Origin of the sequence: Mesorhizobium sp. M0306, assembly GCF_040321655.1 — a bacterium.
In the GTDB taxonomy this organism is placed as follows: Bacteria; Pseudomonadota; Alphaproteobacteria; order Rhizobiales; family Rhizobiaceae; genus Mesorhizobium.
Map to the genome: position 1 here is coordinate 1 of NZ_JAMYRY010000017.1, position 57,023 is coordinate 57,023.

The window sequence follows — 57,023 nt, forward strand, 5'->3', positions numbered from 1 at the left end:
CTGGCCTCCACTCCAGCCAGCATCTTGAATCACAAAACAGATAAATCTGGAATCCCCTTTGATTCCGTCAAAGGGGGAACCGCTCAGAGCGGGCGGATCCAGGCGGTTCGTTGCCCGAAGGCTGCCTTGTTTTCTGATCCATAGGATACCAAGCCCAAAAACCCGCAGACCGCTGCCTGCGGGGTTGGTGCTTCGCTCCGGTGGAAAGAAGCTACTGGATGGCCAGGGGCGCCGGTTTGACCTTGATCACGTCCCCTGGCAGCACCGGCGTGTCTTCATCGGCGGTGATTTCGCTGGTCTTGCCGTCGACCACCCGCACCAGGGAAAATGACAAGGCCGCTGGTTCGTTGTTGCCATAGAATTGCGGCATGGGGCTGCCCGACAAGGCTTCGGACATCAAGGCCTTTTCCATATTCAGCTTCAGCGTCACCTCGTTGAGATCGGCTTCCGTCTGTTGCCGGTCGGTCGCGAGGCTGGAGTTCTGCGTGTTCTCCAGATCGATGGCGTCCTGGGTGGCCTTGCTGATCGACTGCTTGGCCGTGAGAATCGCCGTTTCGTAATCCAGGATCTGGCCTTCAAGGTCGGCGATGGTTTGCTGCGAGTTCAAAACCCGCGTGTTGACGACCAGGCCCTTTTGCGCCAGCGAGCCGATGCCGTTGAGCTGCTCCTTCGCAAGATCGACCTGCTTCTGCTGGTTGACGATCTTTTTCTGCAGCGAATCGATCTCGCTCTGCAGCAGCGCCTTCAAATCGTCGAGCGCCTGCAAGCGCAGCTTGAGTTTCTTCTGGTCGGCCGCCAGGATCGCCGTCTCATCGGCAACGATGCTGGGCAGTTTCGGATCGTCGGCCACCTCTTTCGGCACCGCGAATGTCGGCTTGTCCGCTAGTTCCGCTTCGACGCGGGCGCGCTTGACGGTCAGCCTGACCAATTGGTCTTGTAGTACGTCGAAATTGCCCTTGGCATTGATCAGGTCGCGGTCGAAGCGCTGCCCGCTCTCCGGGTTCCGCCGGGCTCCGCCGGCAATGCTCATCGCTTTCAGCACGGACAACCCAGGCACACAAGGGTACTGGCCGGGCGATTGCACCTCGCCAGAGATGTAGAATGGCCGGTACTGCGCCATTTCGACGGAAGCCTCCGGCTTGTCGGCCAGAGCGAGCTTGCGCTGCAGTGCCTCGCCGAGCGATGCCGCGATCTCCGAAGTCGTCTTGCCGGATGCGGGCATCTCGCCGACGAAGGGAACCGACAAGGTTCCAGCGGGGCCGACTGTGTATTCTCCATTGATGGCCGACCAGTCACGGAACGTGCCTTCGACGGTCTGCCATTCCGCCACGCGGATGGTCAGCTTGTCCTGTGCTCCAAGCCGATAGTCGTCGGCGAAGGCAAACTGTGGCAGGGCTAGCGACAGCGTCAGGCCGGTCGCCATTGTGAGGCAAGTCGTCAAAAGCCGTACTCGCCGCATGCGTCTGGAGAGAATGCCGGTGCAAAAGATATCGATTATATCTGCTTTCAACTGAGCGTTTCCGATCTGGTTTGCCCCGCCCGATGAGCTGCCGATGCCTGAGTTAGGGGCCTGAGTTCTAGGCCCGAATTCTGGACAGTCGCTCCTCGATGCACGGCCAGCAAGCGGCCGTCAGTAGCAGCCTCGCGACATCCAGACCGCAGGTACGGTCTTGATGATGATGCGAATGTCTTCGAACATCGACCAGTTCTCGACATAGTGCCTGTCGAATGCGACGCGGCTGTCGTAGGAAACATCGTTGCGTCCGCTGACCTGCCAGAGCCCGGTCAGGCCGGGGCGCGATTTCAGGTAATAGACGGCCGAATTGCCATAGATCTCCAGCTCATCGCGCACCACGGGACGGGGCCCCACCAGGCTCATATCCCCCTGCAGGATGTTGATGATCTGCGGCAGCTCATCGAGGCTGAGCTTCCTCAGCACCGCTCCGACGCGCGTGATCCGCGGGTCGTTCTTCAACTTGCGGGTCGCTATCCATTCGGCGTTGGCCTCCGGATTCGCGGCGAGATAGGCAGCAAGCACCCGCTCGCCGTCTGGAACCATGGTGCGGAACTTGAGGCACGGAAAAATCCGTCCTCCGCGGCCGATCCGGCTGTGGCCATAGAAAATCGGCCCGCCATCGGAAAACCTGACAAGCAGCGCTATCATCACGAACAGCGGGCTGAGAGCGATCAGGCCGATCAGCGAACCGGCAATATCGAAGCTGCGTTTGAGCAGGCCGCCGATCGGTGGCGGAAAATCGACGCCGGCCTGCGAAAAATCCGCATCGGCCGGCTTGGCTACGTCCCTCATGCGTAAACTCCATACGTTGAACGGATGGTTTACCGCACGATACCAAAAAAATGTTGCAGCGCAACACACAATTTCCCAGACGGCTGTAATAGTCGCGTCATGAACTGACTAAATAATAAACTCGTCCTGCACAAAATTTCGCCTTTATGTCGCAAAAGAGACAGATTATGGGCAATTTTGGAAAAGCTAGTCCAATTTTGGGGCTGATTTTAGGCGAATCGCTCTTTATACCCTGCTGTGGAGCTTTGCCATCATTTAGAATTTCAAAATATCGACTGATGTTATGCTAAAATACTGGCCAATATTATAAATCTTACTGGAGCGAGTCGATATCCGGCAATCAGTGGTGATGCCGACGTGTGCATTGCACCATGGCAGAGTCGATCCCGAGGATTCGTTTAAAATTATTCCGCAGCTGCCCTTGCCGCCTATTGCTCGGGTCAATAGAGTTGCAAATTGTTGCTGTCGGACTATGGACAGATTGGGCTAGGCCGGAAGCAACCGGCCAGATGCGGGCAACCTAAATAAGCTCGCAGAGTTTAAGGGAGGTGCTCGGGGTGGGCTTGTCGACATTTTTTCCCGAGCCGGTTGATGGGCTATCGGGTATGTCACTGCCAAAGTTCATTATCGGAATGTGTTTTGCGCTGGCGATCGTGATCGTCTGGTCGTATTTGGGCGGCGCCTCGCTCGGTACGACGGTTTTTCGCGTCATCGGCTGCGCTATAGTCATCCAACTGGGTTATTTTCTGCTGGTCTTTGCCATGATCGCCAGAAATGCCCCGACCCCGGCCGACAAAATTCGCGACGCTGAACGAAAGCTGAGTTCGAACGAAGCGGCCGAAGGCGAGAAATTCAGCGCCAGAAGGGGCCTTCACTGATTTCAGGCCTGGCCGCGGTCTGCGATGTCCATGTGACCTGTGGCTAAGCTTGCCGGTCCTCTGACGGATTCCCCGCCTCAACAACACCGGCTGTCGGCATTCCTGTTCTTTCAATTGCTTGACACTGCCGGCCTCGACGCGCTCGCTCTGCGTCGCCGCCATCCGGTCGGCGAGGACCAGCAACTGGTTTCCGCCAATCGAACGCTCTGATGGAGCGTGTAGGAACGGCTCTGCCAAGCGGCGCATTTCTGGAGCCATCCCGATTGAGACTCGCCGCCCGCCCACCCGCGCCATGACACCAGCAAATGAAAAACTGGACTGCGCCGATGATTTTGGCGATGCTTGCTTCGCATTTGCAGCATAGGCGTTTGGGCCGATGCATTTCAGACGGGCGATGACGCATTGAGCGGGGAGGGCAAAGAAATCAGCAACGACTTCTGCAATCGAGAGGCATGTCCATGACATCATCCCAGGTCTGCGTGATCATCGCCGCCCGCAATGCGGCGCGGACAATTCCGGCTGCCATTGCATCGGCATTACGCGAGCCGGAGGTTGCGGAAGTTGTCGTCGTCGACGACGCGTCCACCGACGATACCGCGAAAGTCGCCCGCGCGTCCGACGACGGCACGGGCCGCCTTTCCGTCATCCGCTTCGACGTCAATCGCGGCCCCTCTTTTGCCCGCAACGCCGCGATAGCCGGTTCCAGATCGCCGTTTATCAGCATTCTGGACGCTGATGATTTCTTTTTCGAAGGCAGGTTTCACAGACTGTTCGCCAGCACCGATTGGGATTTCGCCGCAGACAACATCATGCTTGTCAGGGATGACGCGGCAACCGACGTTTCGAAAATCGTTGCTCCGCCGTTCTCGCCCGAACCGGAATTCCTCGATTTCGAGGGTTTCATCGACGCCAACATCTCCAGGCGCCGTGTGCAACGCGGGGAACTGGGCTTCCTCAAGCCAGTGATCAGCCGCGCCTTTCTTGATCGGCATGGGCTGCGCTACGACGAGAAGCTGCGCCTGGGTGAAGACTATGAACTCTATGCGCGCGCGGTTGCCCATGGCGCGCGCTTCAAGGTCATCAAATCCTGTGGCTACGGCGCGATCGTGCGCGCCGATTCGCTTAGCGGACGGCACAAGACCCAGGACCTGAAGCATCTGGCCGATGCCGACCTAGCACTGCTTGCGATCGACAGTTTGCCGGAGGCATCGAAGGCTGCGCTGAGAAGGCACGAGCGGCACATCCGCGACAAATACCGGTTGCGGAAGTTTTTAGACGTGAAGGCTGAGCGCGGGCTGGCGTCGGCCGCGGCCTACGCCTTGGCCGGCTCGTCCAACCTCACAGCCGTCGTCCGCGGCGTTGCCTCCGACAAGCTGGATGCGCTGTTTCGCCGCGCTGGCCTCGCCGCGAAGCGTCAGCATGTGCCGCCGCTGCGCTTCCTCATGGCCGGAACCAGCACGGCCAGCGAAAGCTAGGCCCGTCAACGTGCGATCGCGGTAGCCGCGCCCTTACCCTTCGGCCGGCTCGCACCATTTCAACGAGATTCATGAGTTTACGATCTAGGTGGTTGCCTATGCGCGCAGGGAATGGCAATCTATGTTGCGGTGCAGCAATTTTGGACGGCCAACCGAACTGGCCCGAGACATCCCCTGTCGGAGGAGCTGGACGATGCAAGAAATGTCTTTTGAATGTGGATTGGCGCCAAGGCCGGTCACCAGCTCGACGATGATGGGGCGCTGACGACATGGCCTCGATCTTTCGCTTCCGGTCGAGAGATCCGGCGCGCGACACGCAGACCGACACCTCGCGCCTCGATCGGTTGGCAAAGCTGCTGGACCAGATCGCGGCCGAAGTCGAGGCGGAGAAGAGCGGACTTGAGAACCGCTACAGGACAACGGCTACCAATGCCGCCTTTCTGGTCGAGGCCATGGAGAACGGAGCGGTCTCCTCTCGCAGGTCTTCCGAAGTCGGCGAACTGACCAGGTCGATCCTGAATTGCGAGCGGCGGATCGCAGCGCTGTCGCGCCAGATGCAGATGATGAAGGATCTCCGTCATTCGCTGGATGAAATCTTCGAGGAGAAGCGGCAGAACGGTCCCGACATAAGGACCGATTTTGTGAAGCCCGCCGATTCCGGCACAGGCTGAGCGAACACCCCGGGTCGGCGCAATGGTTTTAGGCACAACACGGAGCTTGGGAGCGACAAGGTCAAGATCAGGTTGTTTCGTCACGGTTCGAACGATCGCTTTGGGGGCGCACAGCACAAAGGTGAGTTTGATATGAACGCAGATCCTAAAAGCACGTCCGCCCCGGCAACCCGCGGCACCCGGTTCACGCGCCCGATCCCGGGCAAGCTGCGACGGCTCCGTTCAGACGGCGCGTTTCTGCTGCTCGTTCTCGTCAGCCTGGTTGCGGGCCTGGTGCCCGTCCGTGCCCAGGATCTCCCAACCGCGCCGTCCTTTGTCGATGATTTCACCAGCCTCAGTCGCGCGCGCTGGTATGTTTCCGACGGCTGGACGAACGGCAAGCATCAGAACTGTACCTGGTCCAAAAGCCTGATCGGGCTTTCCGACGGCATGCTGACGCTCGGTTTCGAGAAGCGCAAGCTGAAGGATCGCGAATTCGCCTGCGCCGAGATCCAGACCAAGCAGCGCTTCGGCTACGGCACCTACGAGGCGCGGATGAAGACCGACACGGGCTCCGGCGTCAACGCGGCATTCTTCAGCTTCGTCGGCGATGCCGACAAGCAGCCGCATGATGAAATCGACTTCGAGGTGCTGACCAAGGACACGTCCAAGGTTCAGGTCAACGCCTACATAGCCGGCAAAGGCAAGAACGAGAAACTGGTCGACGTCGCCGGCGGCACCGACAAGGCCTTCAACGACTACGCCTTCGTCTGGGAAAAGGACCGGCTGCGCTGGTACGTCAACGGCAAGCTTGTCCACGAGATCACCGATCCGGCGAAGCTGCCCACCCATTCGCAAAGGATCTATTTCAGCCTGTGGGGCAGCGATACGATGAAGGGCTGGATGGGGCCGTTCTCGGATCCCGGCCGCAAGCTCACCATGCAGGTGGATCGCGTCGCATTCACCGCACTCGGCCAGCCCTGCCAATTCCCCGAATCGCTGGCATGCAACACAAACTAGAAGCGCATCTGAACCGGCCGGGTCGAAGGTGGTCCGAAAACCGAAGCTCGAACAGGCCCGAAGCCTTGAACAGGAATGAAACCGAATGAATTTGACTGTCTTTGGAATCGGCTATGTCGGTCTTGTACAGGCGGCGGTGCTTGCCGAAGTCGGCCATCAGGTGGTCTGCGTCGACATCGATGCAAAAAAGGTCGAGCGGCTCAACCAGGGTCATGTCCCGATCTTCGAGCCCGGGCTCGAAAACATGGTCAAGGAGAACCATGCCGCCGGCCGCATCAAGTTCACCACCGACGCCGCCGCGGCGATCAAGCATGGCCAGATTCAGATGATCGCCGTCGGCACGCCTCCGGGCGAGGATGGTTCGGCAGACCTCAAATATGTGCTGGCCGTCGCCGAGGCCATCGGTCGTGAGATGGACGCGCCAAAGATCGTCGTCGGCAAGTCGACCGTGCCGGTCGGCACCTGCGAAAGGATAAAGGCCAGGATCGCCGAGACGCTGAAGGCGCGCGGGCGCGAGGATCTGGCTTTCGACGTCGCCTCCAATCCGGAATTCCTCAAGGAAGGGTCCGCTGTGAGCGACTGCATGAAGCCCGACCGCATCATCGTCGGCACCAGCAACGAGGACACCGAGGCGGTGATGCGCGAGCTCTACGCGCCGTTCAACCGCAACCACGAAAAGATGATCGTGATGGACGTGCGCAGTGCCGAGTTCACCAAATACGCGGCCAATTGCATGCTGGCGACCAAGATCAGCTTCATGAACGAAATGGCCAATTTGGCCGAGCAACTGGGTGCCGACATCGAGGAGGTCCGCAAGGGCATCGGCAGCGACCCGCGGATCGGCTACCACTTCATCTATCCGGGCCTCGGCTATGGCGGCTCGTGCTTCCCGAAGGATGTGCGTGCCCTGATCAAGACCGCCGAGGCCGTCAAGTTCGACGCCAAGCTGCTGCGTGCCGTCGAGGAGCGCAACAACCAGCAGAAGTCGGTCCTGTTCGAGAAGGTGGACCGCTATTTCAAGGGCAATCTCAAAGGCAAGACCTTTGCGCTGTGGGGCTTGGCCTTCAAACCCAATACCGACGACATGCGCGAGGCCCCGTCCCGCACGCTGATGGAAGCGCTCTGGGCCGCCGGTGCCAATGTGCAGGCCTACGATCCCGAGGCGATGCAGGAATGCCAGGCGATCTACGGGCTGCGCGACGACCTGCAACTGTGCGGCACCAAGGAGGCTGCGGTGCGAGGCGCCGACGCGCTTTTGATCGTGACTGAGTGGAAAAGCTTCAGCGCGCCGTCCTTCGATGCGCTGAAGAACGCGCTGACCACGCCCGTCATCTTCGACGGACGCAATCTCTACGACCCCAAGGTCATCGCCCGCCACGGCATCGAATACCACAGCATCGGCAGAATGGCGGCGTGACGCTAGGGCGGTCCAGCAAGGAGCCAGGTCCATGAAAGTTCTGTTTGCAGGCGGCAACGGCTACACGCCGCAGTTCAGCGGTGGCGTTCAGTCGAGCACGCACCATCTGGTCGAGCAGCTGCGCGAGCACGGTCATGACGCCTCGGTTCTGGCGGCGCTGTTCGGTGACGGCATGTTCGGCTTCAAGGCGCGTGCCAAAATGAAGCTGCTTCGTCAGCGTGCGGTCATCGACAGCTATCCCGGCTATCCGGTCGTGCGGGCATGGTTTCCCTGGGAGGCGGCGCGCTTCGCCGTCGAACGGCTCGATCCCGATGTCGCCGTCGTGCAGTGCCACAAATCGGTGCCGATCGGAAAGGCGCTGCAGGCGCTCGGCGTGCCGCTGGTGGTCTATCTGCGGAACGTCGAATTCCACGAATTGGCCGGCGACCTGCGCGAATTGCATTCGGCACTTTATATCGCCAACTCCGAATTCACCGCGCGCACCTATAAGGAAAAGTTCGGCATCGATTCGACCGTGATCCCGCCGACCATCAATCCCGGGCTCTACAGCACGCCGACGACCGGTGAATTCGTCACACTGATCAATCCTTACAATGAAAAAGGGTTCGAACTCGCCGTGCGCATCGCCGGCCAATGCCCCGAAATTCCGTTCCTGTTCGTCGAAAGCTGGAAGCTCGACGACGACCACCGGGCGCAGATCGAACGGATCATCGCGCCGCTGCGCAACGTCAGGCTGGAAAGCCGCACCAGCGACATGAAGACCGTCTATGGCCGCACCAAGATCCTGCTGGCGCCCAGCAAATGGGAAGAAGCTTGGGGGCGGGTGGCATCCGAGGCCCATTGCAGCGGTATTCCGGTCGTCGGGTCCCGCCGCGGCGGCCTGCCGGAAGCGATTGGCGCCGGCGGCGTGGTGCTCGACTACGACGCACCGGTCGACGACTGGGTCGCCGCGGTCAGGCGGCTATGGAGCGACAAGGCCGAGTACGACCGGCTGTCGGCGGCGGCGCAGCTGTTTTCGGAGCGGCCGCAGATGAATCCCGACATTCAGTTCGCGACCTTCCTCGGCGTTCTCGACAACGCCAGGCAAGGCGCACTGGAGCGTGCCGCCTGATGCATTTCGCCCAAAGCCATGCATGTCGCCCAAAAGCCAGCCTTCGCGCCTGACCCGAGTGGATGGCTTGGGACAACATCGCGCACAACACCGGACGCTTGAAGCGCCTCGCACTACGGCGACTGGCGTCAGCCCTCATCCGCGCGAGCAGATCGCCGACCGGCCTCGAAAGATCGTCCATTCGATGAAGATTTGCTTCGTAGTTGATAAGTTCCCCTCTTTGTCGGAGACCTTCGTCCTCGACCAGATAGAAGGGTGCCTCGAGCGCGGCATGCAAGTCGGCGTCGTCTGCAACGAGACGTCCTTCGGCAAGGACAGCAACATCGACGATCGCCGCTGGCAGGCGCTGCCTGGCAAGGTCGTCTGCTGGTGGGGCAGACTGGGGCGCTTTCGCCCGACGCTCAGGAGATGGTCGGGCAGGTTCTGGGATAAGCTCTCGACCGCAATCGACATCGCCTTTGCACGCAAATTGCAGAACGCCGACGTGATTGTCGCGCATTTCGGCAATAACGGCATGCGCGTCGCCCGTGCCATGAAACGAGGCCGGATTTCGGCTCCTTTGGTGACCATATTCCACGGCCGCGATGTCGGCGAACCGCTGCATGATAACACGCTCACGCGCTACAAGGTTGTCTTCGACAAGGGCGTACTCCAGCTGCCGGTGAACGCGTTTTTCCGCGACGCCCTGATCGGCGTCGGCGCACCCCCCGCGCAAGTCATGGTTCACCATATGGGCGTGCGGCCCGGTGAGATCGGCTACCATTGGCGTTCCTGGGACCGGGACACGCTGTCCTTCATCTCGGTCTGCCGGCTGACCGAAAAGAAGGGCATCGAATTCGCCCTTCGCGCCCTCGCCAGCCTACCGCGGCGCGACTGGGTCTATTCGGTGATTGGCGGCGGCGAATTGCTGGAGGAGTTGAAGAAGCTCGCCGCAAGTCTCGGCATTGCCGACCGGGTGACTTTCCTCGGGCCGCGCCCGCACGCCGAGGTCAAGCAGCGCCTGCGCAATGCCCACGTATTCCTCCTGCCCAGCGTTGCCGCACAGGACGGCGATCTCGAGGGTATTCCGGTGGCGCTGATGGAGGCTATGGCCGCCGGGCTGATCGTGGTCAGCACCTATCACTCGGGCATTCCCGAGTTGATCGAGGATCAGGAGACAGGCTTCCTCGCACCGGAGCGAGACGTTGCGGCGTTGGCCCGCAAGCTTGTCTGGGTGGCCGAGAACCCGGACAGATGCGAGCGCATCGCACGTGCGGCGCGCCGCAAGATCGAGCAGGATTTCAACGCGGACGTACTCAACGAACGTTTTGCGCAGATCGTTGCTCAACTGGCCGAAGCCAGGCGCCCGGCATGAACGCCAACCCGCCCCCCCAGTTCGGTCGCGTCGCCCTGCGCGGCGGCGTGGTGACGATCGGCGCGCAAGGCTTCAAGATGGCGATCCAGTTTCTCTCGGTCATCATACTTGCCCGTCTGCTCGTGCCCGAGGATTTCGGCTTGGTGGCTTCCGTCGGGCCGATCGTGGCCTTTGTCGGGCTGCTTCAAAATCTTGGCCTGCAACAGGCTGTGGTCCAGCGCAAGGACATCAGCACCGAGCAGCTCAACCAGGTATTCTGGATCAGTGCGCTGGTGGGGATGGGCAGTGCCGTGGTGGTTGCATGCCTGGCGCCCGCCATCGCTGCCTTCTATGGCGATCAACGCATGGTCGGGATCACCATCGGCTCTGCCTTGCCGCTGCTTCTTGGCAGTCTCGCCGCGGTGCCGCTGGCGCTGATGAACCGCCATTTGCGCTTTGGCCAGCTCGCAATGAACGATGTGATTACCGCCGCTGCCGGACTTGCGACCACAGCAATCGCCGCCTATGCGGGACTGGGCTACTGGTCGCTGGTCATCGGCCCGGCGGTTTCGGCTGTTGTCGCGCTGGCGGCGGCGTGGCAGGTGGCGCGCTGGACGCCGTCGCGGCCGGACCTGAAGGTCGATACCGACATATTGTCCTTCGGCGCCAATCTGACCGGCTTCAATCTGGCCAACTTCTTCTCGCGCAATCTCGACAACATCCTGATCGGAAAATATTCGGGCGCGATCGAACTCGGCTACTATGACCGCGCCTATAAGCTCCTGCTTTTTCCGCTGCAGAACATCAACCAGCCGCTGACACGCGTGATGGTGCCGCTGCTGAGCCGCATCCATGAGGACAAGGCGCGGTTTCGCGACATCTATGTGCGAACCAACTGGATGCTAGCGGCCATCACTATGCCCGGGATCGCGGCGCTGACGCTGACGTCGGACCAGGTCGTCGGGCTTCTCTTCGGCGGGCGCTGGACGGCGGTGGCGCCGATTTTCGCCTGGCTGGGCATCGCCAGCCTGATCCAGTCCGTCTCGAGCACCACAGGCTGGATCTTCATCTGCCAGGGCAAGACCAAGACCATGTTCCACTGGGGCATCTACTCGTCGCTGACGACGGTCGCCGCCTTCATCATCGGATTGCACTGGGGCGCCGTCGGTGTCGCGGCGGCCTACGCGATCAGCGGCTATGTGCTACGCGTCCCGGTACTCGCCGTTCTTGTCCACAGGGTCGGCCCGGTGACCGCAGCCGACTTCCTGATCATGCAGGGGCTTTTCATCGCGTCGTCGCTGCTTGCCTGGTCCGTGTACCGGGAGTTGCCGGCATCGCTGACCGGCCAGTCAGACCTGCTCGCGGTGGTCCTGGCGGTTGCCCTCAATTATTCGATCGGACTGGTACTCATGCTTGCCCTTCGCCAGTCGCGCAGCGCCCTGTTCACCACGCTTTCCAGCGCCATGCGCAACGCCCGCTAGGCCGGCAATCACCGGCCTCAAAAGCTCACCTGCCGACATCGCCGACGCATGCTCCTCAAGCACTGCCTCAAGGCTCGTCCTGCGATAGAGGTCGAGATTGGCGGTAAGTCTGCCGAGCTTCTCGCTCGCTTCCTCGGGCGTCACCGTGTCGATGTCGAGCAGCAGGTCGGCGACGCCGATCCGCTTGGCAAGTTCCTTGGTCTTGAATTCATAGGCGATCGGCAGCACCGGCGTGCCGACGCAGAGCGACATGATCATCATGTGCATGCGCGTTGCGACGACGAAGTCGAAGCCTTTCACCAGGGCCATCAGTTGCTCCGGCGTGTGGAACGAAGCGTCCACGCTTACATGCTTGGCGATCTCAGGATCGAGCTCGGCAACGATCGCCCGCGCCGTCTTGGAATCGTCATGGGCGTATTCCGGCACGCCCTGGCAGGTGGAGACGAAGGTGACCTCCTTGGCGTGGTCCCTGACCAGGATGGTCGCGATCTCGCGGATCGAGTCGATGTAGCGGCGCATGCCGCCCTCGCCGTCGCTGACATAGTTCCAGTGACGGACGGAAATGGCGACGCGGCCGGTGACGGTCGCCGACTGGCCAGAGGCCAGAATTTTTCCGATTCTGTCGGTGTCGGCCAGGGCAAAGACGGCATCGGCCACGACGTGGCATTTGCCGGGGTCTTTCACCATGTCCGCAATGTGGCCTCTCGAACGTTCGTCGCGCAGCAGGATAAGCGGGCTCCGATCGAAGATCGGGCTCAACTCCTGGCGATTGTAACTTTTGTTGAACGGGCCGAGCGATTGCGTGAAGAAGACCGGGTCCTTGCCCAGAATCGCGTCGATCCTGAATTGATTGAGGCGCCGCTCCAGATTGTAGGTCTCGACGAGATAGGTTCCGCCTGTCGTGACCACGAGGTCGGCATCTCTGTAGATCTCGAGACCACGGCGATTGCTTGAGCTGAACAAACGCCCGAGAACGCCGCGGATGCCGAACCGCCGCAGGGCATTGAGGACGAGCCGATTGTAGATCGGCTTGAACAGGTTCTTCAGGCCGCTGCCGTATTTGTAGCGGAACAGCGATTCCGACAGCAGCTTGTGGAATTCGAGATCAGGATAGTCCTTCTTCGTGTAGAGCCTCGCCGCTACCTCCGGCTGGCTGTCGAAGACGTAGAACTGGATGTCGTCCCGGACGATCGTCTTGAAAACATGGCGGATCGCCAGGAGAATCGCTGCATCCCCGGTATTCAGGCAGACGGTGTTTTCAACCGCGATCTTCATGGAATGACCTCATTTCGTGAGTAGTCCCGCGGTTCGGTCGACGGATGCCGAGGGGCGGGTTGGCCGAAAATGCTGCACGCCAGGATGGTCCTCGCGTCGTGATTATTGGCGCGCAGCCCGATGGCAGGCCAACGCGCGGTCCATGCGGCCCAAGCAGAGCGAGATTAACCCATCGATTTTGCAGTGCAACAAAAAATGTGGAACTTTGCTACGCTGCAACCAAAAATGTTGCGATGCAGCAAGAGCTGTACTAGCATCGTCGCGGGCGGGCCAACAGCGGTCGAGTTTTCATGCTGCATGTCTTGTACTTGGTACACGACGTCTCCGACCCGGCAGTGCGCCGGCGGATCATAATGCTCAAGGCAGGCGGCGCCCAGGTTACGCTGGCGGGCTTTCGTCGTACGGCAAGCGCAGTTGCTGATGTCGAGGGCTTGCAGCCGATCGATCTCGGCCCGACTCGTGATGGCCGATTCGCCCAGCGTCTGGCGGCGATCATGAAGGCGGTGGTCTCGACCGGCTCGAAGCTGGGCTCAATGCCACGGCCCGACCTCATTATCGCGCGCAATCTGGAAATGCTGGCGCTTGCCCGCCGCGCCAGGTCGGTCTTCCAGGCAACAGTGCCGATCGTCTACGAGTGCCTGGACATCCATCGCCTGCTGCTTCGCGACGATCCGCTGGGCTGGGCGATGCGCGGCGCAGAACGCTTCCTGGCCAGGGATGTGAAGCTTCTGGTGACCAGCTCTCCGGCCTTCATCGCCAACTATTTCAAGCCGTTCGGACAGATTGCCGCGCCGGTCGAGCTGCTCGAAAACAAGTATTTCGAGCCGGCCGCGGCTTCGCTGGATGACCGCATTACGGCGGAGAATCCCGTTGCGCCGCCATGGCGGATCGGCTGGTTCGGTGCGCTCCGCTGCCGCCGATCCCTGGAACTTCTGGCCGACTTTTCGCGCCGCCTCGACGGCCGCTTTGAAATCGTCCTCAGGGGCCGGCCGGCGCTGTCCGAATTTCCCGATTTCCATGGTTTCGTTGAATCGGAACCCTGGCTGTCGTTTGGCGGGCCCTACCGCAATCCCGAGGATATGGCGGCGATCTACCGCGAGGTTCACTTTTCCTGGGCCATCGACTTTTTTGAGCAGGGCCTGAATTCCGAATGGCTGCTGCCCAACCGGCTCTATGAAGGCTGCCGCTTCGGAGCCGTGCCGATTTCAATGGGCAACACCGAAACCGGCCGGTTCCTCGACCGACAAGGCATCGGCGTTCTTTTGCCAGAAGCCACGCCCGAGGCGCTTGAAGCTGCCGTCGGCACGATGGAGCAGCATCGGTTCGAGACATTGAGGGCGCGTGTTCTCGCCCGCAATCCGCGCACCTGGAGCCACGACCGCGCCGATTGCCGGGCGCTGGTCGAAAAACTCCGCGGCCTGGTCGCGGCTCCCGGTCCATATGCTGCCGAAGCATTGGCATAGGAAGACTACCGATGAGGCAAACCGAAACGCTCCCATCCTGCATGATCGTGGTTCCGTGCCTGAACGAAGCGGCCCATATCGGCGCGTTGCTTCGAGAGCTCCGCCCTGCGGCCGAGAGGCTGGGCGCCGTGATCATCGTTGCCGATGGCGGCAGTACGGACAGCACCAGAACGATCGTCGCAGATATCGCCGCAAAAGATCGGCGGGTGATCCTGCTCCACAATGAAAAGCGCTTGCAGAGCGCGGCGATCAATCTCGCCGTCGCCAGATTCGGGGACGGCGTCGACTATCTCATTCGCATCGACGCGCACGGCGGCTATCCCGCGGATTATTGCGACCGGCTGGTCGAAGAAGCGCAGGCTACCGGCGCAGATTCGGTCGTCGTCTCGATGCTGACCAGTGGCAGCGGCATGGTGCAGAAAGCAGCGGCAGCGGCGCAGAACTCCAGGCTCGGCACCGGCGGCTCCAAGCACCGGCACCTTTCGGCGGGGGAATGGGTCGATCATGGCCACCACGCACTGATGCGGATCTCGGCCTTCACCGCGGTCGGCGGCTATGACGAAACGTTCAGTCACAATGAGGATGCCGAGCTCGACTATCGGCTCCGCCAGGCCGGCTACCGCATCTGGATGACCGGCAAGACGCAAATGGTCTACTACCCGCGCTCCTCGCTGAAGGGCCTCTATTTTCAGTATCTCGGCTATGGCCGTGGCCGGGCGAAGAACGTTCTCAAGCACCGCATGATCCCGAAGATCCGGCAGATGGTGCCGCTTCTGGTGTTCCCCGTGGTTCTTCTCGCCGCCTTTTCCTTCGTCCACTGGCTGGCGGCCGTGCCGCTTTTGCTATGGGCGTCGGTCTGCCTCGGCTACGGCTTTTGGACCGCCCTCAGTCAGCGCAAACCCGACATTGCACTTGCTGGGGTCTCGGCAATGGTCATGCATTTCGGTTGGTCGGTCGGTTTCTGGCTGCAACTGCTCGCACCGCGACCGCAGCGCGGGGTAGCGTGATGGACCCGGTCAGGAAAAATCTAAGCATCGATATCTGCGTCTGCACATTTCGCCGGCCGGAGCTTGCCGACACGCTTCGCTCCGTAGCAGCCATGGATATTCCTGCGGGATACAATGTCGGTATCGTCATTGCCGACAACGACGATACGCCGACGGCCGAACCGCTGGTCGCCAAGCTGGCAGGGGAGCTGAAGCTGCCGGTGACCTACCGGCACGCCCCGGCCCGCAACATCTCGATCGCGCGCAACGCTTGCCTCGATGCCAGTGCGTCGGATTTCGTCGCCTTTATCGACGACGACGAGACGGCCACCGCTGGCTGGCTTGCCGAACTGGTGGCGACGGCGGAAGCAACTGGTGCTGCGGCGGTGCTTGGGCCGGTGCAAGCCCGTTACCAGCCGGATGCGCCCGCCTGGATGCGCAAAGGCGATTTCCACTCGACCTCGCCGGTCTGGGTGCGCGGCGAGATCCGCACCGGCTACACCTGCAACGTCGTGCTCAGGATGGGCACTGAGAGCCTGCGCGGCCGGCGCTTCAGCCTGGCACGTGGCCAGACCGGCGGCGAAGATACGGAATTCTTCGACCAGATGGTCAAGGCCGGCGGCCGCATCGCCTTTTCGCCGGAGGCTTGGGTCGACGAAGCGGTGCCATCTGCCAGGGCGGCATTCGACTGGCTCGGCCGGCGCCGGTTCCGCGTCGGGCAGACGCACGGTCATCTTCTGGGGCGCAACGCACACGGCCTTGCCCGGCTCAAGCAGGTCGGCATTGCCACGGCAAAGGCCGCCTACAGTTTCCTGTCGGCAATTCCGGTCGCCATCGACCCCGTACGCCGGAACCGCAGCGTGCTTCGCGGCATTATGCATGCCGGCGTCGTCAGCGGCCTCGTCGGGGTTCGTGAAATCCGCCAATACGGCCTGTCTTCGCCGCAGCAAGGGGGCAAGCGTGCAGCCTGACGTGAGCTTCGTGATTGCCGCCTACAATGCCGAGGCGACCATCGATCGGGCGATTGCCAGCGCCGTCGCCCAGCGCAATGTCCGCGTCGAGGTCATCGTCGTCGACGACAAGTCGCGCGACCGGACGCTCGACCTGGCGAGATCCTACCCCGAAGACATCGTGCGCGTTGTCGCGCTTGAGCAAAACCGTGGCCCCGGCGGCGCCAGGAACGCCGGCCTTGAGCTTGCCCGCGGCAGATGGGTCGCGGTCCTCGATTCCGACGACGCGGTCTATCCCGGGCGAATCTGCACCATGATCGAACGCGCGGAGAAAGCGGGCGCCGAGATCGCAGTCGATAATCTGCAGGTCGTTCGCGAGGATGGCGTTGCCGAAGAGACGATGTTCCCGGCCGACTATCTGGAAGGGCTCAGTGAAATCTCGCTGGCGGATTACATCGGCGGCAATGTCCTCTTCGAATCGAGGTTCAATCTCGGCTATCTCAAGCCGATCTTCCAGCGCCGGTTCCTGAACGAGAACGGGCTTCGCTACGATGAAAGCCTGATCATTGGCGAAGACTATATCCTCCTGGCCAGTGCTCTGGCCAAGGGCGGCAAATGCGTGGTCGAGCCGACGACAGGCTATGTCTATCACATCCGCACCGGTTCCATCTCCCGGGTGCTCGAACTTCATCACGTCGAGGCGATGCGCAGGGCCGATGCCACCTTCGCCGGGACCCATTCCATGGATGCTGCGGCCGCGGCGGCCTTCGTCAGGCGCGCTCGCAGCCTGCGGCGGGCGGCATCATTCCTGTCGCTGGTCCAGCACATCAAGGCGCGGTCCCCGCTCAAGGCGATATGGACGGCGCTCAGCGATCCGGCGGCGGTTCGGCATATGAGCATGCCGATCGCCGTCCGGCTGCGAAGGGTAGCGGCACAGTTTGCCGTGGTGGCGGGGAGGTGAAGGGCTGCAGGCGAATGAATGAAGACAGTTTTCGCCGCCTGCGACAGGTTGAAATCGATCTCCTCAGAAGGAACATGCAATGAAAAAAGTCAGGAAGGCAGTCATACCGGTGGCGGGGCTTGGAACGCGGTTCCTGCCGGCGACCAAGTCCATGCCGAAGGAAATGCTGCCGGTGGTCGACAGGCCTGTCGTGCAATATGCGGTTGACGAGGCGTTCGAGGCCGGCATCGAGCACATCGTCTTCGTCACCGGCCGCAACAAGGCGGTGATCGAGGACTATTTCGACCTGCATCCTGAACTGATCGGAACCCTGGAGCAGAGCGGCAAGAAGGCGCAACTCGAATCGCTTGAAACCCTGCTTCCCGTCGCCGGCGCGACGAGCTTCATCCGCCAGCAGTCGCCGCAAGGCCTCGGCCATGCCGTCTGGTGCGCGCGCGAAGTCATCGGTGACGAGCCCTTCGCATTGCTTTTGCCGGACATGGTGTCCTTCGGCGGGCGCGGTTGTCTCGCCGAGGTCGCCGATCTTTATGCGCAAACTGGCGCAAACGTTATCGCCGTCGAGCGTTGCGATCCGACCGAGACCAGCAAATACGGCATTGTCGGGCGCGGCGCGGATGTCGGCACGGGCTTCGAGGTGACGGCCATGGTCGAAAAGCCGGCTCCTGCCAACGCACCGTCGAACTTCTACATCAACGGCCGCTACATCCTGCAGCCCGAGATATTCTCGCTGCTGGCCAGCCAGCAGCGCGGCGCCGGCAACGAGATCCAGCTGACCGACGCAATGGTGCGCCTCGCACAGACGCAGGCCTTCTTCGCCCAGCCTTTCAACGGCCGCATGTTCGACTGCGGTTCGAAGGAGGGCTTCATCCAGGCCAATGTCGCTTTCGCGCTGGCGCGGGAGGACATGAAGGGTCCGATCTTCGAGATGCTGCAGGAATTCGTCCGGTCGCATCAGCGTCGGGAAGAAGCCGCATAATGTCCATTTTTTTGAGGCATTGTGGGTGCGGCTGATGACGCAGGACAGGCCGTTGCGCCGCGCGTAACGCGCACTGTCCGGCGCAAGGTTTGCACCCTATGTCCCGACCTTCGAGGCGGTAGCGCCTGCAAACTAGAATTGGACCGAAGATGAACTATGCCAATTTTCCTGTCGACAAGAGGACGCCATTGCCGGCTTCAAATGCGGCAAACGCCGAAGACTTCATCGACATCGAGCGCCTGCTTGGCATGGCCGCGCGGCAGGCGAAAGTGGTTGCCGCCTGCGCCGTCATCGGTCTCTTTCTCGGCGTGCTCTACTTGCAGACGACGCCTCCTACTTATGTGGCGACGAGCAGCGTGCTGATCGACGAAGGCTTGAACAAGGTCGTCGACGACATTTCGGCGGCGTCGGTCAGCATGCAGACCGACTCCGCCGTTCTGAGCCAGATCGAAATTCTGCAGTCGGCCAGGCTGGCGGGGGTGGTCGTCGACAAGCTGAAGCTCGATCAGAACGACGCTTTTATGAACCCTCCGACATCGGCCATGTCGAAAGTGTCAGGCTTTGTACGCGGTATCATCCAGTCGGTCCGCCCCAAGCGCGCCGCTGGCACAACCGATGTCACTCAGCTTGATGCTGCGACGCGTGACGCGATCACCGCATCCTCGTCGCCCCGCGACTATGCAATCTTCAAACTGCAGAACCAACTCGACGCCGAGCGGATCGGCCGAAGCTTTGTCATCAGCATCTCCTTTCAGGCGACGGATCCGGCGCTCGCGACCGCCATCACCAAAGCCTATGCCGACGCCTATCTCGCCGATCAGCTCGATGCCAGCTTCGACGCGACCGAGCGGGCGGCGGTCTGGCTGCAAGGCCGGCTGACCGAGCTTCGTGAGAGCTCCCAGGCGGCCGCACTGGCGGTCGAAAAGTTCAGGGCCGAACATGGATTGGCGGTCAATGACGGCCAGTTGATCAGCGACAAGCAATTGTCCGATCTCAACACCCAGCTGATCGTCGCGCAGGCCGATACCGCACGTGCCGGCGCCCGCTATCAGCAGTACAAGTCGATCGTCGAAAGCGGCTCGGATAATGCGTTCAAGGACGCCGCGATATCGAACGACCAGCCGAGCAGCTCCGTCATCACGACGCTGAAGAACCGCTATCTCACCGTCGCCAAGCGGCAGCAGGACGTCGAAGCGAATTTCGGCCCGCAACATCCGCAGGCCGTCGCGCTCGCCAAGGAGAAGGCCGACATATCGGCGCAGATTTTCGGCGAGCTGAAGCAACTGACCGAAAGCTACCGAAACGAATACGAGGTCGCTCTGGCGCGCGAAACCGCGCTCCGCGCAAATGTCGCCTTGGCGGCTGGCAAGAGCTCCATCGACAACCAGTCGCAGGTCAAGCTGCGTGAGCTGGACCAGAAGGCGACGGCGCTGTCGACGCTCTACCAGACGTTCCTGAACCGCTATGAGGAGGCCGCCCAGCAGCAATCCTTCCCGGTCGGCAAGATCCGGGTCATCTCGGACGCGACGATGCCGCAGTCGGCCGCAACCCCGCGAACGGCCATCGTGCTGGGGCTTTCGCTGGCGCTTGGCGTAATGATGGGGGCAGGGGTTGGTGGTCTGAATGAATTCAGGGAACGCTTCTTCAGGACCGGCGAGGATGTGCGCGACCGTGTCGGCCTCAAATTCCTCGGCTATCTCCCGGTCATCGGCAAGGCTGGCAAGGATGACCAGCGCAATGGCGGTCAGCCTGACGTCAAAGTCGTTGAATCCAAGACCGCCAAGTCCTCCAAATCCCAGCCCTCCAAAACATTGTCGGCAGCCGAAAAACGTGCGCGGATGCGGGTAACCGTCGATGCACCGGCATCGATGTTCTCCGAGACGCTGCGCAACGCAAAGATCGCCTTCGACGTCGTGATGGAGGGCCAGGGCAGCCGGGTCATCGGCGTGGTCTCGGTGCTTCCCGGCGAAGGCAAGTCGACGGTGGCGGCCAATCTTGCCGGGCTGCTTGCCGTCAATGGATCGAAAACGCTGCTGATCGACGGCGACCTGCGCAATCCCGGCCTCAGCCGCAGCCTCGGTATGGAGGCCGAACAGGGCCTGATGGAAGCGGTGGTGAGCGGGCAGACGTGGCAGTCGGTCGGCAAGATCGACCGGCAGACTAAGCTGGCGATCATCCCGGCCGTCCTGCGTGGCCAGTTTTCGCATACCAGCGAGCTTCTGTCTTCAGCCGGCATGCGGCGTTTCATCGATAACGCCAAGGAAACCTTCGAATACATTATCGTCGATCTGCCGCCGCTCGGGCCTGTCGTCGACGCCAAGGCCTTCGCTCCGCTTGTCGACGGCTTCGTGCTGGTCACCGAGTGGGGACGCACGCCGCGTGCGATGGTGCAATCCGTGCTCAGCTCGGAGCCCTACATCGCCAAGAAGATCATTGGCGCGGTGCTGAACAAGGTCGAACTGAAGAAGCTGGCCAAGTATGGCGCGATCGGCGGCTCGGAAAAATTCTTCGACAAATATTCGAGCTACTATCTGGAAAAATCGGAAGCGCGCACCAAGGCGGCTGCCTGAGTGCAGTCCGCGCGTTTCGACCATTTTGCACCCCAGCGGAATCACCCGGCGTCGCAAATATTTATTGGGGTGTTGACGTTCTGAGATGCTTGCTGATGAAGCCAAGCTTCTCCAAGCCTCTGCGCACTTCCGGCGCCCGCATGAAAAGCCGCCACAACAGCCCTGTACGATGGTTCTCGATCATCGCGATGATTGGCCCCTGATTGATGGCCAGATAGGTTCGGGAGTACCAGTTGCGGCTTTCGCAAAACGCGTCGACAAAGCCGAAGCGGCCCCATATGCGTTTCCGAGGCTTGGTCAGGAAGCCACGCAGTGCGCGCATCGCCTCCGCCGGTGCATAAGGGAAGCTCGACAGGGCAGCGGACGGGGTGATTACGCCAAAGTCCCTGTCGGGTGCATGCGCGACGTATCCTCGCGGCCCATGGCTCGCGGTCAGACCCCAGCAGTCAGGGCCGTATCCCAGATGGCTATGGGGATTGCGAACGCAGTGCCGATAATTGATCTGCGTATGACGGAGGTTCTGTTGCCAGTAGTCGGCGTAGCGGTCGCTTAGGCCCCGTGGATCGAGCCCACAGAAAGAATAGTGCGAAAAGAAGAGCGGACCACCAGAATCCATTCCCAATGGCAGGACGATCCCGTCATGATCGCGCCCGTTTCGAAAGTCGGATCCACCAGCAAAGCCTTCGTGATAGATGCCCGGATCAATGGGGTGGCGAGTTGATCCCGCCGCCAGCACGAAGGTGAGCATGCATTCGTTCCAACCCCTGATCGGGCTGTCCATCGCCCAGCCGTGGTTCGGGCTCCAGTGCCACATCAGTTGCCGGGCCCCGCGTGCGAACCAATTCCATTCGGCCGGCAGCAACAGCGCGTTCACGCGCTGGCGAAGGAGAACTTCCTCGGTTGCCATCTCGGCGAAGTACTCACGGGCGCAGATCAGACCTTGAAACAGGAAAGTGGTTTCGACCAGATCAGCGCCGTCATCCTTGCGACCGAATGGAATTGTCGCACCGGTACGGCCATTGACGAAATGCGGAAAAACGCCGTGGTAGCGCGGCGAGTTTTCCAGGAAATCGAGCATGCCATGCAGTCGCGGTAAAGCCGCAGCGCGGTCGATCCATTCCCGTTCGACCGCAACGATGATAGCTGCAATGCCAAAACCGGACCCCCCGATCGTCACCAGATCGTTGGCAGGATCACCTGTGGTCTTCTGCCGGTCGCGGGCAAGACCGCTGACGGGATGCGCGCCTTCCCAAAAATAGCGCACCGTCTGCCGCTGCACAGCATCCAACAGCGCATCATCGTCGAATTCGAAAGTATCTTCCGGAAGGTCGAGTGCTGGAATCATCGAGCCGGTGTTAGTGCCTCGGGTGCCCCAAGGCCATTCCTAAAACAATTGGGCACACGGACCGCCACTCACTGCTGCGTTTGGCCGATTCATTTCGCGACAGGTGGCTGGCAAACCGGTAGAAAGAAAATCAAGGGGACACGGCCCCTGGATTGGCCTCGAAGCCTATGTTCCACCCCATTGCGAATATCGAAGACGCGCAGACGCTGGCGCAGGCCATCGTCAATACGATCGTCGAACCCTTCCTCGTTCTCGATGAGAACTTTCGCGTGCTGGCGGCCAACCGCTCCTTCTATCAGACCTTCAGGGTCGACCCCGAGCAGACGCACGGCTCGCTGCTCTACGCGCTGGGCGACGGCCAGTGGGACATTCCAGCGCTTCACCTGCTCTTGGAGACGATCATTCCCGAGAAGACCGCCATGGACGGCTTCGAGGTCGAGCATGATTTCCCCGATATCGGCCGGCGCACGATGCTGCTCAACGCGCGAAAGGTCCTTTACGACCACAGTTCAGCCGCGACCATCCTGCTCGCCTTCAATGACATCACGGCGCGCCGCGCCATCGAAAGGGAAAAGGAAGAGCTTCTCGGCCGCACCGAAGACTTGCTGCGCCAGAAAGATGTGCTGCTGCGCGAAATGGAACACCGGGTCGCCAACAGCCTACAGATCATCGCCAGCATTTTGCTGCTGAAGGCTCGGTCCGTCACCTCAGATGAAACGCGGCAGCACCTGAAGGATGCCCATCAACGCGTGCTGTCGGTGGCCGAAGTGCAACGGCATCTCCATGCCTCAACCGGTGCCGACGAAATCGAGGTTGGTTCTTATCTGTCGAAGCTTTGCAGCAGTTTGGCCGCTTCGATGATCGGGGAAACACAGGCTATTGCCGTCAACGTCATGGCGGAAAATGGAAGGATAGATTCCCAGAAGGCGGTGAGCCTTGGCCTGATCGTAACCGAGCTCGTTCTCAACGCCATCAAGTATGCATTCTCGACAGAAAAGGTCGATGCGCTGATCTTGGTGACCTATGAGACCGATGCTGAGGATTGGAAGTTGACCGTATCGGACAACGGGTGGGGCAAACCCGTTGGCGACATTCCATGTGCGGGACTGGGGACAGCGATCGTGGAGGCACTTGTCAAACAGCTTGAAGCACGCATTGACACCGTCACGGGCAACACTGGCACGACGATCGCCGTTACCAGAGCGACATTCACGTCGCGGATGCCGAAAGCAGCATAGCTTGGTCGCTTGGCGTAGGCTTTAAGCGGTTATCCGAATAGTGCCTCGAAGATCGTCCCATCATGTGGGTGTAGCTCGAATGTTTCGAAGCCGCTCGCGAGCGGCTGCCGCTGATGTTCCTATTCTGTGTGCTATAGGTTCTGTTTAATTGGAGAAAAACCGATGCAGCGGACCGTGACGGTAATCGAGAAAATTACGGGCCGGGTGATCGGCGCGTATCCGGTCGATCTTTCGGGCCAGGATCACCAGACTTCCGATGATCAGTATTTTGCCAAAGCATTCGAAGCCGCCGTCGACGGCGGCCTTATTACGGAGGCTGAAGCGCACGCTGTCGAATTCCGTCTGGAATAGACACTCAAGCCGAGATCCACGCTACGTTCGCCTTTCCTTCGCCGCCTTGGCGCCGCTACGAAAAACCCCGCGCGATGCGGGGTTTTTGATGCGGTAAAAAACCTTACGTCTCAGTACGGCGAATTACACAGCTGCCGAGGGCCATAGCTAGGCTGGAATGTATCGTCTGAAGCTCGATAGCTCCGGTATCGGTCATAGCACCACTGTACATGCGAATCGCCGCGACTGACCCGGTTCTGGTTGTTGTTGATGATCACGCCGCTGATCACCGCGCCGGCAGCGAAGGCCGCCAGCGGAAACCAGTAGTCACCATGGCGGCGATAGCCGCGATGGTATTCACGATAGCCGCGATGACCGTTCCAGTTCACGCCATCGTTGCGCGAAAAATTGCGATTGCGGTTGAATTTCCGCTTCATCCACGGCTTGTAGTCGACCGTCGCCACATCGGACGAAACGGAAGGTGTTTGCGGCAGGAACAGTTGAGCTGCGCCGGCTGACCCGGCTGCCGTCACGAATGAAACTGACAACGTGGCCGCGAGCAAACCCGATAATATCTTGTTCATAAATCTCCTTTGAAGGGATGGTTGATATCCCTCTTCGAATTTAAAACGATTTAAAGAGGTCAAGGTTCCATGGCGTGTCAGACAGCTTTCGACACCGCCAGCCAGGCTGTTCGAATCACTCGCCAGGTGCTACGGCTCGAGCAAGCATGGGCAATCTTCACGCAGCGCGGTGTTGCTGGCTTGTTTTTCTACGTTTCATACAGTGAGGGACAATGGCCGGCACTCCTTTGATCAGCATTCTGATCACTTTCCTTGTAATCATTCTGGTGCTGTATCTGGTCAACCGGCTGCCGCTTGATGGTCGTACTCGTCAGATTGCCCAAATTATCGTGATCATTATCGGCATCATTTCGCTGCTGAAGTACCTCGCAGTGTTTTAAGCCACCATGATTGCGATATGCGACGCTGCTGGCGTCCGACTGAGCAGGACAACCCAGCGCTTTGGGCCTACTCGTGCGTAGTAGGCTCGAGACCTTCCCGCTCAGGAAAATATCAGCCTGGCGCGCTTGTCGATGATCCTGAGGGCGGTTAGCCGGCCGCTTTGGAACGCGCCGGTGTCGATGCCAAGCCGGCGCCCCTCGAGCTGCGGAATGTCGACGGGCGTATGCCCATGCACGACGTAGCGGTCGAGAAGATGCGCGGCTTCGAAAAATTCCGAGCGGATGTTGAGCAGGTCGTTCTCGTCCTGCGCGGCCAGCTCGATGCCCGGCCTGATGCCGGCATGAACGAACACGAATTTCGCCGAACAGACCATGACCGGCAGCGCGCGCATGAAGCTGATATGGCCGGCGGGAATGATCTCCCGAATGCGCCGGTCGACCTCCTCGCTTGAACCGTAGAGATCGGCCATGCGCGACGGATCGACGCCGTAGGAAAACAGCGTTTGCAGGCCGCCTATCGCCAGCCACGACTCTCGCGAAATGATCCCGTCGACGTAGTTCAGCATCACGACTTCGTGGTTGCCGGCAAGGCAGATGCGCTGGAAGCCTTGGAGTGGCGGCGCCAGCAGATGATCGAGCACACGCGCCGACTGAGGCCCGCGATCGACGTAGTCGCCGAGCATGATGATGAGCTTGCGCCCTTCGAAGGATGCCGAATCGAGCAGGATCTTCTGCTCCAGCGCGCGGAGTTCCTTGTAGCAGCCATGCACGTCGCCGATCGCATAGACGACTGTGCCCCGCATATCGATCTCCAGCCGCTGGCGTGCCGCGGCCTGGGGCTTTCTCGATCGCTGGAACAGGGTCACGTATGGCATCTCGCATGGCTGTGGGTGCGCCTCGATTTCGGAACAACATGGCGACACACCGCGTGGATACCATGTCCGGCGCCGGTCGTTCCATACCGGAGCTTCGGACGCAACTCCGCTTCGGCGTCCCTACAGGCCGATGCCGCGGCGGTTCAGCGCGGCGGTGATCTCGTCGAGGATGGCCGGGTCGTCGATCGTTGCCGGCATGGCCCATTCCTCCTTGTCGGCAATCTTCTGCATGGTGCCGCGCAGGATCTTGCCGGAGCGCGTCTTCGGCAGGCGCTTGATCGTCACCACCGTCTTGAAGGCAGCGACCGGGCCGATCCGTTCGCGCACCAGCGTGACCGCCTCGTTTTCGATGATGCCGGCGTCGCGGTCGACGCCGGCATTCAGCACGACGAAGCCGAGTGGAACCTGGCCTTTCATCGCATCGGCAATGCCGACGACGGCGCATTCGGCAACATCGGGATGCGCGGCCAGCACCTCCTCCATGGCGCCGGTCGACAGCCGGTGGCCGGCGACATTGATGATGTCGTCGGTGCGGGCCATGACATAGAGATAATCGTCATCGTCCATCATGCCGGCATCCGCGGTTTTGTAGAAGCCGGGGAACTCCTCGAGATAGGCTTGGCGAAACCGCTCGTCGGCATTCCACAGCGTCGGCAGGCAGCCGGGGGGCAACGGCAATTTCACCACGACATTGCCAAGCGTGCCGCGCTTGACCTCATGCCCGGCATCGTCCAGCACGCGAATGTCGTAGCCAGGCATCGGCACGCCGGGCGAGCCGTATTTGACCGGCAAAAGGCCCAGTCCGGCGGGGTTGATGGTCATCGGCGAGCCGGTCTCCGTCTGCCACCAATGGTCGACCACCGGCACGTTCAATTTCTGCTCCGCCCATTTGATGGTTTCCGGATCGGCGCGCTCGCCGGCGAGGAACAGCGTGCGGAATTTGGACAGGTCGTATTTCGGGGCGAATTCGCCTTTCGGGTCCTGTCCTTTGATGGCGCGAAAGGCGGTTGGTGCGGTGAACAGCGCAACCACCCCATGCTCGGCGATCACGCGCCAATAGGTGCCGGCGTCGGGCGTGCCGACCGGCTTGCCCTCGAACAGCACGGTCGTGCAGCCATGCAGCAGCGGGCCGTAGACGATATAGGAATGGCCGACTACCCAGCCGACATCGGAAGCCGCCCAGAACACTTCGCCCGGCTTGACGCCGAACTCGTTTTCCATCGACCATTTCAGCGCGACCATATGGCCGCCATTGTCGCGCACGATGCCCTTCGGCTGGCCGGTCGTGCCCGACGTGTAGATGATGTAGAGCGGATCGGTGGCAAGCACCGGAACACAGTCGACATTGGCGCCGGCGGCCCGCTCACGCGCCACGGCGTCGGCATAGTCGATGTCGTAATTTTCCCTGAGCTCGCAGCGCAGCTGGTCGCGCTGCAGGATGAGGCACCTTTCGGGCTTGTGCCGCGACATCTCGATCGCCTTGTCGAGCAGCGGCTTATAGGCAACGACACGCCCGGGCTCCAGGCCGCAGGACGCAGAGATGATCAGCTTCGGCTTGGCATCGTCGATGCGCGTGGCGAGCTCATGCGAGGCAAAGCCGCCGAAGACAACCGAGTGCACGGCGCCGATCCGCGCGCAGGCAAGCATGGCGAAGGCTGCTTCCGGCACCATCGGCATGTAGATGATGACGCGATCGCCTTTTTGGATGCCGCGGTTCTTGAGCACCGAGGTCAGCGCGACCACCTCGCGCTTCAGCTCGGCGTAGGTGAATTTCGTGATTGTGCCGGAAATCGCGCTGTCATGGATCAACGCGATCTGGTCGGCGCGACCGCCCGTCACATGACGATCGACGGCATTGAAGCAGGTGTTGCACGAGGCGCCATTGAACCATCGGCCATAGACGCCGGCATTGGCGTCGAACACGGTCTCGAAGGGCGAGAACCAGGCGATTGCACTCGCTGCATCGGCCCAGAATTTTTCCGGGTCGCGTTTCCAGTCGTCATAGACCTCATGGTAGCGTGACGCCATCCAGCTTCCTCCCCAGGAATGTTTGCTGTCCTTGAAATAGCGTATGCTGGTTTGTGTAACCATGTATTTGTGCGTTTCGTTTGCCGTCGTTCTAACTTGGCCGCAAGTGCGGGTCATGGTGGTCTGGGGGCCGGTATCGGCCGAATTTTCGGCATTAGGGGCAGGGCGCGATGAAATTGCGATGCGAGCTTGGGTTTTCCGTGGTTGCGATGCTGGCGTTGGTGCTCGCTTCATCTGCTCAGGCCGGCGACGCGGCGGCCCGGCGCGTCATCGGCTTTTCGCCCGACGGCAACTACTTCGCCTTCGAACAGTACGGCACGCTCGATGCCGGTGCTTCGGATTCGGGCTGGTCGGAGATCGACATCATCGACACGCGCACCGATGAGTTCGTCGGCGGCAAGCCGATCGTCATCGTCGACGAGACGGAGGATGCGACACTGACGCTTGCGCAGGCGCGGGAGCGTGCCGCGGCGCAGGCGGCGCCCTTGCTGGCCAAATATGCCATAGCGCCGCGCGGCGAGCGGACGGGCTTAGACAAATTCACCTTTCCCGACGACTTGGTCGCCTACAACGACATTGCGCGCCTCGAGCAGGTTTCGCAGAAATGACTTTCGCCGGCTTATGACGAGCTTGGCATTTCGACCATCCAGCTCGAGCAGATCCTTGCCGATAGTACTGCGGATTGTTCAGCGAGTTTCGACGGGACGCAGCAAGGCGAGACGATCGGCAAGGCGCTCGGCTTTCGCCTGACGCTGCAGGGTCAGGACGGCAAGCCGATCAAGCTGCTCCATGAGGACAAGGCGGTGCCCGGTTCGAGGAATTGCCCGACTTCCTACAGCCTGTCGGAATCTTACGCATTCACCCCGGATGGAAAACCGGGCGTGCTTGTCGTGCTCGTGCAGCGCTTCAGTCAGGGATTTGAAGGGCGCGACCGCCGTTTCATCGCCGTGACTGGCCAGGCGCGCTGAGGCAACGCGCTGAGAAGTAGTCCGCTACCCGAGTTGTTGTCCCTAGAGCGGGAGGGCAGCGAGCATAAGGCCGACCCCACCGGCGATCAGCAAGGCGGCTGCCAGCATCTTTCCATGGCGCTCGAAACCCGTCGGCGCCCGATCCCAATTGTAACGCATCCTCGAACTCCCCAAACCCGCAGATCCTTTATCTTACGCAGGGTGAGGAGGGCAACTGTCTGACGATGCGCGGCGTTGCCGATGTCGGTCCTATCACCGACTATTTCTGGGACATCCTGCGCCGCTACATGCCCCAGCGCAGCGCGGCCGTATGTACCGGTGCATCCCACCAAACAGCCGCCTCGTCGTCGAGCATGCTCAGCGTGATCGAACAGCCGGCCATGTCGAGCGAGGTCACATAGGATCCGACCAGCGAACGGGCCACCGTCACGCCGTGCTTCTCGAAGATTTTGCGGGCGCTGTTGTACATCAGATAGAGCTCCATCAACGGTGTGCCGCCAAAGCCGTTGACGAAGAGTAGCGCCTGGCCTCTGGCACCGTCGCCCAGGTCACCCAGGATTGCGGTACAGATCTCCTCGGCGATAGCATCGGCGCTCTTCAATGTGTCGCGCCGCCTTCCGGGCTCGCCATGGATGCCAACCCCGAACTCCATCTCGCCGTCGCCGATATCGAAGGTCGGCTTGCCCGCCGCCGGCACGGTGCAACTGGTCAGCGCCACGCCCATCGAGCGCGTCGCGCCGTTGACGCGCTCGCCCAGCGCCTTCAACGGCTCCAGTGGCATGCCTTGTTCGGCTGCCGCGCCGACGATTTTCTCGACCACCAGCGTACCGGCGACGCCGCGCCGGCCGGTGGTGTAGGACGAGTTTTCGACCGCGACGTCGTCATTGGTCACGATTTGCATCACGCCTTCCGTCATTTCAGCGGCCATGTCGAAATTCATCACGTCGCCCTCGTAGTTCTTGACGATGAACAGGCAGCCGGCGCCCGTATTGACGGCTTCGGCCGCCGCCATCATCTGGTCAGGCGTCGGCGAGGTGAATACCTGGCCGGGGCAGGCGGCATCCAGCATGCCATGCCCGACGAACCCGCCATGCAGCGGCTCGTGACCCGAGCCGCCACCGGAGATCAGCGCCACCTTGCCCGGCTTGAGCACCTTGCGGCGGACAAATTTGTGCTCCTCGCCAAGCGCCAGGATGTCGGCATGCGCGGCAACGAAGCCGTCGAGGCTCTCGGTCAGCACCGTATCGACCGAATTCAGAAATTTCTTCATGGCTGTCCTCCCGAAATAGCCCAGCGTCAGCTGCCCTTGCCGGCGATGCTGGTGATCTTCTGGATGAAATCGTTGACCGCCCGGTCGAGCGCCGCGTTCTGCTTGTCGTCGCCGAAATCGGGAACGATCAGCGAGACATGGCGTGTCTTGCGCATGCCTGCAGCCAGCGACATCTTTCCCGGATGCGCCCGATGATATGCGTCAAGGAAATGATCGCGTTCGGCCGAGCTGAAATGGCAGACCGAGAAGATAGCCGGCAAATGCTTCGATGGTATCGGCGTCGAATAGGCCGGGCTGGAAATCTGCGTGACGAAGCTGCGGTGCTTGCCCAGCGCGTCGGCGAGGCGCTGGCGCATGCCGGATGGGCGCTGGTCGATCACCTGCGACAGGATCGTCTTGTAGGCGCGGATCGCCTCTTCGGGGCCGGATTGCGACGCCTTGTCTGCCATGCCGGGGCCTAGATCGAAACGTCCGCGATGGCCGCCTTAGCCATCGCGAGTTGGGCGGGAGCGACGGAGAGGTCACGCAGGCCGGCTTCGAGCAGCGCCGGGATCGAGGCGGGGTCGCCGCCGGCATCGCCACACAGGCTGACCGGGATATTATGCTCGCGGCCGAAGGCGGCAACGGAGGCGATCAGCCGGAGCACGGCCGGGTGCCTGACGGAATTCAGATGTGCGACAGAAATGTTGTCGCGAGCGGCGGCCATCACGTATTGGGTCAAATCATTCGAACCGATCGAGAAGAAGGCGGCCCTGGCGAATGCCTCCGGCGCAATCGCCACCGACGGCACCTCGACCATGATACCAAGCGGCGGCATTTTTTGCGCGATGCCGCACGCCAAAAGGTCAGCCTGCTCCTCTGCGAACAGCGCGGTGGCGCGTCCATACTCTTCCGGGACGGCGATCATCGGGAACATCACCTTCAGATTGCCGTGCATGGCGGCGCGTAGCAAGGCGCGGATCTGCACGCGAAAGACCTCTGGGCGCGCCAGCGACAGCCTGATCCCGCGCAGGCCAAGGAATGGATTACCTTCCTCGACGGTCAGGCCCGGCACAGGCTTATCGCCGCCCGCATCGACGGTACGGATCGTTACCGGCCTGTCGCCTGCCCATTCCAGCACTTTGCGGTAGGCGCGATATTGCGTCTCCTCGTCCGGCAGTGTCTTGCCGAACAGGAATTCGGTCCGCATCAGCCCGACACCGTCGCAGGTCGCGACATCGATGGTGTCGACATCGGACGGATCGGCAATATTCACCTGCATCCGGACCGCTATGCCGGTCTTCGTTGCCGCCGGCCTTGTCAGATAGGCTGCCGCTTTGCCGCGATGCGCTGCGAAAGACAACGACGATCGCCGGAATATGGCGATCTCCGCTTTCGAAGGCGCCAACACGATGCCGCCATGTTCGGCATCGAGCAGTGCGATTCCGGTAAGGTGAGCCGGCGAAGCACCGGGCCCGGCCACCCCATGCGCCACGAGTCCAAGCCCCACCACCATTGGCACGCCGCGCGAGCGTGCCAGCATTGCGACATGACTTGCGGCACTTCCGGCTGTAAGTGCTATGCCGCCGCCGGCACTCCAGTCGGTTTCGAGGAAGCGCGTCGGTGCGATATCCTCGCCGTAGAAGATCGCACCCGCCGGTGCGGCAATGTCGCCGCCCCCGGTCAGCGCGCGCAGCACCTGGTCGCGTATATCGCGCATATCGGCCGCACGCGCCCGGAAATAGTCCTGGTCGGATGTTTCATAGCCGGCGATCTCGGCGTCGAGCGCTGTTCGCCAAGCCACATCAGCAGCCATGCCCTCGGCGATGTGCGAAAAAGCCGGGCCGGTCAGCGCGTCGTCCTCCAGTATGGCGAGCTGGAATTCGAGGATCCCGGCCGCCTCGCTGTCGCTGGTTTCGATCAATGTCGCGAGCCGGCCTGCGGCAATGGAGATGGCGGCCTCAAGCGCCGCTTTCTCGTCCGCGGCAGTCGCCTTGCGGACATAACGCACAGTAGCCTGGTCCAGATCGAACAGCGGCCCCTCGGCATAGCCGGCCGATGCCGAAATGCCCTGCAGCCTAAGCGGTTCGGGCATGGTCCTTGCCTTCGTCGAAATCGCGCCGCACCAGCTCGACCAGCGCGCCGACCGCCTCACCGGCGCCGTCCCCTCTGGCTCTGATATGCAGGACAGTACCTTTCGGCGCTTTCGCAGCCATTACCTTAACGATGCTCTTGGCGTCGAGCCACGGTCCGTTGGCGGCGAGCGCAATCTCGATGTCGGCCGAAAACGTCTTGGCAAGCTTGGTGAACTTCACCGAAGGACGCGCATGCAGTCCCACCTCATGGGTGATCAGGACGCTGGCTTCGGCTGCTGCGGACATGCTTGTCAAAATTCCCGTTCATTCACGACGGCGACAATTCGTGCGCCGTCGCCACCACTTCCTTGAGCGAGGCGCCGCCGGAAGCCTCGGTCGCCGCCATCACCGCGCCTTCGACGATCGGCGCATTGCAGACGATGATCTTCTGGGCGCGTGGTTCGCCGATCATCTCGACCGCCATCTCGCTATTGGTCTCGGCACCGCCGAGATCGACGAGGATCGCGACACCCGCCTCCGACCAAGCCTTGTCGATGGCGCCCATGATCGCCTCGACGTTGGTTCCCAGCCCGCCATGGCCGTTTCCGCCGCACCATGCAAGCGGCACTTCGTTGCCAACCATCTGCCGCACCATGTCGGCGGTGCCTTCGGCGACCAGCGGCGAATGCGATACGATGACGATGCCGACATTGCTCATGCGCGCCTCTCGATTGCTTCGGCTACGGCCCGCACCAGAAGCGCGGTCGAGCGTGCGCCGGCATCCATATGACCGATCGAACGGTCGCCAAGGAATGAGGCGCGCCCACGCAACGCCTTCATCGGCACGGTCGCCTCGGCTGCACTGTCGGCAATGTTGACGATGTCCGCTGCCGTCTTTCCCTGCAGGAGGGCCTCATGCACCGGCTGCAGCACGTCGAGCATGGTCTTTTGCCCGGCCTGCGACTTGCCTCTGGCGGCCACCGCTTCGATAGCCTTGCCGAAGGCCGCCGCCAGATTGGCGCGATCCGGCGCGGCGGAAATCTCGTTGCCGAGCGCCATGAACAGCGTGCCGAACAAGGGACCGGAGGCTCCGCCGACGGTCATCACCAGCTTGGTGCCGATCGCCTTCAGCGCCTCGGGCAACGGCTTTGCCGCGAACGCACCGGCCTCGGCTCGCACGGCCTCGAAGCCGCGTTTCATGTTGAGCCCATGGTCGCCGTCGCCGATCGCCTGGTCGAGCCTGGTCAGCTCTTCGGCATGGGCGGCGATGGTGTTTGCCGACGCCTCGATCAGCCTGGAGAGATCCGCTACCGCCATGTCACCCATGCTCCTGGCCCCTGCGCCGCCGGCAGTACGAGAAAATTGCATATCCGGCAATTGAAGCATTCTTTTCCCCAGTCAAGCGGGTTCGAGCAACGCGGCGAGGGCAGTGAAGACCTCGGCGACGGCAAAGGCGCCGGGGTCGACCACGCCGTCGAGCTGGCTGCCAATATAGGCGGACCGCCCGGCCTTGGCCTTGCGCATGGCCGCGGTGGCCTCGGCTCCGCGTTGCGCCGCGACCGCCGCATCTTCCAGACTCCCCCTATCCAGCGCCCTCAAGGCGGGTTCCAGGGCATCGATCATCGTGCGATCGCCGATCCTCGCGCCGCCATAGAAGGACATCCGATCCAGGCCGGCGAGAAGTGCCTTGGGAGGCGTTTCGCCAGACTGCAGCGCCTGCGCGGCGGCGGTGAAGAAGATCGACAACAGCACGCCGCTAGAGCCGCCCATGCTGGCGCTCAGGATGTCGCCGACGGCGGCGAGCGTTGCGGCAGGGTCGGCGAGCGGCAGTGTCGCAACGCGGCCAAGCACGCTGCGCGCACCGGCCGCCACAGTCGATCCGGTGTCGCCGTCTCCAGCCTTGGCGTCCAGTCCGTTCAACGCGCCTTCAAGCGAGATCAGCCGTTCGCAGACCGCGACCACCAGCCGCTCGGTGCGCGCGTCCTGGCTGGCTTTCGACGCGTTGTCCGGGCCGGCAGCTTTGGCCACCGGCACGACGCTCGTTGGGCGAACGGCTCTTGCCGGCAGCCAGGCGTGAGGGCCGACCGGCGCCCGCAAGGCTGCTTCGCGCGGCGCATCGAGCCGGATCAGCGACAGAGAAAAGCCGTTCATGTTGAGCGCGGTCATAAGCTGCCCGGGCCCGATCGTCAGCGTCACCTTTCGTGCCAGCGGTGAAGCCAACACCGCATTGGCGACAAGCAACATTTCCAGCGGTGGCACCGAACCGAGATTATTGATCAGCAAGGCGTAGTCGCTGGCGGGATCGAGCCGCGCGGCAAGGCGCTCCGACATGATCGCAACCAGCGCTTCGGCACTTTGCACCGCAATCCGCTCAACGCCCGGTTCGCCATGGATGCCGAGGCCGAGTTCAGCGTCCTCGGCGCCAAATCTTTCGTCATGGCTCTGGCCGGGGATCGAGCAGGATGACAGCGATATGCCGAGGGAAACGATGTCCGCCGCCGCGGCCCGCGCCGCCGCGGCAACCCCCGCCAGATCAACGCCTGCTTCCGACAGATGGCCGGCGATCTTGTGAACGAACAAGGTGCCGGCAACGCCACGCGGCTGGGCAATGTCAGGGAGGGCAATGTCGTCGGCGACGATCACCATCTCGACGCGGAAGCCTTCGGCGCGCGCCTTCTCGGCGGCCAAGCCGAAGTTGAGGCGATCGCCGGTATAGTTCTTGACGATCAGCAGGCATCCGGCGGGACCGGTCACCGTGCGGATGGCGGCCAATACCGCTTCCACGCTCGGCGAAGCAAAGATCTCGCCCGAAACCGCCGCCGTCAGCATGCCCATGCCGACGAAACCGGCATGCGCGGGTTCGTGCCCGGCCCCGCCGCCGGAAATGACCGCGACCTTGGTCTTATCCCAGTCCGCGCGGAGAATGACCTTGATCTCGGGATAGCCGTCGAGGCGAGCGAGATCGCCGGCGCCGGTCGTGCCGAGAAAGCCGTCCAGGGCCTCAGTTACGATCGTATCCCTGCGATTGAAAAAATGCTTCATCGAATTGGTCCAGTCCGGTGCCCGAAATTGCCGGTTGAAAGGTGCCAGGAAAACACTCGCGCAGCGCTCACATCAGCCGTCGCCCATCGGCGCCGAAATACAGCGGCGAGCGATAGCGGATCATGATCTTGTCGCCCTGCGCCAGGTCGGTGTCGGGGTCGGTCAGCGTCACCAGCTTCTTGGTCCCCACCGTCACGTGCAGATGGTTCTGGTCGCCGAGATGCTCGACCCAATCGACGACGCCGTCGGCATGGCCGTTCGCGGCCTTCTCGATCGAAAGATGTTCGGTACGCGCACCGATTGTCTTGGTTCCCGCCGGCGCGCCGCCATCCGGCAGCAAGCCGACCGGCAACAAATTGATGGCCGGTTGGCCGAGCCTTGCCGCGACGTGAAGGTTTGCCGGCTCAGAATAGATCGTGCGCGGGGAACCAATCTGCACCAGCACGCCGTCGGCGAGGATGCCGATGCGGTCGGCCATGGTCATCGCTTCGATCTGGTCGTGTGTGACGTAGAGCATTGTAGCGCCGAGTTCGGCCTGGATGCGCTTCAGCTCGAGCCTGAGATCGGCGCGCAGCTTGGCGTCGAGCGACGACAGCGGCTCGTCCATCAGGTAGATCGACGGCTTGCGCGCCAAAGCGCGGCCGATGGCGACGCGCTGCATCTCGCCGCCCGAGAGTTTGGTCGAGCGATTATTCAGCTTGTGGTGGATGCGCACCATCTTGGCCACATCCTCGACGCGGCGGCGGATCTGGTCCTCCGGCATTTTCCGCGCCGGCGAGCGCAGCGGAAAGGCGAGGTTGTCGTAGACCGACAGATGCGGATAGAGCGAATATTGCTGGAACACGAAAGCGGTGTCGCGCTCGGCCGGCGACAGCGTCGTCGTGTCGTGGCCGGCAATATGGATCGAGCCCGCTTCGGGCCGCTCCAGCCCGGCGATCAGCCTGAGCGTCGTCGTCTTGCCGGCGCCGGTCGGCCCGAGCAGCACGACGAATTCGCCGTCGGCGATATGCAGGTCGAGATTGTCGACGGCGACATGCTCGCCAAAAACCTTGGTCACGCCTTTGATGTGAACGTCAGCCATGATGCGCTCTCCCCTGGGAGGCCGAGTCATGGATTTCGGTGCGCACCGCACGGCCGGATCCTTTTGCGAACAGCGACAGCCGCGCGCTGCTCAGCGCCAGGCCGACATGATCGCCCGGATTGAGCCGGATTTCGGCCGGCACCCTGGCCTTGATGATGCCGTCTGCCGTCTCCACCGCCACAATCTGCGTGGTGCCGAGATATTCGGTGCCATAAATGGCGCCGCGCAGCTTCGAAGCGTCGTCGAAACGGATGTGCTCCGGCCGGATGCCAAGCGCCATCTCGGCCGGCGCAACATCCTCGCGCACCTCCGGCACGGCCACCTTCGCGCCTTGCACAACAATTTCCCTGGTACCCTTTGAAAGCCCGCCGCCGAAGCTGAGGAAATTCATCGGCGGCGAGCCGATGAAGTCGGCGACGAACATCGTTGCCGGCCGATCGTAGATCTCACGCGGCGTGCCGAACTGCTCGATGACGCCATGGTTCATCACCGCGATCTTGTCGGCCATCGACATCGCTTCCATCTGGTCATGCGTGACATAGACGGTGGTGGCGTGGATGCGGTTGTGCAGTTCGCGCAGCTCATGGACCATCAGGTCGCGGAATTCGGTGTCGAGCGTGCCGAGCGGCTCGTCCATCAGGAAACACTTTGGCCGCCGCACGATGGCGCGGCCGAGCGCAACGCGCTGGCGGTCGCCGCCGGCAAGCCCGGAGACGGATTTGTTAAGCAGATGGTCGATCCGCAAAAGCTTCGCCGTCTCTTCCACCCTGGCCCGGATTTCGGCGCCTGGCATGCCTTGCGCCAGCAGTGGAAAGCCGATGTTCTTCCGCACATTCATGTGCGGATAGAGCGCGAACAGCTGGAAGACGAAGGCGATGTCGCGCTCGCGGGCACGCCGCATGGTGACGTCCTCGCCGCCAAGCAGGATCTTGCCGCCGGTCGGCAGTTCGAGCCCGGCGATCATGCGAAGCGTCGTCGTCTTGCCGCAGCCCGACGGCCCCAGCATGACGAAGAATTCGCCGTCCTCGACGACGAAGTTGGAATCTTGCACGGCGACGAAATCGCCGAATGCCTTCCTCAGATGTTCCACCCTGATCTCGGCCATCGTCTACTCCGGAAATTTCGAGACGATGATGAACATCGCCGTGCCGGCCAGCATGGTGATGAAGGAATAGGTGTAGAGCGCCAGCGCGAAGGGTTGGAACAGCATCAGGAAGCCGATGGCGATGATCGCGGTGGCGACGTTTTCCATCAGCCCGCGCCTGGCCCAGACGGGCCAGCGCGATTTGCGTTTAGTGGTCAGGTTCATTTGCGCACCGCGCCGAAGGTGATGCCGCGCAACAATTGCTTGCGAAGCAGGATGGTGAAGACCAGGATCGGCACCAGGAAGATCGTCGTGCCGGCAGCTACCGCCGGCCAGTCCTGGCCGCCTTCGCCAATGATGGTCGGGATGAAGGGCGGCGCGGTCTGCGCCGTGCCCGAAGTCAGCAGCGCGGCGAAGGCATATTCGTTCCAGGCAAAGATCAGGCAGAAGATGGCTGTTGCGGCAATGCCGGTGGTCGCCTGCGGCAGCACGGTCCGCCAGAACGCCTGCAGCCTGGTGTAGCCGTCGATCATCGCCGCTTCTTCGTATTCGCGCGGGATCTCGTCGATGAAGCCTTTCAGCAGCCACACCGCCAAGGACACGTTGACGGCCGTATAGAGCAGGATCATGCCGAGCGCCGTGTCCGACAGGCCAAGCTCGCGATACATCAGGTAGATGGGAATCGCGACCGCGATCGGCGGCATCATGCGCGTCGACAGGATGAAGAACAAAAGGTCGTCGGCGAGCGGCACTTTGAAGCGCGAAAAACCGTAGGCCGACAGCGTGCCGAGGAACACCGCGCAGAAGGTCGAGCCGAAGGCGATGATCAGCGAATTGACGAAGCGCGGCATGAAGTTCGACGGGCCGGCGATGACCATATTGCGCTTGCGCACCGTCGCATCGCAGAGGCCGGCCGCTGGCCCCAGCGAGTTGATGTATTCCGGCGTCTGCCTGGTCCGCGTCGTGAACAGGTTGCAATAGCCTTCGAGGCTGGGCTGGAACAGGATCTTCGGCGGGTAGGCGATCGAATCCGGCGGCGTCTTGAAGCTGGTGGCGAAGATCCACAGCAGCGGCACGATCGAGATCAGCGCGTAGACGACGATGATCGTGCCGGCGACGCGCTTCGACGTGGCCGACGGTGCGACAACGGAGTGGGCTGACGTCAGGCTCATCTCTGCTTCACCTTGTTCAGCGCCTTGACGTAGATGTTGGCCAGCCCGAACACCGCGACGAACAGGATGATGGCGAAGGCCGAGGAATAGCCCGTCCGCCAGCTTTCGAAGGCCTGCCGCTTCAGCGTGATCGAGGCCACTTCGGTGGTCGATCCCGGCCCGCCGCCGGTGAGCAAATTGACCATGTCGAACATCTTGAAGTTCTCGATGCCGCGAAACAGCACCGCCAGCATGATGAAGGGCAGCGCCATCGGCAGTGTGATCGACCAGAACTGCCGCCAGTTGGAGGCGCGGTCGACCTCGGCCGCTTCGTAGATGTATTCGGGGATCGAGCGCAGGCCGGCGAGGCAGATCAGCATCACGTAAGGCGTCCACATCCAGGTGTCGACGATGATGATCGACCATGGCGCCAGTGACACGTTGGAGAGCATGCTGATCTGCGTTGCCGGGATGCCGGTGACGAACGAAACGGCGTAGGCGAACAGCCCGATCTGCGGCTCGTAGAGGAAGCGCCAGAAATTACCGACCACCGCCGGCGACAGCATCATCGGCACCAGGATGATTGTCGTCCAGAAGGCGTGGCCACGAAACTTACGGTCGATCAGCCAGGCCAGCGTGAAGCCGATCAGCGTCTGCAGCAGGATGGTCCAGAACACGAAATGCGCCGTCGTCTGCATGGCGATCCAGATGTCCTGGTCGGCGAGGATGCGCTTGTAGTTGGCCAGCCCGAGATTCTTCACAACCTCGTTGGGGCGATTGGCGCGAAAATTGGTGAAGGACAGATAGATTGCCCAGAACAGCGGAAAGATGTTGATGGCTAGAAGCAACAGGATCGTCGGCGAGATGAACAGCCAGGCGAGGCCCTTGTCGCTGATGCCCCGGACCTTGCGGGCCAACGGCTCGGGCGTAGCCCGGGCAACGCTGTCCGCCGTCCGATTGAGCATGGTCAGTCCCGCTTCGGTCACTTGGTTCGTCTCGACAATGGAATTTATCTGAACTGTGTCCCGTGCCAAGGGTGGCACGGGACGGTTCGGTCATGGGCTCGGGAGGAGCCGGTTACATTTTGCCGTCGTCCTGGAAGACCTCGGTCCAGTCCTTGACGAGGCCGTCGAGGGCATCCTTGGCCGAGCCTTGCCCGGCGACGACATAGTCGTGGAAGCGCTTCTGCGACGCCTGCAGCAGCGGCGCGTAGCTCGGCTCGGCCCAGAAGTCCTTCACGATTGCCATCGAGTCGAGGAAGGTCTGCGCATAGGGCTGGCTGGCCGGGAAGCCCGGGTCCTTGACAACCGCGTTGAGGCAGGAATAGCCGCCGAGCGACCACCATTTGGACTGCACGTCCTTGTTGGCGAACCATTTGATGTATTTGAGCGCGGCTTCCTGCTTGTCGGAATAGGAGACCACCGAGATGCCCTGGCCGCCGAGCTGGGCGAACTGGTCGCCGTCCGGACCTTTGGGATTGACGAAATAGCCGATCTTGTCGCCGCCGACATTCTCGTCCTTCTGCAGGCCTGGCCAGGTGAAGGCGAAGTTCATGTGCATTGCCACCTGGCCGGATTTGAAGGCATCGACGCCTTCGCCCATGTAGCTGTTCGAGGCGCCGGGAGGGGTGCAGCAATCGTAGAGGGCTTTGTAGAACTCCAGGCCCTTCACCGATTTATCGGAGTTGACGAAGCCTTCCATCTCGTAGGGCTTTTTCGGGTTTTCGTACTGGAAGCCGAAGCTGTAGAGCACGTCCATGGCGCCCATGGTGATGCCTTCCGAGCCGCGCTCGGTGTAGATCGACGCGCCATAGACGGTCTTGCCGTCGATGTCGCGCTTCTGGAAGAATTCGGCGATCTGCTTCAGCTGGTCGAAGGTCGTCGGCGGGCCAAGATCCCAGCCGTACTTTTCCTTGAATTCCTTCTGCAGCTCCGGCTTAGAGAACCAGTCCTTGCGGTAAGTCCAGCCGACGACGTCGCCCATGGCCGGCAGCGCCCAGTAATTCGGCGAGTTCTTCGGCCATTCCGAGTAGCCGACGACGGTCGCCGGCACGAAATCGTCCATGCTGATCTTCTCCTTGTCGAAGAAGTCGTTCAGCTTGACGTAATGGCCGTTCTCGGCGGCACCGCCGATCCACTGGCTGTCGCCGATGATGAGGTCGCACAGCTTGCCGTGCGAATTCAGCTCGTTGAGAAAGCGGTCGGCATAGTTGGTCCACGGCACGAATTCGAATTTCATGCCGATGCCGGTTTCCTTGGTGAAGTCCTTGGACAATTCCACAAGCGCGTTGGCTGGGTCCCAGGCTGCCCAGCAAAGCGTCAGATCTTCTGCCTGCGCGACGTTCGAAACGGCTGTCGACGCAAAGAGTGTCGAGGCCAGTCCCAACGTCAGTTTCAAGGTCGATTTCATGCCTTCCTCCCATTTGCGAAACGCGTCCGGATGACGGTTTCAAGAGCCCGCTAAACCCCTCCTCCGGGGCCCAAACACAACGACGCGGCGGCGCACCGGATGTTTAGTAATTTGTTTAGTGATGCAATTTTTACTAAACAAGGCAAGCGAATTCGTTGCTGCATCGCAGCATGCTGGATAGGAAAGCAACGTGAGAAGTTGCGGCGACCTGCCTAGGTCACCGTCTTGTTGCTGACCGCCACCGGACGGATCACCGGGGCCAGCGGCACCAGCGCGCGGATATCGGCGAAGGGGAAGACCGGCTCGAAGCGGAAGGCCTCGGCGAACGATCCGGCTGGGCCGTTGCACTGGCCGGCGCGAAAGGCGTTCTGCGTGCGCGCCGCGTCGACGAAACGCTCGGGATCCTGCGACTGGTGCGCCCGGATCGCCTCCGCCTTGAGATCGAAATACCTGGAGGTATCGACGTAGTGCGTTGGCGAAAACCCGGTGCCGGCGAACGTGTCGGCATGCAGCACCGGCACGGAAAATGATGCCGCGATGCGCATGCCATCCGACAGCGCGCGGTGGTCGCCATGATAATCGTTCGGCGCATGGGTGATCGCCAGATCCGGCCCCATCTCGCCAATCAGTGCTTTCAGCGCCCCGATCAGCGCGGCATCCGCCACCAGCGCGCCATCGGGAAAGTCGAGGAAGCGCGGCGTCACGCCAAGCAGGCCGGCCGCCGCCGTCGCCTCTTTGCGGCGCGTGCGGGCAAGCGCGGCCGGATCGCCGTAGCCGCCCCTGGCGCCATCCGTGGCTATGGCAAAAAAGAGTTCTGCGCCTTGCGCGGCATAGGCCGCCATCGTACCGAACATGAAGATCTCGATGTCGTCCGGATGCGCGCCAAGCGCCAGTATCTTCACTCTCATCTCTCCCGGAAACGGAAAAACGTGCCCAACGGAATTCTGCTCGCTCTCATCGCCTATGCAAGCTATTCGTGCAGCGACGCCATTGTCAAAAGCCTGGGCGGGCAGTTCAACGTCTTCGAGATCGGCTTCTTCTCGACATTGTTTGCCGGCTGCTTTCTGCTCTTTGCCAGGCCGCCAAGCGAGCGCTGGCGCGATTTCTGGCGCACGACCCGGCCGTGGGCGGTACAGGCCCGCGCCTGGGCCGGCATCGCCTCGGGCGTGCTCAGCGTCTATGCCTTCACCACCATCCCGCTGGCAGAAGTCTATGCGCTCATCTTCCTGGCGCCGCTGTTCGTCACCATCCTGGCTACGCTGGTCCTCAAGGAGAAGGTCGGCCCATGGCGATGGCTGGCGGTCGTCGCCGGCTTTGCCGGGGTCATGCTGGTCGTCAGGCCTGGGTTTCGCGAGTTGCAGCTTGGTCATCTGGCGGCGTTCATCATCGCCTTCCTGGCCGCCACCAATGTCATCCTGATGCGTTCGCTGGCCGCGCAGGAAAAGCGCACGACGATGCTCGGCGTGCTGATCGGCTACGGCCTGCTCTTCAACGGCGTCGGTGCGGCGGCCACCTCGTTCTCGCTGCCGGATGGCAGGCAATGGGCGTGGCTGGTGCTCGCCGGCGCCTTTACCGCCGGCGGTCAGCTGCTGCATCTGCTGGCGATCAAATACGCACCGGCCAACCGCATCGCGCCAACGCATTATTCGCAGATCGTCTGGGCGGTGATTCTAGGTGCGCTGTTCTTCAGGGAATATCCCGATTTTCTGTCGCTGGTCGGCTTGGCCGTGGTCGGTGGTTCCGGTCTGCTGACGATGGTGCGCGAGGAGGTGCGGCTCGGCACCGTGCGCTGGAACCCGTTTTCGCGGACCAGGCTTTGAGTCGGCGCGGAGGTTGCGCCGCGACCGCCACCGCTGATATGCGGTCGCTGCCAACTGGCTGCACATCCTTGGGACAATGACCACAAAACCTTTGCCGGAACTGCCGGTCTCCGCTGTCTTGCCGGCGCTCAATGAAGCGCTCGGCCATGGCAATAGCGCCGTGCTGGTGGCGCCGCCCGGTGCCGGCAAGACGACGCTGGTTCCACTGGTGCTGCTCCACGCTGAATGGCTCGGCGCCGGAAAAATCATTCTGCTCGAGCCGCGCCGCCTCGCCGCCCGCGCTGCCGCCCGCCGCATGGCCGAATTGCTTGGCCAAGAGCCCGGCGAAACCGTCGGCTATGCCATGCGCATGGAAAACCGCACTTCCGCAAAGACCAGGATTCTCGTCGTCACCGAAGGCGTGCTGTCCCGCATGATCCTCGACGATCCCGAGCTGCCCGGTGTTTCGGCGGTGCTATTCGACGAGTTCCACGAGCGCTCGCTCGACGGCGATTTCGGGCTGGCGCTGGCCCTCGACGTGCAAAGTGCGCTGAGGCCCGACCTCAGATTGCTGGTGATGTCGGCGACGCTCGATGGCGCGCGTGTCGCAAAATTGCTGTCCGGCGCGCCGGTGATCGAGAGCGCAGGCCGCGCCTTCCCGGTCGACATCCGCTATGACGAGCGGCCGGCCGGCGTCACCATCGAGGATGCGATGGCCAGGGCGATCCGCTCGGCGCTTGCCGGGGAGGAGGGCAGCGTGCTCGCTTTCCTGCCCGGCCAGCGCGAGATCGAGCGCACCGCCGAGCGGCTGGCGGGCAAGGTAGGCGCCGACACCGACATCGTGCCGCTCTACGGCATGCTCGACAACAAGGCGCAGGACGCGGCGATCAAGCCGGCGCCGCCCGGCCGCCGCAAGGTGGTGCTGGCGACATCGATCGCCGAAACCTCCATCACCATCGACGGCGTGCGCGTCGTCATCGATTCCGGCCTGTCGCGGCTGCCGCGCTATGAGCCGGCGAGCGGCCTGACGCGGCTGGAGACGGTGCGTGCTTCCCGCGCTTCCGCCGACCAGCGCGCCGGCCGTGCCGGGCGCACACAGCCGGGCGTCGCCATCCGGCTATGGCGGGCCGAGCAGACGGCGGCCCTGCCGGCCTTCACGCCGCCGGAAATCCTCGAGGCCGATCTTTCCGGCCTGTTGCTCGATTGCGCCGCTTTCGGCGTCGCCGATCCGACCAGCCTGTCCTTCCTCGACCCCCCGCCGGCTCCGGCGCTCACCGAGGCGAGGGCGCTGCTGCGCGCCCTCGATGCTGTCGATGCGGCAGGACGCCTGACGGATGCCGGTGCCGCGATGCGCAGGCTGGCGCTACCGGTTCGGCTCGCCCACATGGTCGCCGAGGCGGCAAGGACCGGCCAGGCGCTCGAGGCGGCGATGCTCGCCGTGCTGCTCACTGAGCGTGGCCTTGGCGGCGACGGCGCCGATCTCGAACGGCGACTGATGCGCTTTCACGCCGAAAAATCGCCGCGTGCCACCGCTGCCCGGCAGCTGGCCGAGAGGTTGGCAAAGCAGGCTTCACCCTCCCCCTCGAGGGGAGGGTCGGCGAGTGAGTTGAGCGCAGCGAAGCGAGGGAGACGGGGCGGGGTCGCCGATGGCGTGCCCGGACCGACCCCACCCCGATCCGCTACGCGCATCGACGCGCCGGGGCGAGCCGCGGGTCTCGCCCGTCCTTCGGACCCCCTCAAGGGGGAGGGCAGCACCGCCGGGGCGCTCCTCATCCATGCCTGGCCGGATCGGGTCGCCAAAGCGCGCGGCGAGCGTGGTCGCTTCGTGCTTGCCAACGGCTCGGGCGCCATGCTCGACGCCTCCGATCCGCTGGCCGGCGAGATCTGGCTCGTCGTCGCCGACCTGCAGGGCAAGGCGCAGAACGCCCGCATCACCGCAGCGGCAGCCATCGATGAGACGGATATCCGTGCCGCGCTGGCGGAAAAGATCGAGACCCGCCGGGAGGTGAGCTTCGACCGCGACAGGCGCGCGGTGCGGGTGCGCGAAACGGTTCGCCTCGGCGCCATCATGTTGTCCGAACGCATGCTGCCGGCGCCGACCGGTGCCGACGCAGACAGCGCCATTCTCGGCGCCTTGCGCGAACACGGCCTGTCCCTGTTGCCGTGGAACAGGGAGGCGGAGACGTTGCGGCAGCGGCTCGGCTGGCTGCATCGCGGCCTTGGCGCACCATGGCCCAATGTCTCCGATGCCGCGCTCGTCGAGCGCCTCGACGACTGGCTGCTGCCATTCCTTTCCGGTGCCAAATCCTTTGCGGCAATCGATCCCAGCGTGCTTTCGCAAGGCCTGATGACGCTGGTACCGCACGAATTGCAACGCAAGATCGACATATTGGCGCCGACCCACTTCGACGCTCCGTCGGGCAGCCGGCTGCCGATCCGTTATGACGGTGAATGGCCGGTGCTGGCGATCCGCGTGCAGGAACTGTTCGGCCTCGACCGGCATCCGGCGATCGCCAACGGCACTGTGCCGCTGACGCTCGAATTGCTGTCGCCGGCACATCGGCCGATCCAGACGACGCGCGACCTGCCCGGCTTCTGGCGCGGCTCCTGGGCCGATGTCCGGGCAGAGATGCGCGGCCGCTATCCCAGGCACGTATGGCCGGAGAACCCGCTTCTCGCCGCCGCCACCAGCCGAGCCAAGCCGCGCGGTACCTGATGCTTCCAGACTGTCATCCTGAACCGAGGGCCAGCTTCGGCGGTTTTCGGAAAAGACCTCCGGCTGTTTCCCCTCTATAATCGTCGGCCATGATAAACATCCTGCACGCACCCGACTTCCAGCAAAGCCAGCGGCTGCGCCTCAACACGCTGATCAGGTTGCGCTGGCTTGCCATCGTCGGCCAGAGCCTGACCGTGCTTGTCGTCGCTTACGGGCTGAAATTTCCGCTGCCGGTCAGCATGTGTTTTGCGCTGATCGCCTGTTCGGCCTGGATGAACCTTTTGCTGACCTTCCGCTATCCGGCGGCGCATCGGCTTACACCGTTCTCGGCCTTCGCCATCCTGACCTTCGACAGCCTGCAGCTTGCCGGCCTGCTCTACATGACCGGCGGCCTCACCAATCCGTTTTCGCTGCTGATGACCGTGCCCGTCGTCGTCTCGGCGACGTCGCTGCCGCTGCGGCTGACCGCCATGCTCGGCGCGCTGGTGATCGTGGCGGCGACGCTGCTGGTTTTTTACCACCTGCCGCTGCCCTGGCATGAGGGCGCGCCATTGGCGATGCCGTTCGTCTATGTCGCCGGCATGTGGATGGCGGTGTTCTGCTCCATCGCCTTTACCGCGATCTATGCCTTCCGGGTGGCCGAGGAGGCGCGGCTGCTTGCCAACGCGCTTGCCGCCACGGAATTGGTGTTGCAGCGAGAGCAGCATCTCTCGGCCCTCGACGGCCTCGCCGCGGCCGCCGCGCACGAGCTCGGCACGCCGCTCGCCACCATCACGCTTGTCGCCAAGGAGATGGAGAAGGCGCTTGGCGAAGATCCGAAATACGGCGAGGACGTGAAGCTGCTGCGTTCGCAGAGCGAGCGCTGCCGCGAAATCCTGAAGCGCCTGACCAGCCTTTCCTCCGAGAGCGAGGTGCACCTCTCGCGTCTGCCGCTGACCTCGCTGGTCGAGGAAGTGACGGCGCCGCACCGCGATTTCGGCATTTCGATCAAGCTTCGGCCGGGCGAGCGCATTGGCCCGGAACCGGTGGGCCGGCGCAATCCCGGCGTCATTTACGGCCTCGGCAATCTGGTCGAGAACGCCGTCGACTTTGCCCGCAAAAACGTCACCATACGCTGGAAATGGAATGAGGCCGCCGTCAGCTTCTCGATCATCGACGACGGGCCGGGCTTTCCGCCGGAGATCATCGACCGCATCGGCGAACCTTATATGTCGACGCGCCAGGGCACCGAAGCCGGCGGCGGCCTCGGCCTCGGCCTGTTCATCGCCAAGACCTTGCTCGAACGCTCCGGCGCGACGCTCGATTTCCGCAATTCAAGCGAGCCCGGCGAGGGCGCTATCGTGCAGATATCGTGGCCGCGCAGCGTCTTCCTCAATCCCGAGCAGGCTTCGGCCACCATGTTCGACACGGCCTAAATTGGACAATACCGTTGCGAAACTATATTTGCGTAAAAATCAGGCAGCAGGATTTTCAGCACGATGAGTACTGACGAAACGATTGGCGCAATGGTCGAAGGCGAGGACACCTCGCTGCTGATCGTCGACGACGACAAGCCGTTCCTGACGCGGCTTGCCCGCGCCATGGAAACCAGGGGTTTCGTGGTCGAGACGGCGGAGAGCGTCGAGGAGGCGGTTGCCAAGGCGCGCGCCAATCCGCCGGCTTATGCGGTGGTCGACATGCGGCTGGCCGACGGCAACGGCCTCGACGTCGTCGCTGCCATTCGCGAGAAGCGCGACGATGCCCGTGCCATCATCCTCACCGGCTACGGCAACATCGCCACTGCCGTGACGGCGGTAAAGCTCGGCGCCATCGACTATCTGTCGAAGCCTGCCGATGCCGACGACATTTTTGCGGCTCTGACCCGCACCGCGGGCGAACGCGCAGCGCCGCCCGAAAATCCAATGTCGGCCGATCGCGTGCGCTGGGAGCACATCCAGCGCGTCTACGAAATGTGCGACCGCAACGTCTCGGAAACCGCACGCCGCCTGAACATGCATCGCCGCACGCTGCAACGCATCCTCGCCAAGCGCGCGCCGCGCTAAAGGGCTCTGACTACAGGCTTGCCCGGCCAGCGCTGTTTGCGCATCATCGCTTGGCGGTGTCGGACCTTGCCGCTGATACGACGGAGGCGACATGCAGGACGAAAAGCGGCTGGTCTCCATGCTGCGCGAATTCCTCGACAGCGAGGCGGCCGGCGGCCTCATCCTGATGGCTGCGGCGGCCTTGGCCCTGATCGTCGCCAATTCGCCGCTGGGCGAGGCTTATTTCTCCGCCCTCCATGCCTATCTCGGACCGCTCAGCGTCTCGCACTGGATCAATGACGGCCTGATGGCGGTGTTCTTCCTGCTGGTCGGCCTCGAGATCAAGCGCGAGATGCTCGACGGCCAGCTCTCGACCTGGCCGCGCCGCGTGCTGCCCGGCATCGCCGCCGCCGGCGGCATGGCAGTGCCGGCACTGGTCTACGTCGCCATCAACCGCAACAATCCAGCCGCTCTGTCCGGCTGGGCGATTCCGACCGCCACCGACATCGCCTTTGCGCTCGGCGTGCTGTCGCTGCTCGGCAGCCGCGTGCCGGGCTCGCTGAAGATATTCCTCACCGCGCTCGCCATCATCGACGATCTCGGCGCCGTGCTCATCATCGCGGTGTTCTATACCAGCGGCCTGTCGCTCGCCTATCTCGGCGCCGCCTTCGCCGTCATCGCGCTGCTGGTGGTGCTCAACCGCATGCGGGTGCTGACGCTGCTGCCCTATATCGTGCTCGGCATCGTTCTGTGGGTTTTGGTGCTCAAATCGGGCGTCCATGCGACGCTCGCTGGCGTTGCGCTGGCCCTCACCATCCCATTGAAGATATCGCCGGGCAGCGGCCACGATCTCGACCATTCGCCGCTGCACCGGCTCGAACACGGCCTGCACAAAATCGTCGCCTTTTTCGTCATCCCGATTTTCGGCTTTGCCAACGCCGGCGTCTCGCTCGGCGGTCTCAGCGCTGCCGCGCTGGCCGAGCCGCTGACGCTCGGCGTCGCCGCCGGTCTCGTCGCCGGCAAGCTGGTCGGCGTCTTCGGGTCTTCCGCACTCGCCATCCGGCTCGGCTTCGCCGATTTGCCGGTCAATGCTGGCTGGCTGCACATGGTCGGCATTTCGCTGCTCTGCGGCATCGGCTTCACCATGAGCCTGTTCATCGGCCTGCTCGCCTTCGCCAGCGACGTCGCTCTGCAGGACGCGGTCAAGGTCGGCATCCTCGCCGGCTCCTTCATCTCCGCGATCCTCGGCGCCGCCGTACTGCTGGTGGCGCCGGCCGCGGACGGGACGGACGAGGCCGAAGAATAGTCGCGCCAACACTTCCGGCCTTCAGGCCACCTTCCCCCGCATCTGGACCCTACCCGTGCGCAACCATGACGTGGCGGACGGCGGTATAGTCCTCCAGCGCGTAGAGCGACATGTCCTTGCCGTAGCCGGATTGTTTCAACCCGCCATGCGGCATCTCGTTGGTCAGCATGAAATGGGTGTTGATCCAGGTGCAGCCATATTGCAGCCGGGCCGCCGTCGCCATGGCGCGCGAAACGTCCTTGGTCCACACCGATGACGCCAGGCCGTAGTCAGAGTCATTGGCCCAGTTAACGGCCTCGTCGACTTCGGAAAAGCGGGTGACCGAGACCACCGGACCGAACACTTCGCGGCGCACGATCTCGTCCTCCTGCAGCGCGCCGGCGACGACGGTCGGCTGATAGAAAAAGCCGGAGCCTTCGCCGGGCTTGCCGCCAGTGGTGATCTCGATGTGCTTGAGCTCCGAGGCGCGCTCGACGAAGCTCGAGACGCGGTCGCGCTGGCGGCGCGAGATCAGCGGCCCGATCTCGTTCTCGGTGTCGTCGGGGCGATCATACTTGATGGTCGAGACCGCAGCGGAGAGGTCGGCGACGAGCTTGTCGTAGATCTTCTTGCCGGCGTAGATGCGGCAGGCGGCGGTGCAGTCCTGGCCGGCGTTGTAATAGCCAAAGGCGCGCAGGCCGTTGACCACCGCACCGAGATCGGCGTCATCGAAGACGATGACAGGCGCCTTGCCGCCGAGCTCGAGATGCGTGCGCTTGACCGATTTGGCGGCGGCCTGCAGCACCTTCTTGCCGGTGGCGACGTCGCCGGTGATCGAGATCATGTTGACCTTCGGATGGTTGATCAGCGTGTTGCCGACGCTGTCGCCGCGGCCGAGCACGACGTTGACGACGCCTTCCGGCAGGATCTCGGCAAGGATTTTTGCCAGCTTCAGCGCAGTCAGCGGCGTCTGCTCCGACGGCTTGAAGACGACGGTGTTGCCGCCGGCAATCGCCGGCGCCAGCTTCCAGGCCATCATCATCAGCGGATAGTTCCACGGCGCAATCGACGCCACGACGCCGATGGCGTCGCGGCGGACCATCGAGGTGTGGCCGGGAATATATTCGCCGGCGACCTGTCCGGGCATCGAGCGGACCGCGCCGGCGAAGAAGCGGTAACAGTCGACGATCGCCGGGATCTCGTCATTGAGCACGGCATTGATCGGCTTGCCGCAGTTCAGTGCCTCGAGCGCCGCGAAATCCTGTGCAGCAGCTTCGATGCGATCGGCGATCTTCAGGAGATAGCCGGCGCGCTGCGCCGGTGTTGTGCGGGACCAGGTGACGAAGGCATTTTCGGCGGCAAGCACTGCCGCCTCGATCTGCGCCGGGCTGGCCTCGGGCAGATTGAGGATGGTCGCCCCGGTCTTCGGGTTGAGGATCGGTTCCTCGGTCTCGGTGCCTTTTTCGAATTTCGAGCCGATCAGCATCTGCGTGTCCATGGAAGTCTCTCCCTTATGAACGAGATCATTTGCCCGAACCGGCGATCTGGTCGCCGTCGCGGGTCAGGTAATAGGCAGCGAGGATGGGAAGCAGCGTCACCAGCACCACGACCATTGCCACGACATTGGTGACCGGACGCTGGCGCGGACGGATCAACTCTTCGAGCATCCAGATCGGCACCGTTTGCTGCTGGCCGGCGGTGAAGGTGGTGACGATGACCTCGTCGAAGGACAGCGCAAAGGCAAGCATGCCGCCGGCCAGCAGCGCGGTTGCGATGTTGGGCAGCACGACATGCCGAAAGGTCTGGAAACCGTCGGCGCCGAGGTCCATCGACGCCTCGATCATCGAGCCGGACGTGCGGCGGAAACGGGCGACCGCATTGTTGTAGACGACGACCACGCAGAAGGTGGCGTGGCCGAGCACGATCGTCCAGAACGAGAACGGGATTTCGGCCAGCGCGAAGGCCGAGCGCAGCGCAATGCCGGTGATGATGCCGGGCAACGCGATCGGTAGGATGACCAGCAGCGAGATGGTTTCGCGGCCGAAGAATTTTGTGCGGGACACGGCGGCGGCGCACAGCGTGCCGAGGACGAGCGCGATGGCGGTCGAGATCGCCGCGACCCGTACAGACAGCGATAGCGCCTGCCAGACGTCGGGCCGGTTCCAGGTGATGGCGAACCATTGCGTCGTCAGGCCCGGCGGCGGCCAGACGAAGCTCTTCTCCTCGGTGGTGAAGGCATAGACGAAGATCAGCAGGATCGGCAAATGCAGGAAAAGCAGGCCGCCGGTGGCAGCGAGCTTCAGGCTGATCGGCGCGGATGGGCCACGGTCAGAGCGCATCGAAAGCCCCCATGCGCTTGGCGCCCCAGAGGTAGAAGCCCATGATGACAATGGGCACCACGGTAAAGGCGGCGGCGAGCGGGATGTTGCCGGCGGTGCCTTGCTGCGAATAGACGGCCTGCCCGATGAACAGCCGCGAGGTGCCGATGATCTGCGGGATGATGTAGTCGCCGAGCGTCAGCGAGAAGGTGAAGATCGAGCCGGCGACGATGCCGGGCAGCGCCAGCGGGAACAGCACGTTGCGAAAGGTCTGGCCGGGCGAGGCTCCGAGATCGGACGAGGCCTCGACCAAATTGCCCGGCACGCGCTCGAGTGCGGCCTGTACCGGCAGGATCATGAAGGGCAGCCAGACATAGACGAAGACGATGAAGGTGCCGGTTGAGGAGACCGACAGCGAGTTGCCGCCGACGATCGGCAGCGATAGCCAGGCATCAAGCAGCCACAGAAGATGCAATTTGGCCAGCAGCCACGTCAGGATGCCTTCCTTGGCGAGGATCAGCTTCCAGGCATAGATCTTGACCAGGTAGCTCGACCACAGCGGCAGCATGACGCCGAGATAAAACAACGCCTTCCAACGGCCACGCGGATAGCGCGCCGCGTAATAGGCGATGGGAAAGGCGATGACCGCCGACGCGAGCGTCACCAGCGCCGCCATCGTCACCGTGCGCAGGATGATGTCGAGATTAGCGGCCTGCAGCAGATCGCCATAAGTCTTCAGCGTGAACTCGCGGTTGATCAGGCCGGAGAATTCATCGATCGAGAAGAAGCTCTGCAAAAGCAGCGCGAACAGCGAGCCGATATAGACGATGCCGAGCCACAGAACCGGCGGCAGCAGCATGAGCAGAAGCAGCAGTTGCGGCCGGCGCCAGAAGATGTCGGAGAGCGCGCCGCGTACGCCGCCGCTGCCCGGCAGGATGGCGGGGGCCGTGGCCCGCGGCATGGCAGCGTCAAGGCTCATCCCAGCTCATCCATCAAATGCAAATGCTCGCGGTTGAAGGTGAGCACCACCGCCTCGCCTTCCCGGGGCAAGGCAGCACCCGCCGGCACGATGGCATGTAGCCGCAAGCCCTCTGCATCGAGCGCCAGTCTTGTCGTGGCGCCGAGATAATTGGTCGAGACCAGGCGGGCGGCAACGCCTTCGCCCTTGGCCGCCCTGCCAATGCGGATGGATTCGGGCCGCAGGCTGCCCCAGCGATGCTGGCCGGCATAGCGCTGGACGAAGTCCGGTGGCAGCACGTTGGACGAGCCAACAAAATCGGCGACGAAGCGGGTCTTGGGGCGCTGGTAGATGTCTTCCGGCGTGCCGATCTGCATGATCTTGCCGTCGTTGAAGACGGCGACGCGGTCGGCCATCGACAGCGCTTCGCCCTGGTCGTGGGTGACGAACACGAAGGTGATGCCGAGCGCCTTCTGCAGCGATTTCAACTCCTCCTGCATGTTTTCGCGCAACTTGAGGTCGAGCGCGCCGAGCGGCTCGTCGAGCAACAGCACCTTGGGCTGGTTGACCAGCGCACGGGCGAGCGCGACGCGCTGGCGCTGGCCGCCGGAAAGCTGGCCAGGGCGACGGGCCCCGTAGCCGGGAAGCCGCACCAGCGACAGCGCTTCTTCCGCCGCCTTTTGCCGCTCCGGTCTGCCGACGCCCTTGACCATCAGCCCATAGGCGACGTTGTCGAGCACGTTGAGATGCGGGAACAGCGCATAATCCTGGAACACGGTGTTGACGTTGCGGCGATAGGGCGGCACGCCCTCGGCGCGTTCGCCGAAGATCGAGATCGACCCAGCCGTCGGCTGCTCGAACCCGGCGATGAGGCGCAGGCACGTCGTCTTGCCCGAGCCGGAAGGCCCGAGCATGGCGAAGAACTCGCCCGGCACGATGTCGAGATCGACCGCGTCGACGGCACGCACGCTGCCGAAATGGCGGGAGACGTTTTGGAAGGAAACGGCGGAGGTCATGGGGCTGTCCTGATCTGTCAGGCTCATTAAATTTCAGGCAGTTGCGCCGCCCCTCATCCGCCTGCCGGCACCTTCTCCCCGTATAGTGGACGGGGAGAAGGGAGGCGCTCCAACGCTGGCGACCCCCCGTTCTTCACGGGGAGAGGGTAAGGGTGAGGGGCAGCGCCGAGCTTCGTAGGTGAGGCGAACTCACCGCCCGCCGATGACGCCGATATAGTCCGACACCCAGCGGTAATAGGGCACGCACTGGTCGTTCTGGGTGGCGCATTTCGAGACCGGCGTCTTCCAGAACTTGATCTTGTCGAAATTGTCGTAGCCGTTGGTCTTGCATCCTTCTTCACCGAGCAGTTCGTTGCCCTTGCAGGCGGCGGGCACCACCGGCAGCGACCCGAACCAGGCGGAGACGTCGCCCTGCACTTTCGGCGACAGCGAATGCTCCATCCACATGTAGGCGCAGTTCGGGTGGGCAGCATCGGCCTCCATCATCGTGGTATCGGCCCAGCCGGTAACGCCCTCCTCGGGGATGGTCGAGGCGACCGGCTTCTTGGCCGCGATCAGCGTGTTGACTTGGTAGGGCCAAGAACCGGAGGCGACGACGCCTTCGTTCTGGAAATCGTCAACCTGGATGGCGGCGTCATGCCAATAGCGTCCGACCAGTGTACGCTGGACCCGCAGCAGGTCGAGCGCGGCCTTGTACTGGTCCTCGGTCAGTTCGTACGGATCCTTGATGCCGAGCTCCGGCTTGTGAGCCATCAGGTAATTGGCGGCGTCGGCGATGTGGATCGGCCCGTCATAGGCCTGGACGCGGCCCTTGTTCGACTTGCCGTCGGGCAGCTTCATTTCCTCGAACACGATGTTCCAGCTCTTCGGTGCCTCCTTGAACACTTCGGTGTTGTACATCAGCACGTTCGGCCCCCACTGATAGGGGACGCCGTAATGGACACCGCCGACGGTGAACCAGGGCGCATCCTTCAGCCGGTCGTCGACCGTCTTCCAGCTCGGTATGAGGTCGGTGTTGATCGGCTGGACGCGCTTGCCGGCAACCAGGCGCAGCGAGGCGTCCCCCGAGGCGGTGACAAGGTCGAAACCGCCTTCGTTCATCAACGAGACCATCTCGTCGGAGGTGTTGGCGGTCTTGACGTTGACCTTGCAGCCGGTCTCCTTCTCGAACGAAGTGACCCAATCGTAGCCTTTGTCGGTTTCGCCGCGCTCGATATAGCCGGGCCAGGCGACGATATTGACCTCGCCTTCACTCTTGCCGAGCTCCTTGACCTGGGCGATGGCCTGGCCGGAGAAGGTCAGCGCGACCGTCAAGGCAGTGCATGATTTCAGCAATGAATTCATCGTCGATCTCCCATTTTGCATGACCCCGAAACCGGTTTCGGTTTTCGGAAGAAGATCATGCGCCCGTTCAAAAACGTTGGATGCGCGGCTCTGAAGGGCCGTGCTCCGGCGGCAGCTTTGTTCCCTGACCGAAAAGTGCTGCGAAATTTCCGGTTTCGCAAATTCATTTATCAGAAAGCCGATATCGGTTTTTCCGATACGTCAGCGGCCGATCTTCTCGGGCCGTTGGCGCACCATGCGCTGCGACTGGGCAAGCCCGATGAAGTCGCGCGCCGCCTGCGGCAGACTGGAGCCGCGCCGCCAGACCATGCCGACCTGGACGACCGGCAACGACCCCGAAATATCGCGCGATTCGATGCGATCGCCTTCCAGCGACCATGGCCGGTAGACGAGGTCGGGCAGCAGCGCCACGCCGGCGCCGGTGGCGACGAGGCTGCGCACCGCTTCGACCGAGCGGGTGCGGAAGGCGACATGCGGCTTGGCGCCGATCGCCGTCAGCAGCTTTCCGGTGTTCTCCTCGATCTCGTCGACGGTCAGCATGATCAGCGGTTCCGAGGCGATGTCACCGATGCCGATAATGTCGGCGCCGGCCAAGGGATGGCCGAGCGGCAGCCACAGCCGGTAAGCCGAGACTTCGAGGATTTCGGACTGCAGTGCCGTGCGGTCGCGCAGGTTCGAGGTGACCATGACGGCAATGTCGAGCTTGCCGCCGATCAACAGGTGCTCGAGATAGTCGCCATTGTCCTCGATCGCCGAGACCTCGACACCGGGATAGGCGCGGCGGTAGCGGGCAAGAAGATCGGACAGCACATAGCCGGCGACCAGCGAGGTGACGCCAAGTTGCAGCCGCCCGCTTGCCGCGATCTGTTCGCCGAAGAAGGCGCGGCGCGCATCGGAAACGTCGGCGAGGATCTTCCTCGCATGGCGCAGGAACTGATGGCCCTTGTGGGTGATGTTCAGTCCGCGCGGGTGGCGCTCGAACAACTCGACGCCGAGATCGTGCTCCAGCTCCTTGATCGCCTCGGTGACCGAGGATTGCGAGATCGACAGGTTCTGGGCGGCGCCCGATACCGTGCCCTGCTCGGCGACGGCGATGAAGAACTGCAATTGGCGGATGGTGAAAGCCATGGCTGGACTAAACACGGCAGAGGCGGCGCTGGGAAGTGGGATGCTGGTGCCGATCTGCCGATAGAACTCAGCCCTCGCTCCCGCCATCGGCAATGCTGAGCCGCGCGCCGGCCTGGGCAAGGGCAGCGGCGATGTCGTGCGGTGGCGGCCGGTCGGTGGCGAGTTCGGAAAAGCCGTCGAATCCGCAGACCTGAACCAGACCCTGGCGGCCGAATTTGCTGTGGTCGGTGACGACAAGCGAACGCTGGCCCCGCGACAGCACCATGCGGGCGAACTCGGCCTCTTCCAAATCATAGTCCATGACGCCGGTGACGGCATCGACCGCACCGGTCGATATCACCGCATGGCTGACGGAAAAGCGGCTGACGAATTCGATGGCCGAGACGCCGAAGGCAGCACCGGAATCGCTGCGCAGCTCGCCGCCGGCCATATAGACCTTGTTGCCGTTGACGGTGGCCAGTGTGCGGGCGATGTCGGAGGAGTTGGTGACGACCGTCAGCCGCCGGTGGCCGAGCAGTTCCCGGGCCAGGAAAGAGGTGGTGGTGCCGGTGTCGAGCATGATCGATTCGCCGTCGCGGATGGTGGCGGCGACCAGGCGCGCTATTGCCCGCTTGGCGTCGGCGTTCTCGCGCATGCGCCGCTCGAACGGCGCTTCGCCGGCAATCGACGGCAGGCCGACGGCGCCGTGCATCTTGAGGATGGAACCGTCGTTGGTCAGTGGCTTGACGTCGCGGCGTACCGTCTCCAGCGAGACGCCCAGCCGGTCGGCCAGGCTGGCAATGGTGACAGTGCCTTCCTCCTTGAGGAGGCGCAGGATTTCGCCATGCCGCTTCGAGTGGACCATCGGTTCCATCCGGTCGGATTGTTGCACTGTTGACCGTTTCTACGGCATAAATGCCACTAACTCCAAGGAATTTAGCAAAATTCGGGCGAAAAACCAGAAAACACCACAATTTCGCGTTGACAACGTCTCCAGCGTGGCGCGACATTATCGCTGTGACAGGCTCGGAACGGAGGACGGGGCTGAGCCGCACGAAAAATCGCCTGCCCGAACGCCCGGGAAACTGTCGGGTGCAAGGGTGCCGAAATTCAGGATCCGCGGGGGCGGATGCCGGCCTCGAAGAACCCGGCACAAAGGGGCTCGTCGGTGCGGTGCGGGATACCGATCCCGAGATCTGCACCGACGAGATCTTCGCGTTGCCTCCATTCCTCGGTCCGATTGTCATCGCTGGCCAGCCGTGACATGCGTGGAAAATTGACCCAATGTTGGACGAGATCGTGACTGTCGAAGACCGCATCCGCGCGCTGCCTTGCTGGACCGGCAGCATCGACATTGCGCCGCTGCCGGGCGGGCTGAGCAATGCCAATTATCTGGTCAAGGACGCGGCCGGGCGGCATGTCGTGCGCATCGGCCAGGACTATCCGTTCCACCATGTCTTTCGCGAGCGCGAGATGATGACCGCGCGGGCAGCGCACGCGGCAGGCTTCGCTCCGGCCGTCCACTACACCGGACCCGGCGTCATGGTGACGGAGTATCTCGGCGCCAAGGCCTATGTCGCGCAAGACGTGCGCGCCGATCTCGGCCGCGTCGCCGCGTTGCTGCGCGGCTTCCACCGGGAAATGCCCAGTCATGTCTCCGGCGCCGGCTTCATGTTCTGGGTATTCCACGTCATTCGCGACTATGCGCGCACGCTGGAGGAAGGCGGCAGCCGCAAGCTGAGCGAATTGCCACGCCTTTTGACGCT

The 57,023-nt window shown here is 62.6% G+C and carries 50 protein-coding genes and 2 pseudogenes (1 of these 52 running past the window's edge); 24 read left to right on the plus strand and 28 right to left on the minus strand.

Translation table 11 applies throughout. The annotated features are described in order from the left end of the window. Positions 1–211: 211 nt before the first annotated feature. Complete coding sequence (locus NKI95_RS21390; protein WP_292659420.1) at positions 212–1,423, minus strand: polysaccharide biosynthesis/export family protein; 1,212 nt, start codon at positions 1,421–1,423, stop codon at positions 212–214. Positions 1,424–1,630: 207 nt separating this feature from the next. Beyond that, positions 1,631–2,308, minus strand: a complete 678-nt coding sequence (locus NKI95_RS21395; protein WP_292659405.1) for a sugar transferase — start codon at positions 2,306–2,308, stop codon at positions 1,631–1,633. 632 nt (positions 2,309–2,940) lie between these two features. On the opposite strand from NKI95_RS21395, the gene NKI95_RS34480 reads away from it, so the two are divergent. From NKI95_RS34480 to NKI95_RS21435, 8 genes are all read left to right on the plus strand, one after another. Then, complete coding sequence (locus NKI95_RS34480) at positions 2,941–3,186, plus strand: exopolysaccharide production repressor protein (RefSeq protein ID WP_502908415.1); 246 nt, start codon at positions 2,941–2,943, stop codon at positions 3,184–3,186. Between the two features lie 452 nt (positions 3,187–3,638). Then, complete coding sequence (locus NKI95_RS21405) at positions 3,639–4,661, plus strand: glycosyltransferase family 2 protein (RefSeq protein ID WP_352719254.1); 1,023 nt, start codon at positions 3,639–3,641, stop codon at positions 4,659–4,661. 269 nt (positions 4,662–4,930) lie between these two features. Further along, the gene (locus NKI95_RS21410; protein ID WP_352464384.1) at positions 4,931–5,332 is read left to right on the plus strand and encodes a hypothetical protein; all 402 of its coding nucleotides are present in this window, start codon (positions 4,931–4,933) and stop codon (positions 5,330–5,332) included. Positions 5,333–5,464: 132 nt separating this feature from the next. Continuing rightward, the gene (gene exoK / locus NKI95_RS21415) at positions 5,465–6,331 is read left to right on the plus strand and encodes an endo-1,3-1,4-beta-glycanase ExoK (RefSeq protein WP_352719255.1); all 867 of its coding nucleotides are present in this window, start codon (positions 5,465–5,467) and stop codon (positions 6,329–6,331) included. Positions 6,332–6,416: 85 nt separating this feature from the next. Next, complete coding sequence (locus NKI95_RS21420) at positions 6,417–7,748, plus strand: UDP-glucose dehydrogenase family protein (RefSeq protein ID WP_352719256.1); 1,332 nt, start codon at positions 6,417–6,419, stop codon at positions 7,746–7,748. A gap of 31 nt (positions 7,749–7,779) precedes the next feature. Then, complete coding sequence (locus NKI95_RS21425; RefSeq protein WP_352719257.1) at positions 7,780–8,859, plus strand: glycosyltransferase; 1,080 nt, start codon at positions 7,780–7,782, stop codon at positions 8,857–8,859. A gap of 184 nt (positions 8,860–9,043) precedes the next feature. Further along, entirely contained in the window at positions 9,044–10,213 is a 1,170-nt protein-coding gene (locus NKI95_RS21430) for a glycosyltransferase (protein WP_352719258.1), read from the plus strand. Continuing rightward, positions 10,210–11,673 (plus strand): lipopolysaccharide biosynthesis protein, encoded by a 1,464-nt coding sequence (locus tag NKI95_RS21435; RefSeq protein ID WP_352719259.1) that lies wholly within the window; start codon positions 10,210–10,212, stop codon positions 11,671–11,673. Before NKI95_RS21430 ends, NKI95_RS21435 begins: the two co-directional genes overlap by 4 nt. A 222-nt stretch (positions 11,674–11,895) precedes the next feature. Here NKI95_RS21435 and NKI95_RS21440 read toward each other — a convergent pair. Beyond that, positions 11,896–12,948, minus strand: a pseudogene (locus NKI95_RS21440) (polysaccharide pyruvyl transferase family protein); the annotation flags it as partial. 290 nt (positions 12,949–13,238) lie between these two features. Here NKI95_RS21440 and NKI95_RS21445 point away from each other — a divergent pair. The 6 genes from NKI95_RS21445 to NKI95_RS21470 all read left to right on the plus strand — a co-directional run bounded on the left by NKI95_RS21445 (position 13,239) and on the right by NKI95_RS21470 (position 20,854). Further along, positions 13,239–14,411, plus strand: coding sequence for a glycosyltransferase family protein (locus tag NKI95_RS21445; RefSeq protein WP_352719260.1), 1,173 nt, complete (start codon positions 13,239–13,241; stop codon positions 14,409–14,411). Positions 14,412–14,422: 11 nt separating this feature from the next. Then, entirely contained in the window at positions 14,423–15,418 is a 996-nt protein-coding gene (locus tag NKI95_RS21450) for a glycosyltransferase family 2 protein (RefSeq protein ID WP_352719261.1), read from the plus strand. Then, entirely contained in the window at positions 15,418–16,368 is a 951-nt protein-coding gene (locus NKI95_RS21455; protein ID WP_352719262.1) for a glycosyltransferase family 2 protein, read from the plus strand. Before NKI95_RS21450 ends, NKI95_RS21455 begins: the two co-directional genes overlap by 1 nt. Further along, entirely contained in the window at positions 16,358–17,308 is a 951-nt protein-coding gene (locus tag NKI95_RS21460) for a glycosyltransferase family 2 protein (protein WP_352719263.1), read from the plus strand. Before NKI95_RS21455 ends, NKI95_RS21460 begins: the two co-directional genes overlap by 11 nt. A gap of 79 nt (positions 17,309–17,387) precedes the next feature. Further along, a complete protein-coding gene (locus NKI95_RS21465; RefSeq protein ID WP_352719264.1) occupies positions 17,388–18,284 on the plus strand; it encodes a UTP--glucose-1-phosphate uridylyltransferase in 897 nt (298 codons plus the stop codon). A 149-nt stretch (positions 18,285–18,433) separates the two neighbouring features. Continuing rightward, positions 18,434–20,854, plus strand: a complete 2,421-nt coding sequence (locus NKI95_RS21470) for a polysaccharide biosynthesis tyrosine autokinase (protein ID WP_352719265.1) — start codon at positions 18,434–18,436, stop codon at positions 20,852–20,854. Positions 20,855–20,915: 61 nt separating this feature from the next. Here the strand turns inward: NKI95_RS21470 and NKI95_RS21475 are convergent, their stop codons facing one another. Next, the gene (locus tag NKI95_RS21475) at positions 20,916–22,199 is read right to left on the minus strand and encodes a glucoamylase family protein (RefSeq protein ID WP_352719266.1); all 1,284 of its coding nucleotides are present in this window, start codon (positions 22,197–22,199) and stop codon (positions 20,916–20,918) included. Positions 22,200–22,366: 167 nt separating this feature from the next. Between NKI95_RS21475 and NKI95_RS21480 the strand changes: the two genes are divergently transcribed. Together NKI95_RS21480 and NKI95_RS21485 are read left to right on the plus strand one after the other, a co-directional pair. Continuing rightward, entirely contained in the window at positions 22,367–23,437 is a 1,071-nt protein-coding gene (locus NKI95_RS21480) for a sensor histidine kinase (RefSeq protein ID WP_352719329.1), read from the plus strand. A gap of 162 nt (positions 23,438–23,599) precedes the next feature. Beyond that, complete coding sequence (locus NKI95_RS21485) at positions 23,600–23,788, plus strand: hypothetical protein (RefSeq protein WP_352665441.1); 189 nt, start codon at positions 23,600–23,602, stop codon at positions 23,786–23,788. 110 nt (positions 23,789–23,898) lie between these two features. Here NKI95_RS21485 and NKI95_RS21490 read toward each other — a convergent pair whose 3' ends face one another. Next, the gene (locus tag NKI95_RS21490; RefSeq protein ID WP_352719267.1) at positions 23,899–24,351 is read right to left on the minus strand and encodes a BA14K family protein; all 453 of its coding nucleotides are present in this window, start codon (positions 24,349–24,351) and stop codon (positions 23,899–23,901) included. A gap of 212 nt (positions 24,352–24,563) precedes the next feature. Between NKI95_RS21490 and NKI95_RS21495 the strand changes: the two genes are divergently transcribed. Further along, complete coding sequence (locus NKI95_RS21495) at positions 24,564–24,731, plus strand: Thivi_2564 family membrane protein (protein ID WP_192356189.1); 168 nt, start codon at positions 24,564–24,566, stop codon at positions 24,729–24,731. A 101-nt stretch (positions 24,732–24,832) separates the two neighbouring features. Here NKI95_RS21495 and NKI95_RS21500 read toward each other — a convergent pair whose 3' ends face one another. Both NKI95_RS21500 and NKI95_RS21505 read right to left on the minus strand, forming a co-directional pair. Next, positions 24,833–25,534, minus strand: coding sequence for a metallophosphoesterase family protein (locus NKI95_RS21500; protein ID WP_352719268.1), 702 nt, complete (start codon positions 25,532–25,534; stop codon positions 24,833–24,835). A gap of 192 nt (positions 25,535–25,726) precedes the next feature. Next, positions 25,727–27,634, minus strand: a complete 1,908-nt coding sequence (locus tag NKI95_RS21505) for a propionyl-CoA synthetase (protein ID WP_352719269.1) — start codon at positions 27,632–27,634, stop codon at positions 25,727–25,729. Positions 27,635–27,843: 209 nt separating this feature from the next. Here NKI95_RS21505 and NKI95_RS21510 point away from each other — a divergent pair. Next, positions 27,844–28,602, plus strand: a pseudogene (locus NKI95_RS21510) (DUF2259 domain-containing protein). 283 nt (positions 28,603–28,885) lie between these two features. On the opposite strand, the gene dhaK reads toward NKI95_RS21510, so the two are convergent. From dhaK to NKI95_RS21580, 14 genes are all read right to left on the minus strand, one after another. After that, on the minus strand, positions 28,886–29,872 hold the full coding sequence (gene dhaK / locus NKI95_RS21515; RefSeq protein ID WP_352719270.1) for a dihydroxyacetone kinase subunit DhaK: 987 nt from the start codon (positions 29,870–29,872) through the stop codon (positions 28,886–28,888). A gap of 26 nt (positions 29,873–29,898) precedes the next feature. Then, complete coding sequence (locus NKI95_RS21520) at positions 29,899–30,321, minus strand: hypothetical protein (protein ID WP_352719271.1); 423 nt, start codon at positions 30,319–30,321, stop codon at positions 29,899–29,901. Between the two features lie 8 nt (positions 30,322–30,329). After that, a complete protein-coding gene (ptsP, locus tag NKI95_RS21525) occupies positions 30,330–31,946 on the minus strand; it encodes a phosphoenolpyruvate--protein phosphotransferase (RefSeq protein WP_352719272.1) in 1,617 nt (538 codons plus the stop codon). After that, on the minus strand, positions 31,930–32,232 hold the full coding sequence (locus NKI95_RS21530) for an HPr family phosphocarrier protein (protein WP_352719273.1): 303 nt from the start codon (positions 32,230–32,232) through the stop codon (positions 31,930–31,932). Before NKI95_RS21530 ends, ptsP begins: the two co-directional genes overlap by 17 nt. A 22-nt stretch (positions 32,233–32,254) precedes the next feature. Beyond that, positions 32,255–32,644: a dihydroxyacetone kinase phosphoryl donor subunit DhaM gene (gene dhaM, locus NKI95_RS21535; protein WP_292659370.1), complete on the minus strand. Its 390-nt coding sequence runs from the start codon at positions 32,642–32,644 to the stop codon at positions 32,255–32,257. Continuing rightward, positions 32,641–33,243: a dihydroxyacetone kinase subunit DhaL gene (gene dhaL, locus NKI95_RS21540; RefSeq protein ID WP_352719274.1), complete on the minus strand. Its 603-nt coding sequence runs from the start codon at positions 33,241–33,243 to the stop codon at positions 32,641–32,643. Before dhaL ends, dhaM begins: the two co-directional genes overlap by 4 nt. Positions 33,244–33,324: 81 nt before the next feature. Next, a complete protein-coding gene (locus NKI95_RS21545) occupies positions 33,325–34,968 on the minus strand; it encodes a dihydroxyacetone kinase subunit DhaK (protein WP_352719275.1) in 1,644 nt (547 codons plus the stop codon). A gap of 67 nt (positions 34,969–35,035) precedes the next feature. Then, on the minus strand, positions 35,036–36,049 hold the full coding sequence (locus NKI95_RS21550; RefSeq protein ID WP_352719276.1) for an ABC transporter ATP-binding protein: 1,014 nt from the start codon (positions 36,047–36,049) through the stop codon (positions 35,036–35,038). After that, positions 36,042–37,154, minus strand: coding sequence for an ABC transporter ATP-binding protein (locus tag NKI95_RS21555; RefSeq protein WP_352719277.1), 1,113 nt, complete (start codon positions 37,152–37,154; stop codon positions 36,042–36,044). The genes NKI95_RS21550 and NKI95_RS21555 overlap by 8 nt, the downstream gene beginning before the upstream one ends. A gap of 3 nt (positions 37,155–37,157) precedes the next feature. Continuing rightward, entirely contained in the window at positions 37,158–37,358 is a 201-nt protein-coding gene (locus NKI95_RS21560; RefSeq protein ID WP_352665425.1) for a hypothetical protein, read from the minus strand. Beyond that, positions 37,355–38,305 (minus strand): carbohydrate ABC transporter permease, encoded by a 951-nt coding sequence (locus NKI95_RS21565; protein ID WP_352719278.1) that lies wholly within the window; start codon positions 38,303–38,305, stop codon positions 37,355–37,357. Before NKI95_RS21565 ends, NKI95_RS21560 begins: the two co-directional genes overlap by 4 nt. Then, complete coding sequence (locus NKI95_RS21570; RefSeq protein ID WP_302893612.1) at positions 38,302–39,249, minus strand: carbohydrate ABC transporter permease; 948 nt, start codon at positions 39,247–39,249, stop codon at positions 38,302–38,304. The genes NKI95_RS21565 and NKI95_RS21570 overlap by 4 nt, the downstream gene beginning before the upstream one ends. A 112-nt stretch (positions 39,250–39,361) precedes the next feature. Then, positions 39,362–40,693, minus strand: a complete 1,332-nt coding sequence (locus tag NKI95_RS21575) for an ABC transporter substrate-binding protein (protein ID WP_352719279.1) — start codon at positions 40,691–40,693, stop codon at positions 39,362–39,364. A 212-nt stretch (positions 40,694–40,905) separates the two neighbouring features. Further along, entirely contained in the window at positions 40,906–41,595 is a 690-nt protein-coding gene (locus tag NKI95_RS21580) for a PIG-L deacetylase family protein (protein ID WP_352719280.1), read from the minus strand. Positions 41,596–41,622: 27 nt separating this feature from the next. On the opposite strand from NKI95_RS21580, the gene NKI95_RS21585 reads away from it, so the two are divergent. The 5 genes from NKI95_RS21585 (at position 41,623) to nhaA (ending at position 48,535) form a co-directional block, all read left to right on the plus strand. Beyond that, positions 41,623–42,513, plus strand: a complete 891-nt coding sequence (locus tag NKI95_RS21585) for a DMT family transporter (protein ID WP_352719281.1) — start codon at positions 41,623–41,625, stop codon at positions 42,511–42,513. Positions 42,514–42,589: 76 nt separating this feature from the next. After that, positions 42,590–45,208 (plus strand): ATP-dependent helicase HrpB, encoded by a 2,619-nt coding sequence (gene hrpB / locus NKI95_RS21590; RefSeq protein ID WP_352719282.1) that lies wholly within the window; start codon positions 42,590–42,592, stop codon positions 45,206–45,208. Between the two features lie 89 nt (positions 45,209–45,297). Next, positions 45,298–46,623 carry an ActS/PrrB/RegB family redox-sensitive histidine kinase gene (locus NKI95_RS21595; protein WP_352719283.1) on the plus strand — a complete coding sequence of 442 codons (1,326 nt, stop codon included), beginning with the start codon at positions 45,298–45,300 and terminating at the stop codon, positions 46,621–46,623. 63 nt (positions 46,624–46,686) lie between these two features. Next, positions 46,687–47,250: an ActR/PrrA/RegA family redox response regulator transcription factor gene (locus tag NKI95_RS21600; protein ID WP_023676342.1), complete on the plus strand. Its 564-nt coding sequence runs from the start codon at positions 46,687–46,689 to the stop codon at positions 47,248–47,250. Positions 47,251–47,341: 91 nt separating this feature from the next. Then, positions 47,342–48,535, plus strand: a complete 1,194-nt coding sequence (gene nhaA, locus NKI95_RS21605; RefSeq protein WP_352517237.1) for a Na+/H+ antiporter NhaA — start codon at positions 47,342–47,344, stop codon at positions 48,533–48,535. Positions 48,536–48,584: 49 nt separating this feature from the next. On the opposite strand, the gene NKI95_RS21610 is transcribed toward nhaA, so the two are convergent. The 7 genes from NKI95_RS21610 to NKI95_RS21640 all read right to left on the minus strand — a co-directional run bounded on the left by NKI95_RS21610 (position 48,585) and on the right by NKI95_RS21640 (position 56,122). Further along, positions 48,585–50,012 carry a gamma-aminobutyraldehyde dehydrogenase gene (locus NKI95_RS21610; protein WP_352719284.1) on the minus strand — a complete coding sequence of 476 codons (1,428 nt, stop codon included), beginning with the start codon at positions 50,010–50,012 and terminating at the stop codon, positions 48,585–48,587. 25 nt (positions 50,013–50,037) lie between these two features. After that, the gene (locus tag NKI95_RS21615) at positions 50,038–50,853 is read right to left on the minus strand and encodes an ABC transporter permease (RefSeq protein ID WP_352719285.1); all 816 of its coding nucleotides are present in this window, start codon (positions 50,851–50,853) and stop codon (positions 50,038–50,040) included. After that, on the minus strand, positions 50,843–51,793 hold the full coding sequence (locus NKI95_RS21620) for an ABC transporter permease (RefSeq protein WP_352719330.1): 951 nt from the start codon (positions 51,791–51,793) through the stop codon (positions 50,843–50,845). Before NKI95_RS21620 ends, NKI95_RS21615 begins: the two co-directional genes overlap by 11 nt. A gap of 14 nt (positions 51,794–51,807) precedes the next feature. Then, a complete protein-coding gene (locus NKI95_RS21625) occupies positions 51,808–52,806 on the minus strand; it encodes an ABC transporter ATP-binding protein (protein WP_352719286.1) in 999 nt (332 codons plus the stop codon). Between the two features lie 189 nt (positions 52,807–52,995). After that, positions 52,996–54,150 (minus strand): ABC transporter substrate-binding protein, encoded by a 1,155-nt coding sequence (locus tag NKI95_RS21630; protein WP_352719287.1) that lies wholly within the window; start codon positions 54,148–54,150, stop codon positions 52,996–52,998. Positions 54,151–54,351: 201 nt separating this feature from the next. After that, the gene (locus NKI95_RS21635) at positions 54,352–55,278 is read right to left on the minus strand and encodes a LysR family transcriptional regulator (RefSeq protein ID WP_352719288.1); all 927 of its coding nucleotides are present in this window, start codon (positions 55,276–55,278) and stop codon (positions 54,352–54,354) included. A gap of 67 nt (positions 55,279–55,345) precedes the next feature. Continuing rightward, on the minus strand, positions 55,346–56,122 hold the full coding sequence (locus tag NKI95_RS21640; protein ID WP_352719289.1) for a DeoR/GlpR family DNA-binding transcription regulator: 777 nt from the start codon (positions 56,120–56,122) through the stop codon (positions 55,346–55,348). 434 nt (positions 56,123–56,556) lie between these two features. On the opposite strand from NKI95_RS21640, the gene NKI95_RS21645 reads away from it, so the two are divergent. Next, on the plus strand, positions 56,557–57,023 hold the 5' portion of the coding sequence (locus NKI95_RS21645) for a phosphotransferase (protein ID WP_352719331.1). 418 nt of this gene lie beyond the right edge of the window; only the first 467 of its 885 coding nucleotides appear in the window; its start codon is at positions 56,557–56,559; its stop codon lies off the right edge, out of view.

Excerpts from the sequence above, each read along its gene's own strand:
- NKI95_RS21390 (WP_292659420.1), bottom strand. The coding sequence starts at position 1,423 with ATGGCGACCGGCCTGACGCTGTCGCTAGCCCTGCCACAGTTTGCCTTC.
- NKI95_RS21395 (WP_292659405.1), bottom strand. The coding sequence starts at position 2,308 with ATGAGGGACGTAGCCAAGCCGGCCGATGCGGATTTTTCGCAGGCCGGC.
- NKI95_RS34480 (WP_502908415.1), top strand. The coding sequence starts at position 2,941 with ATGTGTTTTGCGCTGGCGATCGTGATCGTCTGGTCGTATTTGGGCGGC.
- NKI95_RS21405 (WP_352719254.1), top strand. The coding sequence starts at position 3,639 with ATGTCCATGACATCATCCCAGGTCTGCGTGATCATCGCCGCCCGCAAT.
- NKI95_RS21410 (WP_352464384.1), top strand. The coding sequence starts at position 4,931 with ATGGCCTCGATCTTTCGCTTCCGGTCGAGAGATCCGGCGCGCGACACG.
- exoK (WP_352719255.1), top strand. The coding sequence starts at position 5,465 with ATGAACGCAGATCCTAAAAGCACGTCCGCCCCGGCAACCCGCGGCACC.
- NKI95_RS21420 (WP_352719256.1), top strand. The coding sequence starts at position 6,417 with ATGAATTTGACTGTCTTTGGAATCGGCTATGTCGGTCTTGTACAGGCG.
- NKI95_RS21425 (WP_352719257.1), top strand. The coding sequence starts at position 7,780 with ATGAAAGTTCTGTTTGCAGGCGGCAACGGCTACACGCCGCAGTTCAGC.
- NKI95_RS21430 (WP_352719258.1), top strand. The coding sequence starts at position 9,044 with ATGAAGATTTGCTTCGTAGTTGATAAGTTCCCCTCTTTGTCGGAGACC.
- NKI95_RS21435 (WP_352719259.1), top strand. The coding sequence starts at position 10,210 with ATGAACGCCAACCCGCCCCCCCAGTTCGGTCGCGTCGCCCTGCGCGGC.
- NKI95_RS21445 (WP_352719260.1), top strand. The coding sequence starts at position 13,239 with ATGCTGCATGTCTTGTACTTGGTACACGACGTCTCCGACCCGGCAGTG.
- NKI95_RS21450 (WP_352719261.1), top strand. The coding sequence starts at position 14,423 with ATGAGGCAAACCGAAACGCTCCCATCCTGCATGATCGTGGTTCCGTGC.
- NKI95_RS21455 (WP_352719262.1), top strand. The coding sequence starts at position 15,418 with ATGGACCCGGTCAGGAAAAATCTAAGCATCGATATCTGCGTCTGCACA.
- NKI95_RS21465 (WP_352719264.1), top strand. The coding sequence starts at position 17,388 with ATGAAAAAAGTCAGGAAGGCAGTCATACCGGTGGCGGGGCTTGGAACG.
- NKI95_RS21470 (WP_352719265.1), top strand. The coding sequence starts at position 18,434 with ATGAACTATGCCAATTTTCCTGTCGACAAGAGGACGCCATTGCCGGCT.
- NKI95_RS21475 (WP_352719266.1), bottom strand. The coding sequence starts at position 22,199 with ATGATTCCAGCACTCGACCTTCCGGAAGATACTTTCGAATTCGACGAT.
- NKI95_RS21480 (WP_352719329.1), top strand. The coding sequence starts at position 22,367 with ATGTTCCACCCCATTGCGAATATCGAAGACGCGCAGACGCTGGCGCAG.
- NKI95_RS21485 (WP_352665441.1), top strand. The coding sequence starts at position 23,600 with ATGCAGCGGACCGTGACGGTAATCGAGAAAATTACGGGCCGGGTGATC.
- NKI95_RS21490 (WP_352719267.1), bottom strand. The coding sequence starts at position 24,351 with ATGAACAAGATATTATCGGGTTTGCTCGCGGCCACGTTGTCAGTTTCA.
- NKI95_RS21495 (WP_192356189.1), top strand. The coding sequence starts at position 24,564 with ATGGCCGGCACTCCTTTGATCAGCATTCTGATCACTTTCCTTGTAATC.
- NKI95_RS21500 (WP_352719268.1), bottom strand. The coding sequence starts at position 25,534 with ATGCGGGGCACAGTCGTCTATGCGATCGGCGACGTGCATGGCTGCTAC.
- NKI95_RS21505 (WP_352719269.1), bottom strand. The coding sequence starts at position 27,634 with ATGGCGTCACGCTACCATGAGGTCTATGACGACTGGAAACGCGACCCG.
- dhaK (WP_352719270.1), bottom strand. The coding sequence starts at position 29,872 with ATGAAGAAATTTCTGAATTCGGTCGATACGGTGCTGACCGAGAGCCTC.
- NKI95_RS21520 (WP_352719271.1), bottom strand. The coding sequence starts at position 30,321 with ATGGCAGACAAGGCGTCGCAATCCGGCCCCGAAGAGGCGATCCGCGCC.
- ptsP (WP_352719272.1), bottom strand. The coding sequence starts at position 31,946 with ATGCCCGAACCGCTTAGGCTGCAGGGCATTTCGGCATCGGCCGGCTAT.
- NKI95_RS21530 (WP_352719273.1), bottom strand. The coding sequence starts at position 32,232 with ATGTCCGCAGCAGCCGAAGCCAGCGTCCTGATCACCCATGAGGTGGGA.
- dhaM (WP_292659370.1), bottom strand. The coding sequence starts at position 32,644 with ATGAGCAATGTCGGCATCGTCATCGTATCGCATTCGCCGCTGGTCGCC.
- dhaL (WP_352719274.1), bottom strand. The coding sequence starts at position 33,243 with ATGGCGGTAGCGGATCTCTCCAGGCTGATCGAGGCGTCGGCAAACACC.
- NKI95_RS21545 (WP_352719275.1), bottom strand. The coding sequence starts at position 34,968 with ATGAAGCATTTTTTCAATCGCAGGGATACGATCGTAACTGAGGCCCTG.
- NKI95_RS21550 (WP_352719276.1), bottom strand. The coding sequence starts at position 36,049 with ATGGCTGACGTTCACATCAAAGGCGTGACCAAGGTTTTTGGCGAGCAT.
- NKI95_RS21555 (WP_352719277.1), bottom strand. The coding sequence starts at position 37,154 with ATGGCCGAGATCAGGGTGGAACATCTGAGGAAGGCATTCGGCGATTTC.
- NKI95_RS21560 (WP_352665425.1), bottom strand. The coding sequence starts at position 37,358 with ATGAACCTGACCACTAAACGCAAATCGCGCTGGCCCGTCTGGGCCAGG.
- NKI95_RS21565 (WP_352719278.1), bottom strand. The coding sequence starts at position 38,305 with ATGAGCCTGACGTCAGCCCACTCCGTTGTCGCACCGTCGGCCACGTCG.
- NKI95_RS21570 (WP_302893612.1), bottom strand. The coding sequence starts at position 39,249 with ATGCTCAATCGGACGGCGGACAGCGTTGCCCGGGCTACGCCCGAGCCG.
- NKI95_RS21575 (WP_352719279.1), bottom strand. The coding sequence starts at position 40,693 with ATGAAATCGACCTTGAAACTGACGTTGGGACTGGCCTCGACACTCTTT.
- hrpB (WP_352719282.1), top strand. The coding sequence starts at position 42,590 with ATGACCACAAAACCTTTGCCGGAACTGCCGGTCTCCGCTGTCTTGCCG.
- NKI95_RS21595 (WP_352719283.1), top strand. The coding sequence starts at position 45,298 with ATGATAAACATCCTGCACGCACCCGACTTCCAGCAAAGCCAGCGGCTG.
- NKI95_RS21600 (WP_023676342.1), top strand. The coding sequence starts at position 46,687 with ATGAGTACTGACGAAACGATTGGCGCAATGGTCGAAGGCGAGGACACC.
- nhaA (WP_352517237.1), top strand. The coding sequence starts at position 47,342 with ATGCAGGACGAAAAGCGGCTGGTCTCCATGCTGCGCGAATTCCTCGAC.
- NKI95_RS21610 (WP_352719284.1), bottom strand. The coding sequence starts at position 50,012 with ATGGACACGCAGATGCTGATCGGCTCGAAATTCGAAAAAGGCACCGAG.
- NKI95_RS21615 (WP_352719285.1), bottom strand. The coding sequence starts at position 50,853 with ATGCGCTCTGACCGTGGCCCATCCGCGCCGATCAGCCTGAAGCTCGCT.
- NKI95_RS21620 (WP_352719330.1), bottom strand. The coding sequence starts at position 51,793 with ATGCCGCGGGCCACGGCCCCCGCCATCCTGCCGGGCAGCGGCGGCGTA.
- NKI95_RS21625 (WP_352719286.1), bottom strand. The coding sequence starts at position 52,806 with ATGACCTCCGCCGTTTCCTTCCAAAACGTCTCCCGCCATTTCGGCAGC.
- NKI95_RS21630 (WP_352719287.1), bottom strand. The coding sequence starts at position 54,150 with ATGAATTCATTGCTGAAATCATGCACTGCCTTGACGGTCGCGCTGACC.
- NKI95_RS21635 (WP_352719288.1), bottom strand. The coding sequence starts at position 55,278 with ATGGCTTTCACCATCCGCCAATTGCAGTTCTTCATCGCCGTCGCCGAG.
- NKI95_RS21640 (WP_352719289.1), bottom strand. The coding sequence starts at position 56,122 with ATGGTCCACTCGAAGCGGCATGGCGAAATCCTGCGCCTCCTCAAGGAG.